This is a genomic window from Streptomyces sp. NPDC056373 (assembly GCF_042262425.1).
In the GTDB taxonomy this organism is placed as follows: Bacteria; Actinomycetota; Actinomycetes; order Streptomycetales; family Streptomycetaceae; genus Streptomyces.
The window spans coordinates 1-54,619 of record NZ_JBHJPX010000028.1 but is presented as its reverse complement, the minus strand read 5'-3'; the positions used below and the strand labels follow the sequence as shown (position 1 = coordinate 54,619).

Here is a 54,619-nt window from a genome sequence, read left to right as displayed (position 1 = left end):
GTGCGTGCCTCTGCACGCACCCCGGGCCCCTCTCACTACGAACGACGAACGACGAACGACGAACGACGAACGACGAACGACAAACGACGAACGACGAACGACGAACGACGAACGGCTGGAGGATCAGCCGGCCGACACCTCGTTCCGCTCCTCACCCTGGACCTGTGTGGCGTCGGCGGCCGGACGCCCCCCGCGCACCCCCTTCTTCACGAAGGCGATGACGAGCACCACCGCCGCGACGAGCAGCGACAGCAGGATGGTCTGACGCCCGTCGTGCTCGGTGTCGGTGAGCATGTAACCGAGGATGAACACGATCAGCGCGGCAGTCGCATAGGTCAGGTACGGGTACAGCCACATCTTCACGACGAGCTTCTCGGGCGCCTCGGCCTTGATGATCTTCCGCATGCGCAGCTGGGAGAAGCAGATCACCAGCCACACGAACAGGGCGACGGCGCCGCTGGAGTTCACGAGGAAGAGGAAGACGGAGTCCGGGAACTTGTAGTTGAAGAACACGGCCACGAAGCCGAAGGCGACCGACGCGAGGATCGCCGTGCGCGGCACGCCGTTGGAGGTCGTGCGGGCGAAGGCCTTCGGCGCGTCACCGCGCTGGCCGAGGGAGAAGGCCATGCGGGAGGCGGTGTAGAGGCCGGAGTTCAGGCAGGACAGCACCGAGGTCAGCACGATGAAGTTCATGATCTGACCGGCGTGCGCGATGCCGAGGGAGTCCAGCGCGGCGACGTAGGAGCCGTCCTTGGTGATGGACTTGCTGTCCCACGGCAGCAGGCAGACGACGACGGCGATCGAGCCGAGGTAGAAGACGGCGACACGCCAGATGATGCTGTTGGTGGCCTTGGTGACGGCCTGCCGCGGGTTCTCGGACTCGCCGGCGGCCAGGGTGGCGATCTCGCTGCCCATGAAGGAGAAGACGACGAGCAGCACACCGGTGAGGATCGCGCCGGCGCCGTTGGGCAGGAAGCCGCCGTGCGCGGTCAGGTTGCTGATCCCGGCCTGGTCGCTGTCCACGCCCGGCAGCACGCCGAACACGGCCAGCCCGCCGATGACGATGAACGCGGCGATGGCGACGACCTTGATGCCCGCGAACCAGAACTCGAACTCGCCGTAGGAGCCGACGGAGACCAGGTTGGTGGCGGTCAGCACCAGCATCACGATCAGGGCCCAGCCCCACTGGGGCACGGCCGGTATCCAGCCCTCCAGGATCACCGCACCGGCGGTCGCCTCGACAGCCAGCACGACGACCCAGAAGAACCAGTACAGCCAGCCGATGGAGAAACCGGCCCAGGAGCCGAGGGCCCGGTCGGCGTGCGCGGAGAAGGAACCCGAGGTGGGGTTGGCGGCCGACATCTCACCGAGCATCCGCATCACCAGCACCACGAGCGTGCCGACGAGGGCGTACGACAGCAGGATGCCGGGTCCGGCGGTGGCGATACCGGAGCTGGACCCCACGAAGAGGCCGGCGCCGATGACACCGCCGATGGCGATCATCGAAAGATGCCGGTTCTTGAGCCCGGCCTGCAGCCCGGAGCCCGCGGCTCCGGGTTCTCCGGGCCCTCCGGGGTCGTTTCCGGTCTCGTTCAGAGTCGGCTGCGAGGTCATGGAACGGATTTCCTTTGCGCCGGGGAGCTGTACTTCCGTACGAACCGCACGAGCCGCACGAACGGGGTGTTTCGCGGCATGGCGGTGTACGGGGGGCTCGCACGAGCGGTGTACGAGCCGGTCCAGTGAATCGGAGGCGAACGAATAGGAGAACCTCTGAATCCAGATTGTTACTTGAGGTTTTCCTGAGGTTCCGTAATGGGGCTCACATTCGCCTCGGGTTTTTGTGAGCGCCACCCCGCGCGCCTTCCCCGAAACACCCATGTCACACTCGTCCCATGCGCGTGTACCTCGGCTCGGACCATGCGGGCTACGAACTCAAGAACCACCTCGTCGAGTGGCTGAAGGCGGCGGGTCACGACCCCGTCGACTGCGGCCCGCACATCTACGACGCCCAGGACGACTACCCGCCCTTCTGCCTCCGGGCGGCGGAGCGCACGGCCGCGGACCCGGACGCCCTCGGCGTCGTCATCGGCGGCTCGGGCAATGGCGAGCAGATCGCCGCGAACAAGGTCAAGGGTGTCCGCGCGGCCCTCGCCTGGAGCGAGGAGACGGCGTCGCTGGGCCGCCAGCACAACAACGCGAACGTCGTCGCGGTGGGCGCGCGCATGCACTCGCAGGACGAGGCGGCGAAGTTCGTGGAGACCTTCCTCGGCACCCCGTTCTCCGGTGACGAACGTCACATTCGCCGCATCGACATGCTGTCGGCCTACGAAACGACCGGCGACCTGCCCCCCATCCCCCCGCACCACCCCCAGCAGTAACCACAGCCCTCGCGCCCCGAGGAGCTCCGACCACGGCGCCTCAGCGGTCCGGGCCGGCCGAAGCCCCGAGGCCTTTCGGCCACAGCCTCTGCAGAGACCGTGTCGGGTGGGCGGGTGGGCAAATCCTGGGGTCCGGGGCGAAGCCCCGCGGCATCGGCCCGGTGAGGGACCGTGTCGGGCGGGCGGGTGGACAAGCACACCCCGTTTCCGGCACCGAGCCCACGGCAACGATCACAGGAGTACCCGTGCCGGAAGGCCACACCATCCACCGCCTGGCCCAGGACTACGCCGCCGCCTTCCTCGGCACGAAACCCCGCACCACCAGCCCCCAGGGCAAGTTCGCCCCCGCCGCCACCCTCCTCACCGGCACCGAACTCACCCACACGGAAGCCCACGGCAAGCACCTCTTCCTCGGCTTCCGTGACACCGACTGGATCCACATCCACCTCGGCCTGTTCGGCAAGGTCACCTTCGGCCCGGCCCCCGAACCGCCCCCCACCGGCACCGTCCGCCTCCGCCTGGCGAACGACACCGCCTACGTCGATCTCCGCGGCCCCACCACCTGCGCCCTCATCACGCCCCCGGAGAAGCAGGCGATACACGACCGCCTCGGCCCCGACCCCCTCCGCGACGACGCCGACCCGGACACGGCCTACCGCCGCATCAACCGCAGCCGTACGACGATCGCCGCCCTCCTCATGGACCAGAAGGTCATCGCAGGTGTCGGAAACGTCTACCGCGCGGAGGTCCTCTTCCGGCACCGCATCGACCCGTACCGCGCCGGCAAGGACATCACCCCCACCGAGTGGCACGCGATCTGGACCGACCTCGTCGACCTCATGCACGAGGGCGTCCGCAACAACCGCATCGACACCGTCCGCCCGGAGCACACTCCGGAGGCGATGGGCCGCCCGCCGCGCGTGGACGACCACGGCGGCGAAGTGTACGTCTACCGCAGGGCCGACCTGCCCTGCCACATCTGTGGCGGCGAGATCCGCACCGCCGACCTCGCCGCCCGCAACCTCTTCTGGTGCCCGTCCTGCCAACGCCCCTGAGAAGCGCCTTGAGCGGCGCTCCTGAAACGAAAAGCGCCTTGAGCAGCGCCCTCGAAACGAAAGGCGCATCGAGCGGCGCCCCTGGAACAGCGAGCGCCCCGGTACGAGGCCCTGAACAGCCGGGCGACCCTCAGAACCCGTGCGGCAGCCACGGCGGCACGGTCGTCCCGAACCCCAGCGACGCCTCCGCCAGCGCCCCCCGCCGGATCTCCCGTACCCGGCCCGCCGCCGCCAGCGAGGCCAGCGACACACCCCCGAGATAGGCCGCGCCCAACTCCCGTACGGACAGGGCGACATCCGCCGCATCCGTCGTACGCTCGCAGGACGCTCCCTTCGGGTCCCCGGTCAGCCGCCAACGCCCGGCGTTCCAGGGGCAGAACGCGTCCTCCACCTCGAACACCACGTCCACCGGGGTCTGATACGTCCGCGCCTCCAGCGCGGCGCCCACCTCCACCGGCCGCACGTACAGCGAGTCCCGGAACCACGGGTGACACCGTCGCTGGTCGGACACCAGGTACTGCCACGTGTCGTCCACCGGACGCGACCGCACGGTCACCTTCGAGGTCAGGTCGATCCCGAACAGGAAGCGCCACAGGGCCGCGTCCGCCGCGGGGTCCAGCGCCGCCAAGTCCTCCACGGTCACCGTGCCGTTGGACCCGGACAGCTCCCATTCGGGCTTGACCCGGTACCGCGCGTACCCCACCGTCTCGCCGTCCCGCTCGGCGAGCACGCACTGCAGGGGCGACGCCCCCTCCCGCGTGCTCTCCGGATCGAGCACCCCCAGCCGCTCCCAGCCGGGCCGCCGGGCCAGCATCCCGGGCCGCGCGGGAACCAGCCTGGCGTACAACGCCTCGCACACGTCGAGCACATCGGCCGGCACCGCGTACCGCACCCGTACGTCATCCGTACCGTCCGGCACCGACAACCCCACCCGGGTCGTGTCGATCTCGGCGGCCAGCGACAGGGTCGCGTTGCCGTATCCGAACCGCCCGTAGATCGCCGGCTCGGACGCGGTGAGCACCGCCAGTGGTTCACCCCAGGCGCGCACGTCGTCCAGCTGCCGCCGCATCATCGACGTCAGCAGGCCGCGCCGGCGGTGCGTGGCGGCGACGCTGACCATCGTGACGCCCGCGACCGGCAGTGACGCGCCGCCGGGCACGGTCAGCCGGAAGCTGAACGCCCCGGCCGTCCCCACGCACTCGTCCCCGTCCCAGATGCCGAGAGAACGGTCGTGCTCGGTCAGCGAGCGCCACAACTCCCGCTCCTCGGCGGCCTCGGGCACCCCTCCGAAGCCCCGGAGCAGGGCGTCGTACCACGTGTCCCAATCGTCTGGCCGCAGGACTCGCAGACCGGGCGAAAGGCCGTTCGCGTCAGTTGCCATGAACCATGCCTACCAGGGCGATGCGGGCCGGGCGAGGCAATTTCCGCCGGGCGGCGACGGGGCCGGGCGCGCTGGAGTTCACTGTGATGTCGGCCCTCGGACGGGGGACAAGTGGGACCTCCCGTGCCAAGGGGCTGGTCCGATGGATAGGGTCCCGAACTAATGGCATCAGGACGAGAGCGGCGCGCGGAAGCCGAGACGTTCACGGCCCGGCTGAAGAAGCAGTGGCACCGGGTCCGCGTCGGCGTGCGCCGCGCCGCCGTCGACTACTTCCGCGGCAACGGCTCGGACTGGATCGCCCTGGCCGGTCTGCTCCTGATGGTTCCCGTGATCGCGTCGGCGACACTGGCGAACTCGGTGTGGTTCTCACCGGCCGCACTGGTCCTGCCCGTCGTCGTCGGCGGCCTGCTGCTTCGCCCGGCCAGCCTGCTCGGCCTGTACGCGGCGGCGGCCACGGCCCTGATCGTGGAGTCGGTGCAGCTCGGCCCGTACACGGAGGGCCCCTCCAGGGTCACCCCGGGCGTCGTGCTCGTGGTCGCGGCCTGCGGCTTCTTCGGACTGCTCCTCGCCCAGTTCCGCAGCCGGGTCGGTGTGCCCTGGCGGCGCGGCGGCACCATGCTCTTCGACCTGCGCGAACGCATCCGGGTGCAGAGCAAGCTGCCCGACCTGCCCGACGGCTGGCACCGGGAGATGGCGCTGCGCCCGGCGGGCGGCCAGTCCTTCTCCGGCGACTTCGTGGTCGCGGCCCGCACCAACGGCGGCCGTACGCTCGAGGTCGTCCTCACCGACGTCTCCGGCAAGGGCATGGACGCCGGCTCCCGCGCCCTGCTGCTGTCCGGCGCGTTCGGCGGCCTGCTCGGTTCCCTCCCGCCGCACGCCTTCCTCCCCGCCGCCAACGGCTACCTGCTCCGCCAGGACTGGGACGAGGGCTTCGCCACCTCCATCCACCTGGTCCTCGACCTGGACTCCGGCGACTACGAGCTCTACTCCGCGGGCCACCCGCCGGGCCTCCAGCTCAGCGCCGGCACCGGCCGCTGGGAGGAGAAGGCCGCCGAGGGCCCGCTCCTCGGGGTGTACGACGGTGCCCAGTTCGACCCGGTGAAGGGCTCACTGCGGCCCGGGGACGTGCTGATGCTGTTCACGGACGGCCTGGTGGAGACCTCCGACCGCGACATCGTCGAGGGCATCGACCGCCTCACCGGAGAGGCCGACCGCTATGTGGCCGGCGGTTTCCACGGAGCCGCCTGGCATCTCATCGAGGCCGTGGCCAAGGACGTCAACGACGACCGGGCACTGCTGCTGATCTGCCGAGAGGGCCCGACTGCCGCCGCGACCCGCTGACGGACGGCCGCCGTTCCCCACAGCCCGGTCATGGCTCCGTGCCACTTCCGTAATTCACTCGCATCCCGATTGCACGGGCAACTGCCGTGTTGATAGTGATTACGGGAGACTTGAGGCGGCCGGGAGCGGTCGCCGAGGTAGCCCATACGGGGGAGGCGAGTCAGCGGTATGAAGTTCGACATGGGTGCGCAGACGTTGTCGTCGTTGCAGCGTGACACGCGTGGTTCGACGGATGATCTGGGTGGTCTGGTCCGTCAGTTGGTGGCGGCGGCGCAGCCGCTGGAGGGCAAGTTCAACGGTTCGGGTCGTGTGATGTTCGACCAGTTCAAGGCGCGGGCGGACCGTATCGCGTCGGATCTGAACTCGTCGCTGTCAGCGATTCTGGGCGGTCAGTCGGGCATGGACTCGGCGTTCTCGTCGGGTGACCAGGAGCAGGGTGACAACGCGCGTCAGCAGATGTCCGCGGCGAATTTCGACGCGGCGCGTTTCCGCTGATCGTCGCGGTCTTCGCCAGTCTGTTTGCTGGTTTCTTTCTTTCTCGGGGAGTGATGTGTGATGGCAGGCGCGGGTTCGGATCGTCGGTCGTACGACATGGGTGCGTCGACGGACGCGCAGTCGAACATCCAGGTGGTGATCGGGCGTCTGGAGTCGTTGATCGCTCAGCGTGACAAGCAGGTGCAGGCGGCGATGGCCGACTTCACCGCGGACGGTGTCGCGGATGAGTACCACGGCAAGGAAAAGCGGTGGAACAACGCCTCGCAAGAGGTGAAGAACATCATCCACCTTCTGAAGACGACGCTGGAGAAGAACGACGGCACGGCGCAGTCGACGATCCAGCGTGCGAAGGCGGCCGTCGACAACATCGGCTGATATCGCCGCTGCTTGTCGCGTCGTGAGTGTCTTGTCTGTTCTGTTCGGTGTGGTCGGTAGTGGTGTGTGACGGGGGTTTGTGGTGCCCGGCTGGGACTTGAAGCCGCAGGGTATTTCTCATGTGCTGACGACGACGGGTGATGCTGCGTCGAAGCTGGAGAAGTACGCGAAGGCGTTCGGTGAGCATCTGACGTCGGCGGCGTCCAGTGCGGGCACTGTTTCCGCCGAGGGCGGCGGCGAGGGTGGCGAGAAGGCGCAGGGCGGTCTGGTGGCCCTGGCGTTGTCGCAGTACGCGGAGCACGCCACGAAGGATCTGAAGTTCGTCGCGGCGCGGGCGGGCAAGTCGTTGCAGGGCGTAGTGGATGCGACCACGGCGTATCTGAACGGTGACGAGGAGATGGCGGCCGAGGCGCAGCGCAACACGCTGAAGGCGCCTGCGGTGGATCTGCCTGGAGTGGGAAAGAAGTGATCCAGCCGGAGAAGATCCCGCAGTTCACCGGAAACCTCGAACAACTCGAGACGGATTACGCGGACCTGAAGAAGGACGCGGGTCATGTCCGGGACGCCGGCGGCGACATCCACTCCCGGTTCCAGGGTTTGTCGGCGTATTACGACGCTCCGGAGGCGGAGCAGTTGTTCGGCACGACGAAGCCGGTGAAGGAGAAGGCGGACACGTTCGGCGACGGCCTGGAGAAGGTCTCGGGCGCGTTGTCCTCGTATGCCACGGAGATTCGTCCTCTGGTGGCCAAGCTCAAGGAGCTGAAGTCCAAGGCCCACACGTTCGTCGAGTCCGTCAAGGATGATGACGAGTGGGAGTACGACGAGGACAAGGTCGACGAGCACAACCAGCTGCGTGACGACATCACCTCCACGGTGGCGGCATTCTGGGCTGCGGAGCGGACCTGCCACAACAAGATCACCGCTCTGTGGGGCGGGACGCAGATGGTGGCCGGGGACGGTTCGAAGAAGAAGAACCAGTACGGCTTCAACGCCGACGACTTGAAGAACGCCAAACTCCCCTGGGGTGACCCGGTGGAGGAGAAGCACAAGTGGTACGAGGTCGGCCACTGGGTGAAGTCGTTCGTGTGGGACGGCCTGATCGTGGACGGTGTGTGGGGCACGATCAAGGGCCTGGGCACGCTGGTGGGCTTCGGCGGCTGGGACGCGATGGGCCAGGCGTGGAAGGGCCTGGCGCAGCTGGCGACCGGTCTGGTGATCACGTCGATCCCCGGGGCGCAGACGTGGTTCTGGACGGCGTCGGACAAGGACATGCCGTCCTGGCTGCGTGACTCGCGCACGGCGATGAAGGAGACGGGCAAGGCGCTGGTGGCGTGGGACGAGTGGGGGAAGAACCCCGCCCGTGCGGCCGGTGCGGTCACTTTCAACGTGCTGACGACGGTGTTCACCGGTGGTGCGGGTGGTGCGGCGGCGGGTGCGGGCAAGGCCGGCGCGGTCGCGAAGGCGCTGTCGGTGGCGGGCAAGGCGGGCCGGGTCATCGACCCGATGACCTACATCGCCAAGGGCGCGGGTGCGGGCCTGTCGAAGATCGGCGACATCACCAAGGGCCTGCGCGGGGTCGGCAACATCGACATCCCGACGCTCCCCGACGGTTCGGTCCACCTCCCCGACGGCCATCAACTGGCCCCGAACGGCAACCTCGTCACGCCCAACGGCACGATCGACACGACGCCGGTTCCCCATGGCACCGGCCCGGCGACCCCACACGGCACCACGCCCACGCTTCCCGCCCACTGGACGACACAGGGCGCCCCGACGCCGTCGTACGCGGGCGCCGACGCAGCCGCGCACACAGCGGACAGCGGGGCCCAGGCCGGGCACTACAGCACGCCGAACGCCAATCCCTACAGCGCCCCGACACCGGCCACCGCAGCGAGCCACACGCCGGGCGGCGCCTTCGACACGACACCGGCCCCGTCGGCGTACGACCACGCGCCGCAGCCGCAGTCGACGGGCCCGTACGGCCACGCCCCGTCCGCTTCCCCGTACGGCCACGCGCCGTCCGCTTCCCCTTACGGCCATGCCTCGTCGCCGGGTATGTACGATCACGCACCGGCCCCGTCGGCGTACGACCACGCGCCTCAGCCGTCGTCGTACGACACGACGCCGACCGCCACGCCGCACACCGGCGGTCACCCCGGTGCGGGGACTCCCTGGTACAGCCAGACCACCGGCGCCAACCCGGTGCACGACGTTCCGCCGGCGCCGCACACGGGCGGTCCTGACGTTCCCGGCGGCGGAACTCACCCTGGCTCTTCGACCCCCTGGTACCACGGCGCCGACTCGGCGCACGACGTCCCGACCGGGCCCCATCCCGGCGGCCACGACGCCCCCGGCGGCGCCGGTCTCGCGGACGACGCGGTGCACGGTGGCGATCATGTCGATGCCGGAGACGCCGCCCACCACAGCCCCTTGGAACACGCGGTGCCCGCTGCAGCCGACGCTGCTCACCACGGCATAGATGTTCCCGGGTCTGGCGGGGGTGCCGACCGGTTCGAATACGAGCCGCACGTCTCAGCGGACGAATTCGACGAGCTCTCGGTCGAGGACAAGCACAAGGTCGCATCCGCCGAGTTGTCGGAAGGGACCTTGCCCTTCGCGGACAGTGACGCAGCGATCAGATACGGACAGGATTACTGGAACGACTACGTCGACAACCTGGACCCGTCCGCACGCCAGGCGCTCAACGACTACTCAGGTGACTACTTTCCCTCATATAAGGACATCAACGGATACTTGCGGGAAAGTGATGGGTACACCCGTGCGCGTCCAGAGGTGTTGCACGATATCGCCGAGATGGACCGCGTATTGGCCTCACGACCCGTCCCGGACACCATCATGGTGGTGCGAGGAACCGACCTGGGCTACCTCGACCTGAGCTCGCCGATGGACATGGTCGGCCAGACCTTCCCTGACAAGGGGTACACGTCCACTTCTCTTGGTGATCACCCCGTAGGGGCGTTCAAGTACAAGGAAGCGGTCATGCACCTTCGACTGCCCAAGGACACGCCGGCCCTCTGGCTGGAGAAGGTCAGCAACTATGGTGCGGACGAGCGGGAGCTCTTGCTTGCCCGGGGAACCGAGTACAGAGTGACCAGGGTTTTCATGGACGGTGGCAAGGTCCACGTGTACGGCGAAGTGCTGCCCAGGAGTTAGGAACGGCATACGAATGAGCGAGGAACAGGGCCTCAATCCGAGGCTGAACGAGGATTTGCGGTTCACGCCCAAACCGGGAGGGCCCGCGCTGTACCAAGCAACGACCGGCAAGCCCGTCCAGTACGTCACCGTGGTGGACAGGGATGGCAAGATCATCGGATACGTATGGGCGAATGACGAAGACGACGCCGCTGGATGGACCGTTCGCAAGGCGGGCGGTGACGAGGCGTTCAACAAAGGCGCGCGCTGGGCGCGAAAGCTGCGGGAGGCCAAAGCGCGTGGGCTTACGCCAACAGGTGCGCTAGCTGAGATCGCAGGCGAATCGGGCCCGGCGAGCCCGAGCCACGTGGTTCCGGGGTCCCTGAGGGAGGCCCCGAACTTGCAGACGGTCCAGGATCTAGCTGCGAAGGACTGAGTTGTTTCATGGGGCGCCGCCAGTGGTGAACCGCACGATCAACCCACGCTTTGCCGACGACATGATGTTCAACCTCGTGTCGCCGGGACCGCCGCGATACCGGACCGAGACAGACAAGCCGGTGCGCTACTTCACGGTGGTCGACAAGGAGGGGAATGAGATCCTCGGTTACGTGTGGGCATGCGACGAGGACGACGCCGCTGCTTGGGAACCGAGGCAGGCCGCGGGGCCCCGGGCGTTCGCCGAAGGCGGGATCTGGCACGCCAGGCTGGAGGAGGCCAAGGGGCGGGGCCTCTTGCCGTTGCAGGCGTTCGCGGAGTTGTTGGTCAATGCGGAAGGCAACAGGGGGCGGGCCCTGCCGGAATCTGCGGCGGATGCCCCCAACGCGGCAACGGTGAAGTCCCTCGCCCGTGGGGACTAAAGAACAACCAATGCATGTCTCAGCAGCGTACCGTTCGTGTTTTTGCCCTGGCCACGAAGAGCTGAGTCACCGCATTTGTGCAGAGCGCGCGGTGATCGGGGCTCATCCGGTGGGCTGGTCTCCACATGCCCGGTAGCTCGTTCCACGGGCGGCAGCTGTCTCCTCGCCGATGCCCTGAAAGCTGTCGCAGTGGCAGCAGAGGAGGTGAAATCTTGACCAGTGAACGACCGCTCAACCCGCGCTTCGACGAAGACGTGAACTTCAACTTGGTTTCGGGGCCACCGCAATACCGGAACCATACCGACAGGCCGGTGCGGTACTTCACCGTCGTGGACAAGGAGGACGGCTCGGTCCTCGGGTACCTCTGGGCCAGTGACGCGGACGATGCCGCCGCCTACGAACCGCGAAAGGCTGGTGGGCCCCGCGCGGCGAACGAAGGCGGGTCCTGGATCCGTCGGTTGCGTGAGAGGAAGTCGCGTGGGCTCCGCCCGACGCAGACCCTCGTCGAGCTGTACAACGAACCTGAGCTGGGTGGCCGGGGCCGTCCCCTGCCAGGCTCCCTCACCGATGCTCCGAACGCGGCCACAGTCGAGGCCCTTGCCGTGGGTGACCAGCCCGCAGTCGGCCGATCCCCCTCCGAATAAGAAGCCCCGAGACAACAGCATGAACAACACCGTGCACTACATCGCCGTCACCGCCCCGGACGGCGAAGTGATCGGATACGCCTGGGCAGAGGCTGGCACCGACGACGTCGAGTGGATCGACCGCAGGGCGAGCAGTCTCAGTGCCTACAAGGCGAGCACGGAGTGGTACACCCGGATCCGTGAGGCCCGGGACCGAGGCCTCACCCCTCTCGGTGCCCTCCACCTGCTCAGCCACGAACCCGGCGTCGGCCCCGTCACCGAGGCCGTCGACGCCGACGCCGTGGAGGAACTCGCCCGCGTCGTCACCCCGGCCGACGACCAGCGTCTCCTCGACCAGCTCGACCGCCACGACGCCGAGAGGTGGCGGGAGCTCGCCGACGCCTTCGACGCGCTCACGGACGAGGACCGGGACGTGCAGTGGGGCGGTGGGCAGAAGTCGCCGAGCGGCGCCATCCACGTGCCGTTCCCCATGTACAGCGAGGGGGTGGACCGGGTCGTCCACGCCCTCCACCGCGTCGGTGCCGTCACGCCCGAGCACCGGTGGATGGACAACCCCATGCCCGTGCCCTCGCCCGAGGGCAAGCTGCGGCCCGCCGACGCCGTGCGGGCCGCCACCGCCGTGGTGCGAGGGGAGAAGTTCTCCGACGGGACCATCGACAGGGCTCTGCAGAGCGGTCTCCTCGACGCCGTCGCCGAGTCACTCCGCGCCTGGTATTCCGACCCTTCCGCCGAACAGCCCTCCCGCGCCTCCGCCATCCGCCCCGAAAGCCCCAGAAGTCACGGAAGCCCCGAAGGTCACGGGAGCTCCCGCAGCACCCACAGCCCCGAGCCCCGGCGTCTTCCGGATCAGGATCTCCCAGAGCTCCCGGATCCGTCCCTCCCCATGTGCAGGTTCTGCGGAGGTTCTCCCGCCGCGGACGTCGCGTTCCGTGCGCATCGGGGCCTCGTCGTCCTCATGGGATTCCGGAAGACGGACGGCCCGATGTGCATGACCTGCGGGCTGGCCGTGTACCGCGCGCTGACCACGCACACGCTCGCCTGGGGCTGGTGGAGCCCCCTCTCCCTCTTCCTCTTCGCGCCGTTGACGCTGGTCCGCAACGCCCTGGCCGTGCGCAAGGTGAAGCGACTCCCGGCGCCGGGGCCGGGCACGCTCGGCCCGCGCTACGACCCGGGCGTGCCCGTACGGCGCCGACCCCGTGCGTACATCGCGCTCATCCCCGCGCTGTGGGTGCTCTTCATGATCGTGACGGGACTGTCCGGAGGAATGTGAAGGCGCCCTGGCGACTGCCGGACCCCCGGTTGTGCGCGGGGTGCCTTCGTGTCTTATGTTGCGGAAGCGAAGCCAGGGGGCTAGGGGGACCGGATGCCGCAGGAGATGAGTCTCGCCGAGGTCGAGGCCGTCGCTCGGACCGCGCACGCCGGACAGACGGACAAGGCCGGACGGCCGTATGCCGAGCATCTGTCGGCCGTCGCGGAGGGCGTGCGGGCCCGGGGCGGAGGCGACGAGCTGGTGGCCGCCGCCTGGCTGCACGACGCGCTGGAGGACGGTGTCCTCAGCGAGGAGTGGCTCGACGAGGCCGCGCTCACGCAGCAGACCAAGGACGTCGTACGGGCCATGACCAAGGGGCCGGACGAGGAGCCGAGTGCGTACGCCGGTCGGATCCTGGCCACACCGGGCGCCCGGCTGGTCAAGGCGGCCGACCTCGCGCACAACGCAGACCCCCACCGCCTCGCAGTACTCGACGAGCACACCGCCCGGCGGCTCACGGAGAAGTACGCCGCCATGCGCAAGCGACTCGGTCTGGGCCCGGACGACTGACCACCGGCGTGACCGTACGAACGACCGACGCGTGGCGCACCCGACCGGCGCTCACGGGACGCATCGACAAGGCACAGGACGACTGAATGGCACGGGACTACGACAGCCAGCTGCTGGAGTCGGTGGCGGTGCGCCGGCGCCGGATGCGCGACGCGTTGCTCTTCGGCGCGCAGCGCGCTCGGCGGACGGCGGACGAGCGCTTCGGCAAGATGTTCGCGGGCATCGCGATCGCCGCCGTACTGTGCGCCGGGTGTATCGGCTGGTCCTTCCTCCAGGCCACGCTGGCGAAACAGAAGGCGGAGGAGAAGAAGCAGCAACAGCAGCAGGAGCAGCAGTACGACCCGACGCCGAGCGCCTCCGCAAGCGGCGCCGACGGCACGGGTGGGGAGAAGCAGTGAACGGGGTGTGTGGTCCGCGCGGTGCGGTCGGAGCGCGGCCGGGCCCGAAAAAACGCGATGATAGGTTCCGGTGAGTGGTGAGCGCAGCAACGATGTCTCGGACCCAGTTGAGCCGGGTCACCTTGATCGGCGAGAGACGACGAGCCGATCTGGTACTGCCGTCGGACACGCCGATCGCTCAACTGCTGCCCGACATACTCCACTTGCTGGACGACCGGGCGGCCACCAGGCCGACCACCCGCCAGCTGATCACCTCCGACGGCTCGGCCCTGCCCCATGACGCGACGCTGTCGTCGGCCGAAGTGCCCGACGGTGCCGTGCTCCGTCTCGTCCGTGCCCACGCCGCGCCGCCGGCGCCGGTCGTGCACGACGTCACCGACCAGGTCGCGGACGACCTGGATCTGAGGATCTGGCGCTGGCGTCCGGCGGCCCGCCGGGTGAGCGCCGGCGTTGCCACCGTGGTGTTCACGGTCGCCGCTGCGGTGCTGGCCCGCCAGGAGTTCTCCCTGGAGTCCGTCACCACGGCACTCGCCGTCGTCACCGTGCTGTTCCTGCTCGCGGGTGCGGCCTTCGCCAAGGTCGGCGCGGGCAACCAGGGTCTGGCGACCGCGATGCTGCTGGCTTCCGGCGGGCTCGGCCTGCTCACCGCGTGGACGGCCGCCGACGCGTACGACTGGGGCGGAACGGCTCGGCTGGCCGGTGTCGCGGCCGCGCTGGTGATCACTCTCGTGCTGCTGGCCTACTGCTCGCCGCTGGGCAAGGGCGGGCTGATCGGGGCCGGGACGATCGTCGTGGTCGCCCTGGTGTGGGAGGCCGTCGCCCTCCTCCAGGACCGGGCGGACCGGACGGGCGCCGTGATGGCCGTGTTCTCCATCATCCTGCTGGGGCTGCTGCCACGGTTCGCTCTGATGGCTTCCGGGCTCACCGCACTCGACGACAAACGTTCCACGGGCACCTCGGTGAGCCGGCACCAGGTCGCCAACGCCCTGGCTGCCACGCACCGCGGACTCGCCCTCGCCACCATCGTGACCGCGGCCTCGGCCACCGCGGGTGGCTGGATGCTGACCACCGCGAAGGAGCCGACGGTCTGGACGGTGGGCCTCCCCTCACTCGTGGCCGTGGTGCTGCTCTCCCGGGCGCGGGCCTTCCCACTGGTCGCCGAGGTCGTGGCGCTGTTCGCGGCGGCGACGGTGCTCGTCGTGCGCCTCGCGGTGCTGTGGATGGACCACGCCGGGGGCGCCGGAGCCCTGGTGCTGCTGGGTGCCGCGGCACTGCTTCCGCTGCTGGTTCTCGGCATCGAGCCGCCCGACCACATCCGGGTACGGCTGCGCAGGTTCGCCGACCTGATCGAGTCCCTCGGCGTGATCGGGCTGTTCCCGCTCGCCATCGGCGCGTTCGGCATCTACGGGCAGCTGCTCAACAAGTTCTGAGGCTTCGAAGACCAGACGCCCGCCTGCTGCCGCCTCCGCGGAACGACAGGGCCGGGGCGTGGCAGGAGAGAAGGGCGACATGCCGAGCGGGGACAACTGGCAGAACGACGTGCTGCGCGACCTGAGGGGCGGCACGCCTCAGCAGCGTGCCGCGCAACAGGGCGGGCAGCCACAACAGGCGTCCCAGCAGGCGTCCGCGTCGCAGCAGCCGCAGGCGCCCCAACAGCCGGACCCCGGCCATGGGGCGCAGCATGGCGGAGTCGGCCAGTACCCCCAGGGGGAGGCACCGGCCTACGGTTATCCGCAGCCCGGCCCGGCCGACCAGCAGCAGGGGCGACAGCAGGCGCAGCAGCAGGCCTACGCCGAGCAGTACGCCGCCCAGCAGCAGGGTTACACCGGGCAGGCGCAGCAGCCGTACCCGGAGCAGGCCTACGCCCAGCAGAACTACGGCCGGCAGCACGCTCACCCCCAGCAGCAGGCTTACGCAGAGCAGCAGGCCCACGCCCAGCAGCAGGCCCACCCCCAGCAGCAGGCCCACGCAGAGCAGCAGGCCCACGCCGAGCAGCAGGCCTACGCCGAGCAGCAGGCCTACGCCGAGTACTACGCCGCGCAGCAGCAGGCCGCGGCCGGGCAGCAACAACAGCAGTACGCCCAGCAGGCCCAACCCCAGGCCCAAGGGCAGGGTCAGGGGCACGGCGAGGGCCAGCCGGTGCAGTACGCCGAGCCGGCCCCCGCTCCCCGCGCCCGCTCCTCCCGTGCCGCCCCCGACAGCCGCCCGGTGGTCGACAAGAAGCTCCTGAGCGCGGGCAAGGGGCCCCGGCGCGGAGAGTCGTTCGCCGCCCGCGCCCTGCGCGCGGTCCGCCGTACCATCGCCTCCTCGGCGTCCCGCGAAGTGGCCGAGACGACGGCGACCGCCGAAACGCTTCAGCAGCCGGTGACCACCGGCCGGCAGATCGCCGTGACCTCCATCCGCGGTGGCTCGGGCAAGACGACGGTCGCCGCGCTGCTGACCGCCACCTACGCCCACTACCGCCAGGACCCGGTCCTCGCCGTCGAGGCCGATCCGGCGCTCGGATCCCTGCCGCTGAGGCTCGGCGCGGAGAGCCTCCGCTGGACCACCGGTGATCTCGCCGACGTCGTAGAACCGCAGATGACGCTCCTCGACATCACCGGCTACCTGGTGCAACTCCCCGAGAACGCCTGGCTGCTGCCCGGCAGCCAGGGGCAGGTCGGGGCCATGCTCGACACCAAGGGGTACGAGCGGATCATGGTGGCGATGCGCCGCTACTTCGGCGTGACCGTCGCCGACTGCGAGACGCTGCCCGCCGAGGTCGCCCGCACCGCCCTGTCCGCCGCGCAGGCCCGGATCCTGACCGTGCCCGCCACGCTCGAGGGGATCGCGAGCACCCACGCCGTCCTGGAATGGATGCGCGGCCTGCCCCGCGACATCACCACCTCCACCGTCGTCGTGCTCACCGAGACCGTGCCGCACACCGGCATCGACCTCGAGAAGGCGGCCGAGCAACTGAAGGCGACGGGGGCCAGTGTGTGCGTCCTGCCCTACGACCGGCATCTGGCGGCGGGCGGCACCATCCGCACCGAGCTTCTCGCGCGGGAGACCCGGCAGGCCGCCGCCCGCCTGGCGGCGGAGGCCTTCCAGCTCTCCCACAGGCGCCGCTGAAGTCGCCCCGCACGAAGGGACCCCGAGGACTCACAGGACAAGGCAACGACGATGAGCACCCGACTGATCCACCGGCCGGCCCGGACCACCCGGCCCCCGGCCGCCCCCGAGGCGCGCACCATCGAGGCGCCCCCCAACCTGCCAGACGGCAAGACGGGTTCGATCGCGACCTCGCTGCTGCCCGTCGCGGGTGTGATGTCCTCCGTCGTGATGATGACGGTCGTGCGCAACAGCCAGTTCGCGGGGCTCGGCGCGATCATCCTCGTGGTCACCATCCTCGGCTCGCTCGTCATGGTCTTCTCCCAGCGCGGCAAGGCCCAGCGCACGCGCCGTACACAACGCGAGGCCTACCTCTCCTACCTGGAGGACCTGCGCGAGGAGCTGTCCAAGGAGGAGCGGGAGCGACGTGAGAGCACCCAGGTGCTCAACCCGCCGCCGGACGCGCTGTACGACATCGTGCGCGACCCCGCCCGCCTGTGGGAGCGGCGCCGCCTGGACGCGGACTTCCTGCGGGTCCGCGTCGGCACCGGCGAGATGCCGGTGCGCGACCTGAAGGTGGCCCCGCCCGGATCCTCCGTGCTCACCCCGCCCGACGAGTTCATGCTGAACGAGGCCTCCGCCCTCGTAGGCCGCTTCGGCAACGGCACCGAACTGCCGCTCTCCGTCCCGCTCGACCGCGTCGGCAACATCACCGTCATCGGCCGGCGCGAGGACACGCTCCGCGTCGCCCGCGCTCTCATCGCGCAGGCCGCCGCCACCCACGCGCCCGACGACGTGGCCATGGCGCTGGCCGTGCCCGGCGACCGGATCGCCGACTGGGCGTGGGCCAAGTGGCTGCCGCACCTGCTCGACTCCGAGCAGTTCGACGGCCCCGTCGCGGCCCGTCGCATCGCGCCGTCGCTGCCGCAGCTGGCCCGCCAGATCGGCGGTGAACTGCGCCGGCGCGCCTCCTACGCGGCCGAGGTCCGGCGCGGCCTGTCCGACCGGGACGCCCTGGCCATGACCTCCCGGCTGCTCGTCGTGGCGGACGCGCATGGCGACGACGCCGTGGACCTGCCGCGCCCCGACGACGCGGTGGGCCTGCGCGACATGAGCGTCACCGTGCTGCACCTCCTCGACCAGCGCGTGCAGGAGCCCGGCAGCGTGGGCGTCCGCATCACCGTCGACGGGGAGCGGGTCGTCATCGAGGATCTGCGCCAGAAGGAGCCGATCAGCGCGCACGGCACCGTCGACGAGATCGGTGCCCCCTTCGCCGAAGGGCTCGCCCGGATGCTCGCTCCGCTGCGCCTGTCCGCGGAGTCGATGGTCGACGCGCCCCTGACCGGTCCCGTCGACTTCGCCGAACTGCTCGGCATCGACGACGTCGCCGGGCTCGACCTGAGCCGGCTGTGGGCCCCGCGCGGCGAACGCGCCTTCCTGCGCGTGCCCATCGGGGTCAGCGACGCCAAGGAGCCCGTGCTGCTCGACCTGAAGGAGTCCTCCGAACTGGGCATGGGCCCGCACGGCCTGTGCGTCGGCGCCACCGGCTCCGGCAAGTCCGAGCTGCTGCGCACCCTCGTCCTCGCCCTGGTCGCCACCCACCCGCCGGAGGACCTGGCCATGGTCCTCGTCGACTACAAGGGCGGCGCCACCTTCGCCCCGTTCGCGAAACTGCCGCACGTCTCCGGCGTCATCACCAACCTGGAGAACCAGGCAGGCCTGGTCGAGCGCGTCCACGCCTCCCTCGCGGGCGAGGTCAAGCGCCGTCAGCAGGTCCTCAAGGACGCGGGCAACGTCGCCGACATCGGCCACTACGCCGCGCTGCGCGCCGAGAAGCGGCCCGACCTGGAGCCGCTTCCGCACCTGTTCGTCGTGATCGACGAGTTCGGTGAACTCCTCACAGCGAAGCCGGACTTCATCGACCTGTTCCTGTCCATCGGCCGTATCGGCCGGTCCATCGGCGTGCACCTGCTGCTGTCCAGCCAGCGCATCGAGGCCGGCAAGCTGAAGGGCCTGGAGACCTACCTGTCGTACCGGCTGGGCCTGCGCACCTTCTCCCCGGACGAGTCCCGCACCGTCCTGGACACCACGGACGCCTTCCACCTGCCCCCGCTGCCCGGCTTCGGCTACCTCAAGGTCGACACCAGCCACTACGAGCGGTTCAAGGCCGGCTACGTGTCCGGCGCCTACCGGGGTCCTGTCCGACGCGAGAGCGAGGAGGACACCGGGCCGCTGGTGCTGGAGTACGACGCGTACAACACGCTCGGCCAGGAGGACACCGCCTCCCCCGAGGAGCCTCAGATGCGGCGCCGGGAGACCGGCCCCACCGAAATGGGCATGATGATCGACCAGCTGGAGCGCTCCGGCGCCCGTCCGGTCCGACAGATCTGGCTGCCCCCGCTGTCCTCCGCGGTCCCGCTCGACAAGGTCGCCGGGCCGGTGCAGGTGGGCCCACGCGGCATGCAGCTCGCCAAGCGGCGCGGCCCGCTCCAGGTTCCGCTGGGCGTCCTCGACGACCCGACCAGGCAGTGGCAGGGCGAGTGGTACCTGGACCTCACGCTCGCCGGAGGCCATGCCGCGATCATCGGCGGCCCGCAGTCCGGCAAGACGACCCTGCTGCGCACCCTCGCCCTCTCCCTGGCCCTGACCCACACCCCGCAGGAGGTGGGCGTCTACGGCCTCGACCTGGTCGGTGGCGGTCTTCAGGCCCTGTCCGGGTTGCCGCACGTCGGCGGGATCGCGGGCCGGGCGGACCGGGAGCGGGCCGCCCGCACCATCGACTCGGTGCGCGCCATGCTCGACCAGCGCGAGGAGCTCTTCCGCGTCCACAACATCGACTCGCTGGAGCAGCTGCGCACCCTGCGCGCGGCCGGCCAGGTGCCCGAACTGGCCAGCACCGAGATCGTGTTGCTCGTCGACGGGTTCGGTGCCCTGCGCGACGACTTCGAGGACCTCGACGAACCGGTCGTGGACATCCTCAAGCGGGGCAGCGGCTACGGCATCCACGTCGTCGCCGGCATGCTGCGCTGGAACGACGTGCGCATCGCCACCCAGTCCCAGTTCGGCACCCGGGTGGAACTGCGCCTGAACGACCCGAGCGAGTCCAGCATCGACCGCAAGCTCGGCGAGACCCTGTCACCCGAGGAGAAGGGCCGTGTCCTCACCGACCGCAAGCTCTTCGCCCAGGTCGCCCTGCCCCGCACCGACGGTTTCGCCGACACCGCCGACCTCGGCGCCGTCCTGGAGACCACCGCCCGGGCGATCCGCGCCACCTGGACCGGCGAGGTCGCCCAGCCGGTGCGCGTGCTGCCGCACGTCCTGGAGGCACACCAGCTGCCCGGACCCGCCGCCGAACCGCGGCGGGTCCCGATCGGCCTGGATCAGACGCAGCTGGCGCCGGTCCTGGTCGACCTGTTCCACCGCGACCAGCACCTGCTGGTCATGGGCGACAGCGAGTGCGGCAAGACCAACCTGCTCAAGCTGATCGCCCGCGGCCTCATCGAGCGCTACGGCGACGACGAACTGGTCTTCGGCGTCTTCGACCCGCGCCGCGGACTGCGCGGTGTCATCCCGGAGGAGTACCGGGGCGGCTACGCCTACAACAGCAAGCTGTGCGCGGGCCTCGCCGCCGGTATCGCCTCCGAGCTGGAGAAGCGCCTGCCCGACGAGGCCGCCGGCACCGCCGACCTGGAACCGGGCAGCTTCTCCGGTCCGCGGATCGTGATCCTCGTCGACGACTACGACGTCCTCACCACCGCGGGGCAGCAGCCGCTGGCGCCTTTCGTGCCGTACATCCCCTCGGCCGTCGACATCGGACTGCACTTCGTCCTCACCCGCCGCGTCGCGGGCGCCTCCCGCGGCCTGTACGAGCCGCTGACGCAGAGCCTGCGCGAGTCCGGCGCCTCGGCACTGGTGATGGCGGGCGACCGCAGCGAGGGGCAGCTCTTCTCCAACGTGTACGCGAGCCATCAGCCCCCCGGCCGCGGTGTGCTGGTCCGCAGGGGCGAACCGAACCGGCTCATCCAGACCGTCTACGAGGGGACGAGGTAAACGCGTGACGAAGGATGTCATCGCCCTCACGAAGAAGATGCCCGATCCGCTGAGCGTGCTCGCGGGCCTGCTGTCCGGAGGCCCGGACCTGCTGGTGGGCGCCGAGGGCGAGGGCGCCGTGGTGCAGCTGTGCGACCCGCGGGGCCGTCCGCTCGTGTCTGTCGAGGCGCCGCTGCTCGTGCAGGTCAGGGGAGAGGCCGAGCGGCTGCTGGGGGCGCAGGAGCCCGAGGTTCCGTACTGGTGGACCGAGGCCCGCGCCACGACCGGCGTCAAGGAGGCCGAGGAACTCGCCGGGACGTTCGCCGCCCGGATCGCCACCCTGGTCGGGGGTACGGCCTGGCCGCCGCAGACCGGGTGGTCCCTGGCGGTGGTCAAGACGGACGGCATGACGGTGGCGCCGGCTCCGGCCGCCGCCCAACCCGCCGTGGACGTGCTCACCGACAAGGTCGCCGTCGTCATCCAGGACCGTCCCGTGGTCGCGATGACGGCCTGGCTGTCGGACGCCTTCAGCGCCGCCGCGAACGCCGGCCTCGGCCTGCAGATCGTCACACCGGCGGGCACCCGCCTCTCCCCGGCGGTCCGGAACAGCCTCCCGGGCTGGCCCTCGCGCTGGGTCGTGCAGGACGAGCGGGACGGCTACTACGACGGACTGACCGGAGCGGTCCTGCAGTGGAGCAACGGCCTGTTCGTGACAGTGGAGTCGCCGGAGGCGACCCCCGAGGATCCGCGCACGCCCCTCGCCGCGTCCTTCCAGGAGGGTCTCGCGGAACAGCCCGACACGGGGGAGCGTCAGCTGGCGATCTCGTTCCGTGCCGTACACCCGGCCGACGACCGGCTCGTTCTCGGCGGCGCGGTGGAAGCGGTGTGGCGGGAGATCACCGGTGAGCCGCCGGCGGGCTGGGGCACGGAGGAGCCGGCCAACCTCCCCTGGTCACTGCGGCAGTTGACCGACGTTGCGTACGAACGGGCCCCGGAGCCCACCTGGTTCGTGGTCGTCGGCGCTCCGGAACGGCCGGGCCTGGCGACGGTCCGCGTCACCCGGACCAAGGCCGGTGTGGAGGAGGACGTGACGATGGTCCTCGGATACGGACCGGGCGAGCACATGCCGACGGACGCCGTGGTCGCCGCGGCAGAGGCGCTCGCCACCCGGCACGATCTGCAGTCGATGCTGGTGCAGATCCGCCGGGCCCGCCGCGACCTGTCCGTCCCGCCGCGCTTCGAAGGCCCCGGCGTGCCCTACGCGTTCGCCCTGGGTGCCGAGGAGGTCCGCGAGATGCCGGGTGACCGGGCCCGCCGCACACCGCTGTCCGAAGCTCCGCGGGAGCTGGGTCCGAAGACCCGCCCGGCGCTGTACTACCCGTTCCGGGGCGATCCCTCCGACCTGTCGGGCTGGCAGGAGTTCGAGAGCCTGATGAGACACCTGAAGGGCAGTTAGGACCGCCGAACCCGTCAAGGCGGCCAAGCGGCCAAGCGGCCACGGGGATCAAGGAGCCGAGCGAACAAGGGTCAGGCAAACAGGGTCAGGCAAACAAGGGGACGGCCCGCACACTCACGAGTGTGCGGGCCGTCCCCTCGTCCGGCAGTGGGTCAGCCCACGGCCACCTTCTCGCGCTCGCGCCGCTCGGCGCCCTGGCGTTCGCGGGCGGCCTCGGCCGCGTCCCGCTTGAAGGCCCAGTCCATCTTCGGCTCCATCGCGAACCGGAAGACGCGCTGTACCGGCTTGGTGCACAGCACCGTCACGACGGCGGCCGCGAGGACGGTCACGAGGATCTCACCGGCCGGCTGGTGCAGCCAGGACGCCTCGAACCAGCCCCGGTAGTCGCCCGCCTTCACCAGGAAGCCGTGCAGCAGGTAGCCGTAGAGCGTGCCGGCGCCGAGGGCGGTGAACCACATGTGGCGGCGCGGCACCCAGGCGAAGAAGCACGCGGTCAGCACCAGGGAGCAGCCGAACATCGCGAGCACCATGACCGGGCCGGTCCACCACGGGGCGCCCAGCTCCTGTGCGGCGTCCCGGTGGTAGAACCACGCGGTGTTCATCCGCGGCACGGCCCACCAGCTGAAGGCCAGGGCGGCCGCGAACACCGGCACCGAGGCGATCCGCACCGAACGGCGGCGCACCATGTGGAAGTGCTCGGGCTTCATGACCAGACCCAGCACGAAGAACGGCAGGAACTGCAGGACGCGCTGCAGGTCGAGGTCGTCGCCGATCTCAGGGGTGACGGTCGCCAGCATGGCGAGGCCGAGCGCGAGCGGCAGCGGCCAGCGCACCAGGTTCCAGATGGGGGTGGTCAGGCGCCAGATGAACAGCGCGACCAGGAACCAGGTCAGGTACCAGGGGTCGAGGAGGCTGATCTCCTGGTGCGGGTCGTTGTCGATGACCCGCTTGAAGAGCGGATAGGCCGTCTCGAAGATGATGTACGGCACGGCCACGCCGGTGATCAGGCGCTTCAGCCGGTCGGGCCGCATGTCGAAACTGCGCGAGAAGTAACCGGAGATGAGGATGAACGCCGGCATGTGGAACGCGTAGACGACCTGGTAGGCGGCCTCGAGTGTCCGGCTGTCGCCCTTGAGGGGCTCCCAGGCGTGGCCCATGGCCACCAGCACGATCGCAAGGTACTTGGCGTTGTCGAAGAACGCGTCGCGTTGCTTGCCGTTCTGCTTCTTCTGCGTGCTCTGCGGCGAGCGGGGGCTCGGCACTCCGTCGGCCGGCGAATGTGCCGGGGGAAGTGGCGCCCTGCGGTCGCCGTTCGGTCGCAGCGAGTTCGTCACAGACCCTCCCACCAGGAGCTCGGGGAGACGATCCGGGACCTCGCTGCGCGTGCGGGGGACGAGGCAGCGTGGAACATCTGAGGCACCCTAGCGTTCCGCGCAGGTATTCGTAAAACGCCGGACGTCATTCCTGGCTATTCGCTGCGCATACCCCGGATTACGGGTAGTTGACGGCGCTCTCGGCGTGATGGCCAACACATCGCCCGATGGTGGTTTGTGTGCACTGCCCCGGCCCTGCTTATCGTGATACTTCCGGACTAAGTGGTGCATAAGACCAGCAGGCGACTCCAGTGGAATGTCCGCTTCCGCCCCCCTTCGGACCCTGCCCCGCACAGGTGTTGATGACCCTGTGGCAACAATTCGAATTACCTGCGTACAGGTTGTGTGGAGACGGAAACGATTCGGCCGAATTCCCTGGGCGGGTGGCTCGTCGAATTGCCGTGCGACTGCTCGGAGTCGGGTCCCCAGGCACGGGCGGCTCACGCGCGCGAGGACGACACGGCCATGGTCGATGCGTCAGCGCCCGCATAGCCCGGCCGGGTTGGTGGCACGATGGTTCTGGCGGGGTGCGCAAGGTCGCGTCCCCGGGCCGGGAGAGCGGACCGACCGAGGGTGTGATCAGTTGTGGCCATTTCACTGTCTGTGGTGCTGCTGTTGGCAATCATCCTTGTGGTGTTGCTGAGAGGCGGATCCATCAAAGCCGGTCCCGCGATCGTGGCGGTCCTCTTCGGCTTCTTCCTCGCCTCGACCGGCATGGCCGACGACATCCAGCGGTTCCTCAACTCGATAGCGGAGACGATCAACTCCATCAGCTTCTGACCGGGACGACGCACCCTCCCGAGCCCCGCGCTGAGCGCCCCGGGCACGGGCGGTTACGCTCGCCCCGACCACAGGACGGTGCGTGACGGGGGGAACGTACGGGGATGGCGCTGCGCGATTCCGACCCGGCGAAGGTGGGCGGCTACCGGATCGAGGACCGCCTCGGCTCCGGTGGCATGGGCGTGGTCTACCTGGCCCGCTCCGCCTCCGGCCGCCGCCTCGCGATCAAGGTCGTGCACAGCCAGTACGCCGACGACGACGAGTTCCGCGCCCGTTTCCGCCGCGAGGTGGCCGCCGCCCGCCGGGTCAGCGGAGCCTTCACGGCCCCCGTCGTGGACGCGGACGCCGACGCCACGCACCCCTGGATGGCCACGCTCTACATACCGGGAGCGGACCTCGGCACCCACGTCCGCGAGAACGGCCCGCTCTCGCTGCCCCGCCTGCGCGGTCTCGCCGCAGGTCTCGCCGAGGCGCTGCGCGACATCCACCGCGCCGGTGTCGTCCACCGCGACCTGAAGCCGGCCAACGTGATGCTCGCCGAGGACGGCCCCCGCGTCATCGACTTCGGCATCTCCCGCGCAGCGGAGTTCGCCGCCTCGGACGCCCTCACCCAGACCGGGCGCGTCATGGGCACCCCGCCCTTCATGTCCCCGGAGCAGTTCGCCTCCCCGCAGGAAGTCGGCCCGGCCGCCGACATGTTCTCCCTCGGCTCGGTCCTCACCTACGCCGCCACCTGCCGCGGACCCTTCGACAGCCCGAGCCCGTACGAGACGGCCCTGCGCGTCGTCGAGGGCGAACCGGACCTGACCGGAGTCCCCGGCGAACTGCTCCCCTTCATCCGTGCCTGCCTGGAGAAGCACCAGAAGTCCCGCCCCGCCGCGGACGAACTGTTCACGCTGCTCCGTGAAGGCGACGCCCCAGGCACGCTCACCGTGCCCGGCACCGGCGCGCCCCGCCCCGTGCGCCCGTGGCCGGGCGCGCGGCCGACCGAGCCGGCCGGCACGGCCTGGCCCGAGGCGGCCCGCACCGGGCGGGGTACGACGTCCCACGCCCTGCCCGCCGAAGCGGACGAGGTAGCGGACGACGGAGCAGCCGATGTGGCGGACGGAGGGCTGCGCGAGGTTGCGGACGGAGGGCTGCGCGAGGTTGCGGACGGAGGGCCGGACGACGGAGTGCGCGCCGGGACGGGCGCCGGGCGGGGTGCGGCGCCGCACGGCGGTCCGGGCCGTCCCCTGCCGGACAGAACCCCGACGGCGCAGCCTCGGCCGCCGAGCGACCCGGCCGGGACAGGGCCGCCCGGGTCCGGACGCTCCCGCACCCGCTCCGGCACGCGCAGCCGCCGCCGGCACGGGCTGCTGCTGATCTCGGCCGCCGCGGCCGTCGCACTCGCCGCGATCGTCACCACGACCCTCACCCTGATCCGCGACCACGACCGCCCGCCCTCGTCCTCCGCCGAGGCGGCCGGCCCACCCGAGGGCGCGGCCGGCCTCCCCACGGGCTGGAAGCCATGGGCCGCCACCGCGAAGGCGCCCGAGGGCAGCGAGGGAGGCCTGGCCGGCACGGACACCTCCTTCAAGGGCTGCTCCGTCGTCGACGCCTCCCTCGTCTGCGCCGGCTCCGACCTCATGGCGGCCCGCTTCGGTCTCGCCGACGGCCGCAACACCTGGAGCCGCCCCGTCGACCCCACACCCGACGGCGCCACCGGCGACGAGGGCGCACTCATCGGCACCGGCGACGACCGCGTCTACGCCTACGGGTCCGAGGACGCGCAGGGCACGAGCGGCGTGGGGTCCAGCTACACGGTCTACGCACTGGCCGCCGGCACCGGCAAGGAACTGTGGCGGACCCCGACCGGCAGCGGAGAGACGGCGAGAGCCCCCGACGAGCCTCAGGGCGCTGCCACGGCCGTGCCCGAGGGCGTCATCACCTTCTACGGGCCGCAGGGCGACCAGTACGCCCTGCTGGACGCCGAGACGGGCAAGGTGCGCTGGCGGCAGCCGGAACCGCAGTCGGGCGGCGACTGCGTGCTGGACGCGGCGGCCGATCGCGCCTACCTGCTCTGCACCACCAGGGCGGACGGCGGGAAGACCGCCGAGACCACCGTCGCGCAGATCGATCCGGCCACCGGAAGGACCCGCTGGACCGTCGAGGCCGAGGGGGCCCTGCAACTGCTCGGCCGGCACGGGGGACGCCTGGTGCTCACGGACGGCTATGCCACGGCCCGGGGCCTCGTCCTGATCGACGTCGCCTCGCACGAGCTCACCGTGCGCCGACTGGCGAAACCCCGGCCCGAGGGATCGAGGGCGTACCTGGCACGCGGCACCGTCTACTTCACGCGCAGCAGCGGCGGCGTCCGCGCCGTCGCGCCGCTCACCGGGCGCACGCTGTGGGAGTCCAACTCCACCCTGGAGCGGCAGGGGCCGCCGGCGGCTTCGGCCACCCACGTGTACTTCGCGTCGCCCAGCGGCCGCCTGGCCGCGCTGAACGCGCGCAGCGGCAAGGTCGAGGACACCCGGGACGGCCGCGACGACGGCGGCCGGGTCGACAGCCTGCTCGTCACGTCCGGTGCGTCGCCCCTGCTCGTCGGCGACGCCCTGTACGTCCCGTACGGCGTCCGCTCCGTCTACACGGTGGACGTACGCCACCTCTGAGCAGGGGCCGGACGGGAGAAGCGGAAGCGCACGCGGGCCTCCTCGGCGCCGGAACACATGTCGGGCCCGGTTCCGGAGAACCGGGCCCGAGCCGTACGGGGCGGCCGACGGGAACCTCAGGCGGCCGTCTGCGGATACCGAGCCGACACGGCTTTCACCGCCGAGCCCGAGACGAGCACTCCCGACAGAGCGATCAGACCGGTCAGGGTGTCCTGGATCTGTGTCGCCGGGGCGTAGACGATCACGATGACGACGAGCAGGGCCGCCCAGTCCCGCGGGCGAGCGATTGACAGTACAGAGCGGGTGGGAACCACACTCATAGCGGTACCTCCTGGTACTCGGTGCCCGACCCACCGATCACGCCGCCAAGCCCGTTCGGTGGCGCGGGCCTCCTGCTTGAGCCCCATAGTGGCGCCTCTACCGGCCCGAGAGATCCAGAGCGCCCCGGACAAGGCCCACGGTCCCCCCGGACGGCCGAAGGCCCCCCGGCATGCGGAAGGCCCAGGGAGAGGCAGACAACCTCTCGCCTGGGCCTTCGGCGTTCAGAGCGGGCGACGGGAATCGAACCCGCGTAGCTAGTTTGGAAGACTAGGGCTCTACCATTGAGCTACGCCCGCACAGCACGCGCCGCAGGTCGGGCGACCGCGGCACAGAAAGCATCGTAGCGGGTCGGGCCCCCCGGCCGCACACCGCATTCCGGCCCGGGCCGACGAGGCGGAGCCGCGGTGGAAATGCGGCGGCCGCACCGCTCGTCGGCATGTACCCTACGTGTCGCACCAGACGGGGTGTGGCGCAGCTTGGTAGCGCGTCCGCTTTGGGAGCGGAAGGCCGTGGGTTCAAATCCCGCCACCCCGACCAGCCACCCGATCACCTCGCGTGATCGCCCATCGGATCACTCATGTGATCGCCTTTTGGGCGGTGTAGTCGCTGCCGTTACTATGCAAGCTGCACGCCCGTGTGTCTCATCGTCTGAAGTCCTCCGGGCGGCGAAATCCGCCGGGCCGTTCTGGCCCCGGCAGAAACCAAGAAGTCAGCCACAAGGAGACCGAACCGTGAAGAGCGCCGTGGAGACCCTGAACCCGACTCGGGTTCGGCTCACTGTCGAGGTGCCCTTCGAGGAGCTCAAGGACAGCCTCGACGCGGCGTACAAGAAGATCAACCAGCAGGTCACGGTGAAGGGCTTCCGCAAGGGCAAGGTCCCGGCCCGGGTCATCGACCAGCGGTTCGGCCGCGGTGCGGTTCTGGAGGAGGCGGTCAACGACGCGCTTCCGAAGTTCTACACCGACGCGGTCAACGAGGCCGAGCTCAACGTGCTGGGCCAGCCCGAGGTCGACATCACGGAGCTGAAGGACGGCGAGACGCTGAACTTCACCGCCGAGGTCGACATCCGCCCCTCCATCGAGATCCCGGACTTCTCCGGCATCGAGGTCGAGGTCGACGCGGTCGAGGTCACCGACGAGGACGTCGACAAGGCCGTCGAGGAGCTGCGCGAGCGCTTCGCCTCCACCGCCCCGGTCGAGCGTGCCGCCGAGGACGGCGACGTCGTGACGATCGACCTGCAGGCCAAGGTCGACGGCGAGGTCCTGGAGGACGGCGTCGCCGACGGCGTCTCCTACACGATCGGCTCCGGCGAGCTGCTGGATGGCATCGACGACGCCGTGAAGGGCCTGGAGGCCGGTGGCGAGGCCACCTTCGCCTCCGAGCTGAAGGGCGGCTCGGCCGCCGGCAAGGAGGCCGAGGTCACCGTCAAGGTCACCCAGGTCGCCAAGCGTGAACTGCCCGAGCTGGACGACGAGTTCGCGCAGCTCGCCTCCGAGTTCGACACCATCGAGGAGCTGCGCGCGGACAGCCGCAAGCGGCTCGAGAACATGAAGCAGTACGACCAGGCCACGCAGGCCCAGGAGCGTGTCCTGGAGAAGCTGCTCGAGCTGGTCGAGGTCCCCGTCCCCGAGAAGCTGCTCGAGGACGAGGTCAACACCCGCAAGCACAACCTCGAGCACCACCAGCTCGGCCAGATGGGCCTCGACCTCGCGAAGTACCTGGAGATCCAGGGCAAGAGCGAGGAGGAGTTCGAGACCGAGACCCGTGAGGCCGCGGTCAAGGGCATCAAGACCCAGTTCGTGCTCGACGAGCTCGTCAAGCAGGAGAAGCTGAACGTCAACCAGGAGGAGCTCACCGAGCACCTCATGCGCCGTGCGGCCTCCTCCGGCATGTCGCCCGACCAGTTCGCCCAGGCGGTCGTCGAGGGCGGCCAGGTTCCGCTCCTGGTCGGCGAGGTCGCCCGCGGCAAGGCCCTGGCCGTCGTGGTCGAGAAGGCCACGGTCAAGGACACCAACGGCGAGATCATCGACCTCGACGACGAGGAGGACGAGACCGAGTCCACCGAGGCCGCCGCCGAGGAGACCCCGGCCGAGTCCGCCGAGGAGAAGACCGAGGGCTGAGCCCCGGTCGTAGTGAGTTCGTGAGGAGGGCCCCGGGGTGTGAAACCCCGGGGCCTTCTTGACGCCCGGGAGGCAGCTCACCCTCAGGGGCGCGGGGAACTGCGCGACAAGCCCCCACACGCCCGCAGCCGCCCACCGGAAGATCCGCCCACGGCGAGACGGCACGGCCCCCCGGCGGAGCCCGTCGCGCTACGCCCCCGGCGAACACTCCCATCTCCGGGATTCCCCGAAGGGACCCGCGCGTTAGGGTCCATGAATACGAGGGCAGTGGAGTCTGCGAACGGCTCCAGCCCCGCAGGGAAACGTGAGACGGCCCGGCGCCGTCGTAAGACGAGCAGGTGGATACGTGACGAATCTGATGCCCTCAGCCGCCGGCGACCCTTCCATCGGTGGTGGCCTCGGCGACCAGGTCTACAACCGGCTGCTTGGCGAGCGGATCATCTTCCTCGGCCAGCCGGTCGACGACGACATCGCGAACAAGATCACCGCACAGCTGCTGCTCCTTGCCTCCGACCCGGAGAAGGACATCTACCTGTACATCAACAGCCCCGGCGGTTCGATCACGGCCGGCATGGCGATCTACGACACCATGCAGTACATCAAGAACGACGTGGTGACCATCGCCATGGGCCTCGCGGCCTCGATGGGCCAGTTCCTGCTCAGCGCCGGCACCCCCGGCAAGCGCTTCGCGCTGCCGAACGCCGAGATCCTGATCCACCAGCCCTCCGCCGGCCTGGCCGGCTCGGCCTCGGACATCAAGATCCACGCCGAGCGGCTGCTGCACACCAAGAAGCGCATGGCCGAGCTGACCGCGCAGCACACCGGCCAGACGATCGAGCAGATCACCCGCGACTCGGACCGCGACCGCTGGTTCGACGCCTTCGAGGCCAAGGAGTACGGCCTCATCGACGATGTGATGACGACGGCCGCCGGTATGCCGGGCGGCGGCGGCACCGGGGCCTGAGCGGTCCCCACGGGGCCTGTGGCGCCCCGTGAGGCCCACGGAGCCCTCCCGGGCCCCAGCGACCCCAGACAGCCCCAGCCGACCGCCTCAGCCCTTTTCAGGAGACACCGTGAACCAGTTCCCCGGCAGCGGGATCTACGACCGTATGCACGCCGTGCAGGACATGAACGCCTCGCAGGGCCGCTACACCGGCCCGGAGGCCGAGTCCCGCTACGTCATCCCGCGCTTCGTCGAGCGCACCTCCCAGGGCATTCGCGAGTACGACCCGTACGCGAAGCTCTTCGAGGAGCGCGTGATCTTCCTCGGCGTCCAGATCGACGACGCCTCCGCCAACGACGTCATGGCGCAGCTGCTGTGCCTGGAGTCGATGGACCCCGACCGTGACATCTCGGTCTACATCAACAGCCCCGGCGGCTCCTTCACGGCGCTCACGGCGATCTACGACACGATGCAGTACGTGAAGCCCGACATCCAGACGGTCTGCATGGGCCAGGCCGCCTCCGCCGCCGCCGTCCTGCTGGCCGCCGGTACGCCGGGCAAGCGCATGGCCCTGCCGAACGCGCGCGTGCTGATCCACCAGCCGTACAGCGAGACCGGCCGCGGTCAGGTCTCCGACCTGGAGATCGCCGCGAACGAGATCCTCCGGATGCGCTCGCAGCTGGAGGAGATGCTGGCCAAGCACTCCACCACGCCGGTCGAGAAGATCCGCGAGGACATCGAGCGCGACAAGATCCTCACGGCCGAGGACGCGCTGAGCTACGGCCTGGTCGACCAGATCATCACCACCCGGAAGATGGACAACTCGAGCCTGCGTTGAGGCAAGAGGCTGTAACGTCTGCCGCCCCTTGGCACGGTTTGGCTCGGTTCACGTCAAAGCGAACCGCGCCAAGGGGGGCCCGAACGGGGGGCCCGGCAAGGTACCGTCGGACATAAGGCAGCACCAGGAGTCCGCTGGACGTAGACGTCCAGGAGTCTCCCAGGCGAAGGGGAAGCACACCGTGGCACGCATCGGTGACGGCGGCGATCTGCTCAAGTGCTCGTTCTGCGGCAAGAGCCAGAAGCAGGTCAAGAAGCTCATCGCAGGGCCCGGTGTGTACATCTGCGACGAGTGCATCGACCTCTGCAACGAGATCATCGAGGAAGAACTCGCGGAGACCAGTGAGGTCCGCTGGGAGGAACTCCCGAAGCCCCGCGAGATCTACGAGTTCCTCGAGGGCTACGTGGTCGGCCAGGAGGCCGCCAAGAAGGCCCTCTCCGTAGCGGTGTACAACCACTACAAGCGCGTCCAGGCCGGCGAGAACGGCGGGGCGAACGGCCGGGACGACGCCATCGAGTTGGCGAAGTCCAACATCCTGCTCCTCGGCCCCACGGGCTCCGGCAAGACCCTCCTCGCGCAGACCCTCGCGCGCATGCTGAACGTCCCCTTCGCGATCGCCGACGCCACGGCCCTCACGGAGGCCGGTTACGTCGGCGAGGACGTCGAGAACATCCTGCTCAAGCTGATCCAGGCGGCCGACTACGACGTCAAGAAGGCCGAGACCGGGATCATCTACATCGACGAGATCGACAAGGTCGCGAGGAAGAGTGAGAACCCCTCCATCACGCGCGACGTGTCGGGCGAGGGTGTCCAGCAGGCCCTGCTGAAGATCCTGGAGGGCACCACCGCCTCGGTCCCGCCGCAGGGCGGCCGCAAGCACCCCCATCAGGAGTTCATCCAGATCGACACGACGAACGTGCTGTTCATCGTGGGCGGTGCCTTCGCCGGCCTGGAGAAGATCATCGAGTCCCGGGCGGGTGCCAAGGGCATCGGCTTCGGCGCGCAGATCCGCTCCAAGCGCGAGATGGAGTCCAAGGACCAGTTCCAGGAGGTCATGCCGGAGGACCTGGTCAAGTTCGGCATGATCCCCGAGTTCATCGGCCGTCTGCCGGTCATCACCTCGGTCCACAACCTCGACCGCGAGGCCCTGCTCCAGATCCTCGTCGAGCCGCGCAACGCGCTGGTGAAGCAGTACCAGCGCCTCTTCGAACTCGACGGCGTGGAGCTGGACTTCGAGCGCGAGGCCCTGGAGGCCATCGCCGACCAGGCCATCCTCCGCCAGACCGGCGCGCGCGGCCTGCGCGCCATCATGGAGGAAGTCCTCCAGGGCGTGATGTACGAGGTCCCGTCCCGCAAGGACGTCGCCCGCGTCGTCATCACGGCGGACGTCGTCCAGTCGAACGTCAACCCGACGCTGATCCCGCGGGACGCGCGGGGGCGGGGGCCGGGCGAGCAGAAGACCGCGTGACACAGACATGAGGGAAGGGCCCCGGTCTTCGACCGGGGCCCTTCCCTTTGTGTCTTCGTCCGCCGTCAGGCCTTGACGCGGATTTCCGGGCGGATCTTGGTGGTGATGTCGATCGCGGTGTCCTTGCTGGTCTCCTGAGCGGCCTCACGAGACGAGACCACGGCGATCGTGCTGTAGTCGGCCCAGGCGCAGAACCAGTTGGTCTGCTCCTTCTTGGTCAGCGGGTCCGGTCCCTTGGTCGCCTGGCACTTCATGACCGCGCCGTCCAGGTCCGCCTCCTCGGGCTCACCGATCAGCTCGGTCTTGCCGCTGCTGCTGCTGCTGGAGGAGTCCTTCTCGGCCGACTTCTTGAAGTTGGCGAAGAACGTGTCCAGGGCCGCCTCGGGGTCGGAGATCTCACCGTAGACGCCGAAGAACGAGGCACTCTTGGCCGTCGCCATCTGGGCCGCGGACGACGGGTCCGTGGGGTCGTACTTGGTGGGGTCCACGGTCGAGTAGGAGGCCAGTACCGACTTGCCGTTCTTGACGCCGCTCTTCTCCAGTTCCTTGGTGGAGTCGTCGCCGGCGGTCTCCCCGTCCTTGGTGATGCGGTTGTACTCGCTCAGCACCTTCGCCGGGGTGGCCAGCTTGTGCGGCCCGTCGTCCTCCAGTGCGCCCGCGCCACCGCCCCCGCCGATCACGAAGTACGCGCCCACGCCGATCGCCGCGACCACGGCCACCGCGCCGAGGATGATGCCGGTCTTCTTCTTGCCGCCGCCCGGGGCCGGAGGCTGGGGCACGCCGTACGGGGCCTGGCCGTAGGGCGGCTGCGGCTGCTGGCCGTACGGGGGCTGCTGGCCGTAAGGAGCCTGCTGCGGCGGCACGCCCTGCGGGGGCTGCTGCGGGTAGCCGTAGCCGGGCTGGGGCGGAGGGGCCTGCTGGGGATAGCCGTAGCCGGGCTGGGGCGCCTGCGGCGGCTGGCCGTACGGACCCGGCTGGCCGTACGGACCGGGCTGCTGAGGCTGCCCGCCGTACGGGCCCGGCTGGTTGTAGCTCATGTTCTGGGTTCCCCTCCAGATGCTTATGTGTTCCGGACATCCTGGCGCAGACCCGCCGTGTGCATGGCATCGGGGCCCCCACCGTTACAAACGAAACGCGTTTCGGGACCGGTCGGTGACACCTCTAAACTGACCCCCGTGACCGAGAACGCTCAGCAGCAGCCACCAGCGCCCAGCACCGACCTGCCGACCCAGTACGCGCCGGCCGACGTAGAGGGGCCGCTGTACGAGCGCTGGGTGGAGCGGGGTTACTTCGAGGCGGACGAGAAGAGCGACAAGCCGCCGTACACCATCGTCATTCCGCCGCCGAACGTCACGGGCAGCCTGCACCTCGGGCACGCCTTCCAGCACACCCTCATGGACGCCCTCACGCGCCGCAAGCGCATGCAGGGGTACGAGGCGCTGTGGCTGCCCGGCATGGACCACGCCGGTATCGCGACGCAGAACAAGGTCGAGCAGCAGCTCGCCGAGGAGGGCAAGTCCCGACACGACCTGGGGCGCGAGGAGTTCGTCGAGCGCGTCTGGCAGTGGAAGGAGGAGTACGGCGGCCGGATCCTCGGCCAGATGCGTCGCCTCGGTGACGGCGTCGACTGGAGCCGTGAGCGCTTCACGATGGACGAGGGCCTCTCCAAGGCCGTCCTCACCATCTTCAAGCGGCTTTACGAGGACGAGCTGATCTACCGCGCCGAGCGCATCATCAACTGGTGCCCGCGCTGTCTGACGGCCATCTCGGACATCGAGGTGGAATACCAGGAGGACGCGGGCGAGTTGGTCTCCATCCGCTACGGCGAGGGCGAGGACAGCCTGGTCGTCGCGACCACGCGTGCCGAGACGATGCTCGGTGACACGGCCGTCGCCGTCCACCCCGACGACGAGCGTTACAAGCACCTCATCGGCAGGCAGATCAAGCTCCCGCTGACCGACCGCACCATCCCGGTCGTCGCCGACGCCCACGTCGACCCCGCGTTCGGCACCGGTGCGGTCAAGGTGACGCCGGCGCACGACCCGAACGACTTCGAGATCGGCCGCCGCCACGACCTGCCGTCCCTGACGATCATGGACGAGCACGGTGTGATCACCGTCCACGGCCCCTTCATCGGCCTGGACCGCTTCGAGGCCCGCTCGGCCGTCGTCGGCGCTCTCAAGGAGCAGGGCCGCATCGTTGCCGAGAAGCGCCCGTACATGCACTCCGTCGGCCACTGCTCGCGCTGCAAGACCACGGTCGAACCGCGCCTGTCCATGCAGTGGTGGGTCAAGGTCGGCCCGCTCGCCAAGGCGGCCGGTGACGCGGTCCGCGACGGCCGCGTCAAGATCCACCCCGAGGACATGTCGAAGCGCTACTTCGACTGGGTCGACAACATGCACGACTGGTGCATCTCGCGCCAGCTGTGGTGGGGCCACCGCATCCCGATCTGGTACGGCCCGGACGGCGAGGTCGTCTGCGTCGGCCCGGACGACGAGCCGCCCACCGGCGAGGGCTGGACCCAGGACTCCGACGTCCTGGACACCTGGTTCTCCTCCGGCCTGTGGCCGTTCTCCACGCTCGGCTGGCCGGAGAAGACCCCGGAGCTCAAGAAGTTCTACCCGACCGACGTCCTGCTCACCGGCCACGACATCATCTTCTTCTGGGTCGCCCGGATGATGATGTTCGGCCTCTACGCCATGGACGGCGAGGCCCCCTTCCACACCATCGCGCTGACCGGCCTGGTCCGCGACGAGTTCGGCAAGAAGATGTCGAAGTCGAACCCGAACGCCGTGGACCCGCTGGTCTGGATGGACGCCTACGGCTCCGACGCCGTCCGCTTCACCCTCGCCAACGGCGCCAACCCGGGCGCGGACGTGCCGATCGGCGAGGACTGGGTCAAGGCCTCCCGGAACTTCACCAACAAGATCTGGAACGCCACCCGCTTCGCCCTCATGAACGGCGCCACGATCGAGGGCCCGCTGCCGGACGCCTCCGAGATGTCCGCGGCGGACCGCTGGATCCTCTCGCGCCTGAACACCACGGTCGCCCAGGTCGACGCGTACTACGACGACTACCAGTTCGCGAAGCTCGCCGACGCCCTCTACCACTTCGCGTGGGACGAGGTCTTCGACTGGTACGTCGAGCTGTCCAAGACCACGTTCTTCGCGGGCGGCGAGCCGGCCAGGGTCTCCGGGCGGGTCCTCGGCGAGGTCCTGGACGTGATGCTGCGGCTGCTCCACCCGGTCATCCCGTTCGTCACGGACGCCCTGTGGACCACTCTGACCGGCGGCGAGTCGCTGGTCGTCGGCGACTGGCCCACGGACTCCGGGTTCCGTGACAAGGCCGCCGAGCAGGAGATCGAGCTGGTTCAGCGGGTCATCACGGAGGTCCGCCGGTTCCGCAAGGACCAGGGCCTGAAGGACGGCCAGAAGGTCCCGGCCCGCCTGGAGCTGAGCGGCACCGCCCTGGCCCCCCACGAGGCCGCCATCCGCCAGCTCCTCCGCCTCCAGCCGGAGGGCGACGCCTTCACCGCCACGGCGACCCTCCCGGTCGCCGGTGCCGAGGTCGCCCTCGACCTGTCCGGCACGATCGACGTGGCGGCGGAGCGCAAGCGCCTCGCCAAGGACCTCGCCGCGGCCGAGAAGGAGAAGGCCCAGGCGAACGCCAAGCTCGGCAACGAGGCGTTCCTGGCGAAGGCTCCCGATCACGTCGTCGACAAGATCCGCACCCGCCTGACCAAGGCGGAGGAGGACATCACCCGCATCCAGTCCCAGCTGGAGCGCCTGCCGCAGGCGTAAGGGCACGTGCCGAGCGTGAGGCCCCCGGAGCCACCAGGCCCGGGGGCCTCACGCGTACCTCAGGGGCACATACCCAGGGGCGCGGGGAACTGCGCGACAAGCCCCCACCGGCCCGCAGCCGCTCACGGTCACAAGCCACCGCAAACAATGTCAGCCGGTCTCCGTAGACTGGGCCCCGTGAGCGAGCTCCCTCCAGACCACAACGCCGACGACCAGCCCGACCCCCTCGATCCCTTCGACGAGATCATCGCGGAGGAAACCGACCGCGACCCCGACCTCGCCGTCATCGAAGCCGGCAGCCGAACCCTGCGCACCCAGGGCGGCCCGCCCGACGCCGACATCCCGACGCGCCCCGCCGACCCCGAGGTCGACAAGGCCCTGCGCGAGGTCGAGACCGAGCTCGCCACCCGGTGGGGCGAGACCAAGCTGGAGCCCTCCGTCAGCCGTATCGCCGCGCTGATGGACGTCCTGGGGGAGCCGCAGCGGTCGTACCCGTCGATCCACATCACGGGGACGAACGGCAAGACCTCCACGGCCCGCATGATCGAGGCCCTGCTCGGCGCCTTCGAGCTGCGCACCGGCCGCTACACCTCGCCGCACGTGCAGTCGATCACCGAGCGCATCAGCCTCGACGGCGCCCCCATCGCGCCCGAGCGGTTCATCGAGACGTACCAGGACATCAAGCCGTACGTGGAGATGGTCGACGCCGCGCAGGAGTACCGGCTGTCGTTCTTCGAGGTGCTCACCGGCATGGCCTACGCGGCGTTCGCCGACGCCCCCGCTGACGTGGCCGTCGTCGAGGTCGGCATGGGCGGCTCCTGGGACGCCACGAACGTGATCGACGGTGACGTCGCCGTGATCACGCCCATAGACCTCGACCACACGGACCGGCTCGGCACCACGCACGCCGAGATCGCCACGGAGAAGGCCGGCATCATCAAGCAGGGTGCGACGGTCATCATGGCGCAGCAGCCGGTCGAGGCGGCTCAGGTGCTGCTGAAGAAGGCCGTCGAGGTGGACGCGACCGTGGCCCGGGAGGGCCTGGAGTTCGGCGTCGTCGAACGGCAGGTCGCCGTCGGCGGGCAGCTGGTGACGCTGCGCGGGCTCGGCGGCGAGTACCCCGAGGTGTACCTGCCGCTGCACGGCGCGCACCAGGCGCACAACGCGGCCGTCGCGCTCTCCGCCGTCGAGGCGTTCTTCGGCGTCGGCGCGCAGCGGGCCGACGCGCTGGACCTGGACACCGTCCGCAAGGCCTTCGCCGCCGTGGCCTCGCCGGGCCGGCTGGAGGTCGTGCGCCGTTCGCCGACGGTCGTGCTGGACGCCGCCCACAACCCGGCCGGTGCCCGGGCGGCGGCCGCGGCGATCGGGGAGGCGTTCCAGTTCAGCCGCCTCATCGGAGTGGTCGGCGCGAGCGGCGACAAGAACGTGCGGGAGCTGCTGGAGGCCTTCGAGCCGGTGTTCGCCGAGGTCGTGGTCACGCAGAACTCCAGCCACCGCGCGATGGACGCCGACGAGCTCGCCGGTATCGCCGTGGAGGTGTTCGGCGAGGAGCGCGTCCAGGTGGAGCCGCGGCTGCCGGACGCCCTGGAGGCCGCCATCACGCTGGCCGAGGAGGAGGGCGAGTTCTCCGGCGGTGGTGTGCTCGTCACCGGTTCCGTCATCACCGTCGGCGAGGCCCGACTGCTCCTGGGGAGGGGCTGAGTCCCGTGCGCACGCTCTGTTCTTCGACGCTGATCGGCGAGTTCTTCGTCATCGGGTTCGCCGGTCTGGTCGCCATGAAGGACCCGGACCTGTCCATGGCGACCGTGTGGACGGTCAGCGGCATCGCGATGCTCCTGTGCCTGGTGCTGTGCGGTCTGGTGACGCGTCCGGGCGGGGTCGCCCTCGGCTGGGCGCTGCAGATCGCGCTCATCGCGTCGGGGTTCATCGTGCCGACCATGTACTTCCTGGGCGCGATCTTCGCGGCCCTGTGGTGGGCGTCCGTCCACTACGGGCGGAAGGTGGACGAGGCGAAGGCCAGATTCGCGGCACAGGCGAGCTCGTCCACACCTGACGCTGCGTAACAGGCGCCCCGACACGCCGGGTAATCTCGTCCCACCGCAAGACCTTCACCTTCTAAGGAGCCCGTCGTGAGCCAGCGCACCCTCGTCCTCCTCAAGCCCGACGCCGTCCGTCGTGGCCTGACCGGCGAGATCATCAGCCGCATCGAGCGCAAGGCGGGCTGGCAGATCACCGCGCTGGAGCTGCGCACCCTGGACCAGGACACGCTGGAGCAGCACTACGGCGAGCACAAGGGCAAGCCCTTCTACGAGCCGCTGGTTCAGTTCATGGCGTCCGGCCCCGTCGTGGCGCTGATCGTCGAGGGCGAGCGGGTCATCGAGGGGGTGCGCGCGCTCGCCGGCCCGACCGACCCGATCGCCGCCGCCCCCGGATCCATCCGCGGCGACTACGGCGTCATCGTCCGGGAGAACCTGATCCACGCCTCCGACTCCGAGGAGTCCGCCGAGCGCGAAGTGAAGATTTTCTTCCCCGGCCGGGCGTAGCGTCCGCACCTCACCGGCACATACGGCAGGGTCTGGGGGCGGGGCCCCCGGACTTTGCGGCATATGCGTGGCGATCGAGGGAACGATGGGCCCCGAACGCCCGTCTCCAGAAGCGAATGCGGTCGGCATCTGCTGACAATGGCGGAGACCCTCCCGCAGTGTTCGCGAAGGCGCGTCTACGATGGAAGCCTTCACGTCACAGCACCCACCTTTGCCTACCTGAAAAGCCCTCAAAAGCTAGTGGGAAGGCCAGACGAATCCTGATGGGGAACTCAATGTCGTTCATCGGCCGTGACATGGCTGTCGACCTCGGGACCGCCAACACGCTGGTGTACGTCAGGGGTCGCGGGATCGTACTCAACGAGCCGTCCGTGGTCGCGATCAACACCAACACCGGTGGCATCCTCGCGGTCGGTGCCGAAGCGAAGAAGATGATCGGGCGCACGCCCGGCAACATCGTTGCCGTTCGTCCGCTGAAGGACGGCGTGATCGCCGACTTCGAGATCACCGAGCGGATGCTGCGCTACTTCATTCTGAAGATCCACAAGCGGCGGTATCTGGCTCGTCCGCGGGTCGTCGTCTGTGTGCCCTCGGGCATCACGGGCGTCGAGCGCCGCGCCGTCATCGAGGCGTCGTCCCAGGCCGGCGCCCGTCAGGTGCACATCATCGAGGAGCCCATGGCCGCGGCCATCGGCTCCGGCCTGCCGGTCCACGAGGCCACGGGCAACATGGTGGTCGACATCGGCGGCGGCACCACGGAGGTCGCGGTCATCTCCCTCGGCGGCATCGTCACCGCCCAGTCCATCCGGGTCGCCGGCGACGAACTGGACAACGCGATCATCCAGCACATCAAGAAGGAGTACTCCCTCCTGCTGGGTGAGCGCACGGCCGAGCAGATCAAGATCACGATCGGTTCGGCGTACGACCTCGATTCCGACGAGCACACCGAAATCCGAGGCCGGGACCTGGTCTCCGGACTGCCGAAGACCGTGGTCATCTCCGCGGCCGAGGTCCGCAAGGCGATCGAGGAGCCGGTCAACGCGATCGTCGACGCCGTCAAGACGACCCTCGACAAGTGTCCGCCGGAGCTGTCCGGCGACATCATGGACCGGGGAATCGTTCTGACCGGCGGCGGAGCACTGCTGCGTGGCCTCGACGAGCGGCTGCGCCGGGAGACCGGTATGCCGATCCACATCGCCGAGGACCCGCTGGACAGCGTGGCGCTGGGATCCGGAAAGTGCGTCGAGGAGTTCGAGGCGCTCCAGCAGGTGCTGGACGCCCAGCCGCGCAGATGACATAACTCTTCGATTCCGCCGTACGGGACGATCTCCCCTCGTGCGGCGGATCGTTGATACAGATGCATAAGCTCCCACAAAGCAGCCCCTCGGGATTCCCTGGGGCTTCCCGAATTCCTATGAGGAAGGGCACGGCCGCCGCACGTGAGGGACACACGAGAGAGCCGGCTGCTCCTGGTGCTGCTGATCGCCGTCGCGTTCGCGTTGATCACGGTGGACATCCGCGGTGGGGAGGACTCGCCCGTCGACGGTGCCCGGCAGGGTGCGGCGACGGTCTTCGGCCCGATCGAGAGCGGCGTCTCGGCCGCGGTCGACCCGGTCGGCAACGCGGTCTCCGCCATCCGCGACTCCGGTGACCGGCACGACCGGCTCGCCGCGCTGGAAGAGGAGAACGCGGCCCTGAAGGCCCGCCTCGGCAGCGACGACCGCAGCCGCAGCCGCCTCAAGCAGCTCGACAAGATGCTGAAGATCGCCGGCCAGGGCCAGTACGGCATCAAGGGCGCCCAGGTCATCGCCATCGGAGCCGCGCAGGGCTTCTCCTGGACCATCACCGTCGACGTCGGCGCCAACGACGGCATCAAGCGCGACATGACCGTCCTGAACGGGGAGGGGCTCGTCGGCCGCGTCACCACCGTCGGCCCCGACACCGCGACGGTCCTGCTGGCCAGCGACCCCGACTTCACCGTCGGCACCCGCATGGAGTCCGGCGACGAGCTCGGCTTCGCATCAGGGCAGGGCGACCGCCCGCTGCGCGTCGAACTCCTCAACGGCAAGGCCGAGGTGAAGAAGGGCGACCGCCTGGTCACCTTCGGCTCGCAGGCCGACCGGCCGTTCGTGCCCGGTGTGCCCGTCGGCGTGGTGTCCCGCGTGGACCCCTCCGGCGGCGGCCTGACCCGCACGCTGTACGTCACGCCGTACGCCAGTTTCACCAAGCTCGACATCGTCGGTGTCGTCGTCGAGGCCCCGAAGAAGGACCCGCGTGACACGGTGCTCCCGCCCAAGCCCAAGCCGACCCCCAGGCCGACGGTGACGGTGACCGTGACGCCGTCCCCCGAGGCACCCGTGGACGGCCAGAACCAGCAAGAGCAGTAGGAGCTGTCACCCCATGCGCGTCAACCGGATCCTGCTCTCCTCCGCCCTGGTCGTCGTCGCCCTGGTGATCCAGGTGAGCGTCCTCGCCCGCCTCCACCTGCCGGGCGCCGTGCCCGACCTGCTGCTGCTCACCGTGCTGGGCCTGGCGCTGGTGTACGGGCACGTGGGCGGCGCCCTCGTCGGCTTCGGCGCGGGTCTGCTCGCCGACCTGGCCCCGCCCGCCGACCACGCCGCCGGGCGCTACGCCCTCGTGCTGTGCGTCATCGGCTACCTCGCGGGCCTGGTGAAGCCCGAGTCGGGCCGGCTGAAGTCCGCCACCGGCCCCATGGTCGTGGTGGTGGCCGCCGCGGTCGGCTCCACCCTGCTCTACGCCGGTGTCGGTGCCCTCGTCGGCGACACCGCGGCCCGCCACGTGGGCCTCGGCAGCCTGCTGTTCACCGCCGCCCTGTACGACCTGCTGCTCGCCCCGTTCGTCGTGCCGGGGATCATGGCCCTGGCCCGGCGCGCCGACAACGACCCGCTCGCCGAGTCCACCTCGGCCGCCGCCAAGGCCACGGACATCTCCTCCGGCTGGCTCTCCGGCGGCACCGGCCTGAAGATCGGCAGCCAGCGCAACGGGCTGCGCGTGAAGGCCGCCCGGGCACGGATGGCCCGCGCCGGGCGCATCAAGGGGGTCAAGCGGCTGTGACCGCAGCGAAGTTCACCCGAACGGGGCGGTCCAGTAGGAACGCCGGTTCGTGGGCCGGGCGTTCATCACTCGACACCGCACACCCGTGCCCGGGCAGACCGCCGGCCCCGCACATCCGTTCGCACACCGAGAGGGGGAGGCAGCCGCAGTGACCAACATTCCCGAGACCGGCAGGAACTCACGGGTCCAGATCCGGCTCGTCGTCATCCAGGTCCTCGTCCTCTCCCTCCTGTTCACCCTCGGCGGACGCCTGTGGTACCTCCAGATCCGTGAGGGTGCCGCATACGCCAAGGAGGCGTCGGGCAACCACGTCCAGCAGGTCGTCCAGCCGGCCGTCCGCGGCTCGATCCTGGACGCCCGGGGCGTGGCCATCGCGGACAACGAGACGCGGCTGGTGGTCTCCGCCTCCCGCACCGACCTGCTGAAGATGAAGGACGACGGCAAGGAAGTCCTCACCAAGCTCGCCGGGGTCCTGGGCATGACGCCCGAGGACGTCCGGATGAAGGTCCGGCTGTGCGACGCCGAGACACCGCAGCCCTGCTGGAACGGCTCGCCCTACCAGCCCATCCCCATCACCGACGAGGCCACCCCCAAGCAGGCTCTGCAGATCCGCGAGCGCGCCGAGGACTTCCCCGGCATCACCGCCGAGCCGGAGGCCGTGCGCCGCTACCCGAGCCCCGGCAAGGCCAACACCGCCCAGGTCCTCGGCTACCTCTCGCCGGTCACCGACGAGGAGATCAAGAAGGCGCAGAACACCAACTCGCCCTACCTGCGTTCCGACCAGGTCGGCCGCTCGGGCCTGGAGCGCCAGTACGACAGGGCACTGCGCGGCAAGGCCGGCGTCACCCGCTACGAGGTCGACAACCTCGGCCGGGTCATCGGCCAGGCCGAGGCCGACCCGGCCCACCCCGGCGACAACCTCGTCACCAGCATCGACTCCCGGGTCCAGCGGATCGCCGAGTACCAGCTGAACGAGGCGATGAAGGAAGCCCGCAAGCAGAACGACCGCAACACCGGCACCAACTACAAGGCCGACTCCGGCGCGGTCGTGGTCATGGAGGCCAAGACCGGCCGCGTCGTCGCCATGGCCTCGAACCCCACCTACGACCCGAACGCCTGGGTGGGCGGCATCTCCGCCAAGGACTACACACGCCTCACCGGCAAGAGCTCCAACTACCCGCTGCTCAACCGCGCCATCCAGGGCCAGTCCGCCCCCGGCTCGATCTTCAAGGTCGTCCCGACGGCCGCCGCGGTCAACGCCGGGTACTCCTTCGACGGCCCCTACAACTGCTCCAGCTCGTACTCGATCGGCGGCCAGGTCTTCAAGAACTTCGAATCCCAGAGCCACGGCCCGATCAGCCTCGGCCGCGCCCTCGAGGTCTCCTGCGACACGGTCTTCTACCGGCTCTCCCACGAGGAGTGGAAGCGCGACGGCGGCACCAAGCCGAAGAAGAACCCCAACGACTGGTTCTACAAGACGGCCCACCAGTTCGGCCTCGGCAAGGAGACCGGCATCGACCTGCCCAACGAGGTCACCGGCCGCGTCCCCGACCGCCAGTGGAAGCTGAACTACTGGAAGGCCAACAAGGACGCCTGGTGCCGCACGGGCAAGCGCAACGGCAGCTACGCCGAGAAGATCGCCTACGAGAACTGCCTCGAAGGCAACCGCATGCGCGCCGGTGACTCCGTCAACTACTCCATCGGCCAGGGCGACACCCTCGTCACGCCCATCCAGATGGCCACCATCTACTCGGCCATCTCCAACGGCGGCACCCTCTACAACCCCTCCGTCGGCAAGGCCGTCATCAGCGCCGACGGCAAGACCGTCTCGCCGATCAAGCCCAAGTCGCACGGCAGGCTGCCGATGACGCAGAAGACGCGCGACGAGATAGACGGAGCCCTCGCGGGAGTCGCCACCCGTGGTACGGCCGCCTGGAGGTTCGGCGGCTGGCCGCAGGACAAGATCCCGATGCACGCCAAGACGGGTACGGCGGAGGTCTACGGCAAGCAGACGACCTCCTGGTTCGCCACGTACACCAAGGACTACTCGATCGTCATGACGATCTCCCAGGGTGGTACGGGCTCCGGCGCCTCGGGCCCCGCCGTCCGCAACATCTACAACGCGCTGTACGGCGTCTCCGAGGACGGCGACATCGACGCGAAGAAGGCACTGCTGCCCACGCCGCAGAAGACCCTGCCCAAGATCAAGACGGACGGCACGATCGCTTCCCCGAAGGTCCCCAAGGACCCGGCCAAGGACCGCCAGGCGAAGAAGAAGGACCCGAACGCCCCGGCGGACCCGCTCCAGCCGGTCACGTCGGCCCCGCCGTCCCCCGAGAACCGCAACACCCGAAGGCGGCGGCGCCGCCGGGGAAGCCGGAGGTTGTCAGCATGACCGGCGGTGTGAACAGCTTCCAGGTCTCCGGTTACGGGCCCGAGCGCTCCGGCTGGACGCGGCTGCTGGCCCGTGACTCGGTGGCGCGGCGCCTCGACTGGCCGATCCTGCTGTCGGCGCTGGCACTGTCGCTGCTCGGCACGCTCCTGGTCTACTCGGCGACCCGCAACCGCACCGAGCTCAACCAGGGCGACCCGTACTTCTTCCTCATCCGGCACCTGCTCAACACCGGCATCGGCCTGGCCCTGATGGCCGGGACGATCTGGCTCGGCCACCGCGGCCTGCGCACGGCCGTCCCGGTCCTGTACGGGTTCTCCCTGCTGCTGATCCTGCTCGTGCTGACCCCGCTCGGCTCCACGATCAACGGCGCCCACTCCTGGATCAAGCTGCCCGGCGGCTTCTCGCTCCAGCCCTCGGAGTTCGTGAAGGTCACGATCATCCTGGGCATGGCGATGCTGCTGGCGGCCCGGGTCGACGCCGGCGACAAGCAGTACCCCGACCACCGCACGGTCGTGCAGGCCCTCGGCCTGGCCACCGTGCCGATGCTGATCGTGATGCTGATGCCCGACCTCGGGTCGGTCATGGTGATGGTCATCATCGTGCTCGGCGTGCTGCTGGCCTCCGGGGCGTCCAACCGGTGGGTGTTCGGCCTGCTCGGCGCGGGCACCCTGGGCGCGGTCACCGTCTGGCAGATCGGGATCCTCGACGAGTACCAGATCAACCGGTTCGCCGCCTTCGCCAACCCCGAGCTCGACCCGGCCGGTGTCGGCTACAACACCAACCAGGCCCGTATCGCCATCGGTTCGGGCGGCCTGACCGGCTCCGGCCTCTTCCACGGCTCGCAGACCACCGGCCAGTTCGTGCCCGAACAGCAGACGGACTTCGTCTTCACCGTGGCGGGGGAGGAGCTGGGCTTCCTCGGCGGCGGCCTGATCATCCTGCTCCTCGGCATCGTCCTGTGGCGGGCCTGCCGGATCGCCCGGGAGACCACGGACCTGTACGGCACGATCGTGGCCGCGGGCATCGTCGCCTGGTTCGCCTTCCAGACGTTCGAGAACGTCGGCATGACGCTCGGCATCATGCCCGTCACGGGCCTGCCGCTGCCGTTCGTGTCGTACGGCGGATCGTCGATGTTCGCCGTGTGGATAGCGGTGGGGCTGTTGCAGTCGATCCGGGTGCAACGGCCGATGTCGGCCTAGCGTCCCAGGAAGGGGGAACGGAATGTCCGGGGAGTACGTGGCCCGGTGCCCGGTGACCGAGGAACTGGTGAGCCAGCTCCTCACGTTGGCGGAGCTGGATCTGACCGACGACGACGCCGTCGAGGCGCGGATGCGGGACGCCGGCTGGTCCGACTGGTCGCAGACGGTGCAGGGCCCGGCGTACGAGGACACACCCGACGTCCCCGACGCCACCCACGTCACCCCGCAGGGGCACTTCGTCACCTGCGACGGCGACGGCTCGCTGCACCTTCCCTTCGCCTACCTCTACTCGGTCGACGGGGGCCTCCTGGACGAGGACTGCTGGGGCCCCATGCCCGGCTGGACCAGCGAGGAGGGCGCCTGGCGGCCGGAGTTCGACGCCCACTTCGCCGCCGTCGTCCAGCGCTTCACCGACCGGCTGGGGCTGCCCGACCACGACGTCCGGCAGCCCCGGTACGACACGCGGTACGTCAGCTGGCGCCTGGAGCACAACGCGCTGATCGTCGGACAGGGCCCGGAGCCACTCTCGTACCACCAGTTCGAGGACGCCCATGTGTACCTCGTCTCCCGGACGGACAAGGACGCGCCCTTCCCGGACGGCGAGGAGCTGCGGGCCCTGCTGACGACCTGAGGAGGACGGGCCACCCGGAGGGCGTCCACCACTGCTGTCCGGGCCGGTCAGCCACTAGATTTGTGCCATGGCGGAGACGAAACGCGAGATCGAGCGCAAGTACGAATCCGACGAGGGCGGCCTTCCCGACCTGACCGGCGTCGCCGGGGTCGCGGCCGTCGAGGACAGGGGCGTCGCCCACCTCGACGCGACCTACCACGACACCGCGGACGAACGCCTCGCCGCGTCGTCCGTCACCCTGCGCCGCCGCACCGGTGGATCCGACGCCGGCTGGCACCTCAAGTTCCCGATCGCTCCCGACGTCCGCGACGAGATCCGCGCCCCGCTCACCGACACCCTCCCCGAGGACCTCGCCGCGCTGGTCCGCTCCCGCGTGCGCGACAGCGAGCTGCTCCCCCTGGTCCGGCTGCGCTCCGACCGAGACGTACGGCACCTGCTCGACGCCGACGGCCGACTGCTCGCCGAGGTGAGCGTGGACACCGTGCGCGCCGAGCGGCTCACCGGACGCGGCGGCGAAGCGCGGTGGAGCGAGATCGAGGTGGAGCTCGCCGACGGGGGCGACCCGGCCCTGCTCGACAAGGTGGAGAAGCGGCTGCGCAAGGCGGGCGTACGGCCGTCGGCATCGTCGTCGAAGCTCGCCCGAGCCCTGGAGGAAACGGCACCGGGGAAGCGGCGCAAGCCGGCGCCCGCCCGGAAACCGGTGACCGCCGGAGACCATGTGCTCGCCTACGTGCGCACCCAGCGGGACGCGATCGTCGAGCTCGATCCCGCCGTCCGCCGGGACGCGGAGGACTCCGTGCACAGCATGCGGGTGGCCACCCGCCGGCTGCGCAGCACGTTCAAGTCGTTCGGTGAGATCCTCGACCGGGCCGTCACCGGCCCCGTCGCCGACGAGCTGAAGTGGCTCGCCGGCGAGCTGGGCCGGGACCGTGACCGCGAGGTGCTGACCGAACGGCTGACGTCGGCCGTCGGCGACGTGCCCGAGGACCTGGTCCGCGGCCCGGTCGCGAGGCGCCTGCACTCCTGGTCGAACGCCGAGCACGGCAGCGCCCGCGGCCGCCTCCTCGGTGTCCTGGACTCCCACCGCTACCTGACCCTGCTCGACACCCTGGACGCACTGATCGCCGACCCGCCCCTGCTGAAGGCGGCCGGCAAGAAACCCCGCAAACCGATCGCCAAGGCCGTGCGGAAGGACTTCCGCAAGGTGTCCCGGCTGATCGAGCTGGCGGCGGACCTGGAGACCGGCACCGACCGGGACGCCGCGCTGCACGATGCCCGCAAGAAGGCCAAGCGCACCCGCTACGCGGCGGAAGCGGCCGAACCCGTCCTCGGCAAGCCGGCCAAGGCCTTGGTCAAGTCCGTGAAGGCACTGCAGAACCTGCTGGGCGAGCACCAGGACAGCGTCATGGCCCGGCAGGCCCTGCGCGAGCTGTCGGCGGTCGCCCACGCGGCGGGGGAGAGCGCCTTCACCTACGGCCTCCTCCACGAGCGCGAGGAGCAGCGAGCGGTGCGCGTGGAGGCGGAACTGCCCGGGTTCTGGGCCGGGATCAAGGACGGTACGGCGGACCTCTGATCCTCCGGCGTACAGAGGTACCCCGCGACCGCGTTAGTCTGGATGGTCACCCCTGTCAGTTCAGTCCAGCTCACGAAGGTGCGCGACATGCCTGCCGAAGTCGCTGCGTCGGTCTTCCCGCAGCTCGAAGCTCTGCTCCCGCATGTGCAGAAGCCGATCCAGTACGTCGGCGGAGAGCTCAACTCCACGGTCAAGGACTGGGACTCCTGTGACGTCCGCTGGGCGCTCATGTACCCGGACGCCTACGAGGTCGGTCTGCCCAACCAGGGCGTCATGATCCTCTACGAGGTGCTCAACGAGCAGCAGGGCGTCCTCGCCGAGCGCACGTACAGCGTGTGGCCGGACCTGGAGGAGCTCATGCGGGAGCACCACGTCCCGCAGTTCACGGTGGACAGCCACCGCCCGGTCAAGGCCTTCGACGTGTTCGGCCTGTCCTTCTCCACGGAGCTGGGCTACACGAACATGCTCGCTGCCCTCGACCTGGCCGGCATCCCGCTCGAATCCAAGGACCGCGGCCTGGACGACCCGATCGTCCTGGCCGGCGGCCACGCGGCGTTCAACCCCGAGCCGATCGCCGACTTCATCGACTGCGCCGTGATCGGCGACGGCGAGCAGGCGGTCCTGGAGATCACCGCGATCATCCGCGCCTGGAAGGCCGAGGGCCGCCCCGGCGGCCGCGAGGAGCTCCTCTTCCGCCTGGCGCGGACGGGCGGGGTGTACGTCCCCGGCTTCTACGACGTCGAGTACCTGCCGGACGGCCGGATCGCCCGTGTCGTGCCGAAGCGCAGCGGCGTGCCGTGGCGGGTCTCCAAGCACACCGTCATGGACCTCGACGAGTGGCCGTACCCTAAGCAGCCGCTGGTCCCGCTGGCCGAGACGGTGCACGAGCGCATGTCGGTGGAGATCTTCCGCGGCTGCACCCGCGGCTGCCGCTTCTGCCAGGCGGGCATGATCACGCGCCCGGTGCGCGAGCGCTCCATCACGGGTATCGGCGACATGGTCGAGAAGGGCCTGAAGGCGACGGGCTTCGAGGAGGTCGGCCTGCTGTCGCTGTCCTCCGCCGACCACACGGAGATCGGCGACATCGCCAAGGGCCTCGCCGACCGCTACGAGGACGACAAGATCGGCCTGTCGCTCCCCTCCACCCGTGTGGACGCCTTCAACATCGACCTGGCGAACGAGCTCACCAGGAACGGCCGTCGCTCGGGCCTGACCTTCGCCCCCGAGGGCGGCTCGGAACGCATCCGCAAGGTCATCAACAAGATGGTCTCGGAAGAGGACCTGATCCGCACGGTCTCGACGGCGTACGGCAACGGCTGGCGTCAGGTGAAGCTGTACTTCATGTGCGGCCTGCCGACCGAGACCGACGACGACGTCCTGCAGATCGCCGACATGGCGACCAAGGTCATCGCCAAGGGCCGCGAGGTCTCCCGCTCCAACGACATCCGCTGCACGGTCTCGATCGGCGGCTTCGTCCCCAAGCCGCACACACCCTTCCAGTGGGCCCCGCAGCTCTCCGCGGAGGAGACGGACGCCCGGCTGCAGAAGCTGCGCGACAAGATCCGCGGCGACAAGAAGTACGGCCGCTCCATCGGCTTCCGCTACCACGACGGCAAGCCCGGCATCGTCGAGGGCCTCCTGTCGCGCGGCGACCGCCGCATCGGCGCGGTCATCCGCGCGGTCTACGACGACGGCGGCCGCTTCGACGGCTGGCGCGAGCACTTCTCCTACGACCGCTGGATGGCCTGCGCCGACAAGACGCTGCCCGCCTTCGGAGTCGACGTCGACTGGTACACCACCCGTGAGCGCACCTACGAGGAGGTCCTCCCCTGGGACCACCTCGACTCGGGCCTGGACAAGGACTGGCTCTGGGAGGACTGGCAGGACTCCCTCGACGAGACCGAGGTCGACGACTGCCGCTGGACGCCGTGCTTCGACTGCGGGGTGTGCCCGCAGATGGACACGGCCATACAAATCGGTCCCACCGGGAAGAAACTGCTGCCTCTGACGGTCAAGAATGCCGCGCCGGCGCCGAGCGGGCACGAGCACTGAGGTGAGTGACGCACTCGTTCGGGTGATGGATGCCCTGGCGGGGGCGGGCGAGGACGAGGTGACCGCTGCGCTGGCTGCTGTCGGGGCTACGAGCCGTCGGCAGCCGGCGCAGCAGTGTGGGCCTTGTACGCCTCTGCCGGGCCCGGGAGGGTCTTCGGCTATCCACTCTGAGGTGGAGTGGGTCTGAGGCTCCGGAGCCTCGCTGAAGCGTTTCTGGCGACTACTGAGCCCCCTTCGACCCGGAGGGGGCTCAGTAGTGTCGGCGCTCGATGACGTCCTTGCACGGTGAGGTTGCGTCGTGAAGAACGGGTGCGCGGTGACGTGCCCGAACGATCCGTTCTGATCGCTTTGGCAACTTGATATTCACGACGGCGATTGCTGGATACAGTCGTTTTGTTACTACTGGTTGCGGGGGCAACTAGAGCTTGGTCGGGTGTGCCGACGTCCTGGGGAGGGCCTGTAGCGCATGAGTCGTCGCTCTGCTGGTTTTGTCGGTGCCTGGGCTGAGATTCAGCGGCAGCAACAACGTCAGGTGGAAGCCGAGGCGAGGCAGCGTCGGGAGGAGGCGCGGCAGGCCCGGGCTTACCAGCGCTCTGCTGCGCAAGGCCACCGGGAGTACCACCAGGCGGAGGCCAGGCGGCGTACGGAGGAGCTGGAAGCTCAGGTTGCGTCCCTGCAAGGTCTGCTGGCTACGGGATGCCAGGCGTCGGCCTTCAGGGCATCGTCTCTGATGCGTGCGGAAGACATCCCGCCGTTCGATCCCGGGCCACTTGCATGGCCGGTGCGGATGCCCGACCCGAACCAGTACCAGGCTCAGGGTGGCTGGACCGCCAACAGGCGAGCACAGGCACAGGCTGAGGCGCGGGCTCGGTTCGAGCACGACTGGCATGCTGCGCAGGTCGCCGAGGGGCAGCGGCAGCAGCAGTTAGCCGCGTTGCAGCGGGACTACGAGCAGAGGGCAGAGTCTCTTCGGGCCGAGGTGCGTGGGCACAACGCCGGAGTCCTTGAGACGACCGAGGGGGTCAGGCGGGGCGATTCTGACTCCGTGGTCGAGTACTTCTCCGCTGCGCTGTACGCGTCGACGGCATGGCCGGAGGGTTTTCCTCGGCAGGTGGCGGCGGCCTACGACGTAGCGGGGCGGCAGTTGGTGCTGGACTGGGAACTGCCCACGTACGACGTTGTTCCGGAAGCGAAGTCCGTGAGGTACCTGTCCCGGGAGGATCAGTACAAGGAAGCGGCACGGCCGGTGAGCCAGCGTCGGGCGCTGTACCGGGAAGTGCTGGGGCAGAACATGCTGCTGGTGCTGCATCAGCTGTTCACGGCGGACGAGTACGGCATCCTCGACTCGATAGCCCTGAACGGCTTCGTGGACGCCCCCGACCCGGCGACAGGTCGACAGACGCAGATCTTCCTGGCGACCGTCATGGTTTCTCGGGCGGCTTTCACGGACCTGCATCTGGGGCAGGTGGACCCGGTGAGCTGCCTGACAGACGCGCTGAGGGGACAGATCTCAACCCGGCCCGACCAACTCACTTCCGTGCGGCTGAGCCGGCAGCCCCAGGACGTCGGTAGTCCTGTGGCTGCCCACGGTGGCGATCACGAGCCGAACCTGTACGACATGGATCCGATCGCTTTCGAGTCCCTCGTCGCCGATCTGTTCCGCGCCATGGGTATGCAGGCCGTGACGACTCAGCGCTCGAACGATGGTGGCGTGGATGTCGATGCGATGGACCCGACTCCTATCCGCGGCGGCAAGATCGTCGTGCAGGTGAAGCGCTATCGCAACACGGTACCGCCCACGGCTGTGCGCGATCTTTACGGCACGGTTCAAGACGTCGGCGCCAACAAGGGTGTTCTGGTGACGACCTCCGGTTTCGGACCGGGCTCTCAAACCTTTGCCCGTGGCAAGCCTCTGGAGCTCATCTCGGGCACCGAACTCGTTGACCTGCTGCACAGGCATGGGCTTCGTGGGCGCTTGGGAGAGAGAGGGCCAGGAGTCCCAGCGCAGCCGACGCTGTCTGACCCTGCGGCTCCGCTCGACGACTACAACGTGCTGGGTATGACGTGGTCAGGCAGCGTCACACTCGACGTATGCGCGCTGGTCTGCCATGGCAGCCAGGTCCTCAGCGAAGACCACTTCGTCTTCTTCAACAACCCGCAGACACCTGACGGCTCGGTACGCGCAATACCGGCTGCGGGACCGGACAAGGCAGCCGTTCGTGTCGCCTTCGACGCGCTGCCGGAGGCGGCTGATCGGTTCGTACTGGTGGCGGCTGTGGACCCGGAAGTGAATCCGGAGGCCGACCTTTCCGGGTTCACCGATGCCGGCATCCGGCTGCTGGACCCGGCGATGGCTGAGCTCGGGCGACTCGAGGTTTCCGAGGGGCGTGCTGGGGAGACCGCTCTGGTGCTCGGATCCTTCCGGCGCAGGCCCACCGGTGACTGGGACTTTGTGCTGGGCGGGAAGGGATACATGGGTGGCTTGGAGCAGCTCCTCCAGGATTACGGCATCGACGTTGAGTGACGCTTCTCTGGCGACACTTAGCCTCGCGCTTTCGCGAGCGGGCCTGTCCGGGTCTTGATCAAATAAATGGAGAGTGCTGCTGACCTGCAACGATGGGACTTGTCGAGGGTCCTGTCAGCTGCAAGGGAAGAAGCACTCTCCAGGTGAAGAAGCGTAGCGGGTCGTACCCGCGTGTCCGTGTCGAGGGCGGCGGCCGGGCCGTGGTCTCGCAGGCGGGTTCGGTGTTGCTGGTCGAGACGGTCCGCAAGTCCGGCCTGGACGCGGCGATATCGGCGGGACTCACACCGTGGCGCAAGCCGCGGGCCGTGCACGATCCGGGCAAGGTCCTGCTGGATGTGGCCCTGGCCGTCGCACTCGGTGGCGACTGCCTGGCCGACGTCGGCATGCTGCGGGCTGAGCCGGGCGTGTTCGGCCCGGTGGCTTCCGATCCGACGGTCTCCCGGTTGATCGACGCCCTCGCGGCTTCGGGTAAGAAGGCGCTAACCGCGATCCGCGCCGCACGTTCCGAAGTCCGCGAAAGAGTATGGGAGTCGGCCGGCAAGCAGGGTCCGGATGCCGGCGGGCAGGTGATCGTGGACCTGGACGGGGTCCTGGTCGTCGCGCACTCGGACAAGCAGGACGCCGCCCCGACCTGGAAGAAGACCTACGGCCACCACCCGCTCATGGGGTTCGTCGACCACGGCCCGGGAGGAACCGGAGAACCCGTTGCGGCTCTCCTGCGCCCAGGCAACGCGGGCTCGAACACGGCCGCCGACCACATCACCGCCACCCGCCTGGCCCTCGCTCAACTGCCGGGGAAGTACCGGCGGGGACGGCGGACACTGATCCGCTGCGACTCCGGCGGCGGCACCCACGAGTTCGTGGCCTGGCTCGCCCAGCGCGGACGCTGGCTGTCCTACTCGGTCGGCATGGTGATCACCGAGGCCGTCCACCAGCACGTCCTGAAGATCCCCGCGTCGGCCTGGACACCGGCCGTCGAGACAAGCGGCGAGGTCCGTGACGGGGCATGGGTCGCCGAACTCACCGGTGACCTGCTCGACGGATGGGCGAAGGGCATGCGGTTGATCGTCCGCAAGGAACGGCCGCACCCCGGAGCCCAGTTGAGAATCACGGACGCGGACGGCATGCGGATCACCTGCTTCGCCACCAACACCCCCGACCGGCCGATCGCCGAACTCGAACTCCGTCATCGGCTGCGGGCCCGCGCGGAGGACCGCATCCGGGCCGCACGTTCGACCGGCCTGCGAAACCTCCCCTTGCACGACACCGCGCAGAACAGGGTCTGGCTGGAGATCGTCCAGATCGCTCTCGACCTGCTGGCCTGGATGCCCGTGCTCGCCCTGACCGGCCAAGCCCGCCTCTGGGAACCGCGCCGCCTGCGGCTCCGCCTGTTCTCCGCGGCCGGTCAGCTCGTCACCACCGGCCGGCGGCGCATCCTCCGCCTCGCCCACCATTGGCCTTGGACCCGCGAGATCACAGACGCCCTCGAACGGCTTGCACTCCTGCCGAACCCCGGCTGACCGACGGACTCGCCTGTCCCTACGAGAAGAGGATCCAGCCCGGAGCAGTGGAACCCGGCGTCCACCCGAGACGACACCCGGGCCCTCAACCTGCACGGCCACAGCCACCGACAACGAAATGGGCCCCCGACTCCGTCGGCGGCCCATCACGAAAGATCGAGGTTAGTCTGATCGAAAGCGAGATCGTGATCATTGACGCTGATGGAACGGAGGACCCGTTCGACCCTGCGGCCTGGTTCTCGTGAGACTAAGGGCTGTCCCGCAAAGATCTTGGCTCCGAGTGCGGAGCAGTCTGAAGGGGCGGCGAGGTGCTCAGCCGGTGGTCCGTGAGGTGTCCAGGGA

General features: G+C 69.5%; 42 protein-coding genes and 2 tRNA genes. 38 read left to right on the top strand and 6 right to left on the bottom strand.

Features of this window, described 5'->3' with window-relative positions; genetic code table 11:
• Positions 1-123 precede the first annotated feature (123 nt).
• Positions 124-1,614 carry an amino acid permease gene (locus tag ACFCXS_RS37915; RefSeq protein ID WP_376647890.1) on the bottom strand — a complete coding sequence of 497 codons (1,491 nt, stop codon included), beginning with the start codon at positions 1,612-1,614 and terminating at the stop codon, positions 124-126.
• 278 nt (positions 1,615-1,892) lie between these two features.
• Between ACFCXS_RS37915 and ACFCXS_RS37910 the strand changes: the two genes are divergently transcribed.
• Positions 1,893-2,378, top strand: a complete 486-nt coding sequence (locus ACFCXS_RS37910; protein ID WP_376647889.1) for a ribose-5-phosphate isomerase — start codon at positions 1,893-1,895, stop codon at positions 2,376-2,378.
• 245 nt (positions 2,379-2,623) lie between these two features.
• Positions 2,624-3,433 (top strand): Fpg/Nei family DNA glycosylase, encoded by an 810-nt coding sequence (locus ACFCXS_RS37905; RefSeq protein ID WP_376647888.1) that lies wholly within the window; start codon positions 2,624-2,626, stop codon positions 3,431-3,433.
• Positions 3,434-3,563: 130 nt separating this feature from the next.
• On the opposite strand, the gene ACFCXS_RS37900 is transcribed toward ACFCXS_RS37905, so the two are convergent.
• On the bottom strand, positions 3,564-4,814 hold the full coding sequence (locus ACFCXS_RS37900) for a GNAT family N-acetyltransferase (protein ID WP_376647887.1): 1,251 nt from the start codon (positions 4,812-4,814) through the stop codon (positions 3,564-3,566).
• A gap of 162 nt (positions 4,815-4,976) precedes the next feature.
• Here ACFCXS_RS37900 and ACFCXS_RS37895 point away from each other — a divergent pair, with 162 nt between their 5' ends.
• From ACFCXS_RS37895 to ACFCXS_RS37825, 15 genes are all read left to right on the top strand, one after another.
• The gene (locus ACFCXS_RS37895) at positions 4,977-6,155 is read left to right on the top strand and encodes a PP2C family protein-serine/threonine phosphatase (RefSeq protein ID WP_376647886.1); all 1,179 of its coding nucleotides are present in this window, start codon (positions 4,977-4,979) and stop codon (positions 6,153-6,155) included.
• 168 nt (positions 6,156-6,323) lie between these two features.
• On the top strand, positions 6,324-6,650 hold the full coding sequence (locus tag ACFCXS_RS37890; RefSeq protein ID WP_376647885.1) for a hypothetical protein: 327 nt from the start codon (positions 6,324-6,326) through the stop codon (positions 6,648-6,650).
• Between the two features lie 60 nt (positions 6,651-6,710).
• Positions 6,711-7,025, top strand: a complete 315-nt coding sequence (locus ACFCXS_RS37885; protein ID WP_376647884.1) for a pore-forming ESAT-6 family protein — start codon at positions 6,711-6,713, stop codon at positions 7,023-7,025.
• Positions 7,026-7,104: 79 nt separating this feature from the next.
• Complete coding sequence (locus ACFCXS_RS37880; RefSeq protein ID WP_376647883.1) at positions 7,105-7,494, top strand: DUF6507 family protein; 390 nt, start codon at positions 7,105-7,107, stop codon at positions 7,492-7,494.
• On the top strand, positions 7,491-10,199 hold the full coding sequence (locus tag ACFCXS_RS37875) for an ADP-ribosyltransferase (protein ID WP_376647882.1): 2,709 nt from the start codon (positions 7,491-7,493) through the stop codon (positions 10,197-10,199). Before ACFCXS_RS37880 ends, ACFCXS_RS37875 begins: the two co-directional genes overlap by 4 nt.
• 13 nt (positions 10,200-10,212) lie before the next feature.
• Positions 10,213-10,614, top strand: a complete 402-nt coding sequence (locus ACFCXS_RS37870; protein ID WP_376647881.1) for a hypothetical protein — start codon at positions 10,213-10,215, stop codon at positions 10,612-10,614.
• A 25-nt stretch (positions 10,615-10,639) separates the two neighbouring features.
• Positions 10,640-11,035, top strand: coding sequence for a hypothetical protein (locus tag ACFCXS_RS37865; protein WP_376647880.1), 396 nt, complete (start codon positions 10,640-10,642; stop codon positions 11,033-11,035).
• A gap of 212 nt (positions 11,036-11,247) precedes the next feature.
• The gene (locus ACFCXS_RS37860) at positions 11,248-11,679 is read left to right on the top strand and encodes a hypothetical protein (protein WP_376647879.1); all 432 of its coding nucleotides are present in this window, start codon (positions 11,248-11,250) and stop codon (positions 11,677-11,679) included.
• 19 nt (positions 11,680-11,698) lie between these two features.
• Entirely contained in the window at positions 11,699-12,949 is a 1,251-nt protein-coding gene (locus tag ACFCXS_RS37855) for a DUF6508 domain-containing protein (protein WP_376647878.1), read from the top strand.
• A 93-nt stretch (positions 12,950-13,042) separates the two neighbouring features.
• Positions 13,043-13,498, top strand: coding sequence for an HD domain-containing protein (locus ACFCXS_RS37850; protein ID WP_376647877.1), 456 nt, complete (start codon positions 13,043-13,045; stop codon positions 13,496-13,498).
• Between the two features lie 86 nt (positions 13,499-13,584).
• Positions 13,585-13,896, top strand: coding sequence for a hypothetical protein (locus ACFCXS_RS37845; protein WP_376647876.1), 312 nt, complete (start codon positions 13,585-13,587; stop codon positions 13,894-13,896).
• Positions 13,897-13,988: 92 nt separating this feature from the next.
• A complete protein-coding gene (gene eccD / locus ACFCXS_RS37840; RefSeq protein WP_376647875.1) occupies positions 13,989-15,326 on the top strand; it encodes a type VII secretion integral membrane protein EccD in 1,338 nt (445 codons plus the stop codon).
• Positions 15,327-15,405: 79 nt separating this feature from the next.
• Positions 15,406-17,007, top strand: a complete 1,602-nt coding sequence (locus ACFCXS_RS37835) for a CpaE family protein (RefSeq protein WP_376647874.1) — start codon at positions 15,406-15,408, stop codon at positions 17,005-17,007.
• Between the two features lie 51 nt (positions 17,008-17,058).
• A complete protein-coding gene (eccCa, locus tag ACFCXS_RS37830; RefSeq protein WP_376647873.1) occupies positions 17,059-21,036 on the top strand; it encodes a type VII secretion protein EccCa in 3,978 nt (1,325 codons plus the stop codon).
• A 4-nt stretch (positions 21,037-21,040) separates the two neighbouring features.
• Positions 21,041-22,471, top strand: coding sequence for a DUF6177 family protein (locus ACFCXS_RS37825; RefSeq protein WP_376647872.1), 1,431 nt, complete (start codon positions 21,041-21,043; stop codon positions 22,469-22,471).
• 152 nt (positions 22,472-22,623) lie between these two features.
• On the opposite strand, the gene ACFCXS_RS37820 is transcribed toward ACFCXS_RS37825, so the two are convergent.
• Entirely contained in the window at positions 22,624-23,733 is a 1,110-nt protein-coding gene (locus ACFCXS_RS37820) for an acyltransferase family protein (RefSeq protein WP_376647871.1), read from the bottom strand.
• Between the two features lie 696 nt (positions 23,734-24,429).
• Between ACFCXS_RS37820 and ACFCXS_RS37815 the strand changes: the two genes are divergently transcribed.
• Both ACFCXS_RS37815 and ACFCXS_RS37810 read left to right on the top strand, forming a co-directional pair.
• On the top strand, positions 24,430-24,624 hold the full coding sequence (locus ACFCXS_RS37815; protein ID WP_003990237.1) for a hypothetical protein: 195 nt from the start codon (positions 24,430-24,432) through the stop codon (positions 24,622-24,624).
• A 104-nt stretch (positions 24,625-24,728) separates the two neighbouring features.
• On the top strand, positions 24,729-27,275 hold the full coding sequence (locus tag ACFCXS_RS37810; RefSeq protein WP_376647870.1) for a PQQ-binding-like beta-propeller repeat protein: 2,547 nt from the start codon (positions 24,729-24,731) through the stop codon (positions 27,273-27,275).
• Positions 27,276-27,391: 116 nt separating this feature from the next.
• Here ACFCXS_RS37810 and ACFCXS_RS37805 read toward each other — a convergent pair whose 3' ends face one another.
• The gene (locus ACFCXS_RS37805) at positions 27,392-27,595 is read right to left on the bottom strand and encodes a hypothetical protein (protein ID WP_376647869.1); all 204 of its coding nucleotides are present in this window, start codon (positions 27,593-27,595) and stop codon (positions 27,392-27,394) included.
• A 226-nt stretch (positions 27,596-27,821) separates the two neighbouring features.
• Positions 27,822-27,892 (bottom strand) — tRNA-Gly (locus ACFCXS_RS37800).
• 164 nt (positions 27,893-28,056) lie between these two features.
• Between ACFCXS_RS37800 and ACFCXS_RS37795 the strand changes: the two genes are divergently transcribed.
• The 5 genes from ACFCXS_RS37795 (at position 28,057) to clpX (ending at position 32,965) form a co-directional block, all read left to right on the top strand.
• Positions 28,057-28,133, top strand: a tRNA-Pro gene (locus ACFCXS_RS37795).
• A gap of 194 nt (positions 28,134-28,327) precedes the next feature.
• The gene (gene tig, locus ACFCXS_RS37790) at positions 28,328-29,716 is read left to right on the top strand and encodes a trigger factor (RefSeq protein WP_376647868.1); all 1,389 of its coding nucleotides are present in this window, start codon (positions 28,328-28,330) and stop codon (positions 29,714-29,716) included.
• Between the two features lie 358 nt (positions 29,717-30,074).
• Positions 30,075-30,680, top strand: coding sequence for an ATP-dependent Clp protease proteolytic subunit (locus tag ACFCXS_RS37785; protein ID WP_376647891.1), 606 nt, complete (start codon positions 30,075-30,077; stop codon positions 30,678-30,680).
• A 109-nt stretch (positions 30,681-30,789) separates the two neighbouring features.
• Positions 30,790-31,497, top strand: a complete 708-nt coding sequence (locus tag ACFCXS_RS37780) for an ATP-dependent Clp protease proteolytic subunit (protein WP_376647867.1) — start codon at positions 30,790-30,792, stop codon at positions 31,495-31,497.
• Positions 31,498-31,678: 181 nt separating this feature from the next.
• On the top strand, positions 31,679-32,965 hold the full coding sequence (gene clpX, locus ACFCXS_RS37775; RefSeq protein WP_010041898.1) for an ATP-dependent Clp protease ATP-binding subunit ClpX: 1,287 nt from the start codon (positions 31,679-31,681) through the stop codon (positions 32,963-32,965).
• Between the two features lie 65 nt (positions 32,966-33,030).
• Here the strand turns inward: clpX and ACFCXS_RS37770 are convergent, their stop codons facing one another.
• Positions 33,031-34,002: a hypothetical protein gene (locus ACFCXS_RS37770; RefSeq protein ID WP_376647866.1), complete on the bottom strand. Its 972-nt coding sequence runs from the start codon at positions 34,000-34,002 to the stop codon at positions 33,031-33,033.
• 138 nt (positions 34,003-34,140) lie between these two features.
• Here ACFCXS_RS37770 and ACFCXS_RS37765 point away from each other — a divergent pair, with 138 nt between their 5' ends.
• From ACFCXS_RS37765 to ACFCXS_RS37700, 14 genes are all read left to right on the top strand, one after another.
• The gene (locus tag ACFCXS_RS37765) at positions 34,141-36,765 is read left to right on the top strand and encodes a valine--tRNA ligase (RefSeq protein WP_376647865.1); all 2,625 of its coding nucleotides are present in this window, start codon (positions 34,141-34,143) and stop codon (positions 36,763-36,765) included.
• Positions 36,766-36,942: 177 nt separating this feature from the next.
• Entirely contained in the window at positions 36,943-38,466 is a 1,524-nt protein-coding gene (locus ACFCXS_RS37760; protein ID WP_376647864.1) for a bifunctional folylpolyglutamate synthase/dihydrofolate synthase, read from the top strand.
• Between the two features lie 5 nt (positions 38,467-38,471).
• On the top strand, positions 38,472-38,828 hold the full coding sequence (locus tag ACFCXS_RS37755; RefSeq protein ID WP_376647863.1) for a DUF4233 domain-containing protein: 357 nt from the start codon (positions 38,472-38,474) through the stop codon (positions 38,826-38,828).
• A 66-nt stretch (positions 38,829-38,894) separates the two neighbouring features.
• Positions 38,895-39,308 carry a nucleoside-diphosphate kinase gene (gene ndk / locus ACFCXS_RS37750; protein ID WP_256914730.1) on the top strand — a complete coding sequence of 138 codons (414 nt, stop codon included), beginning with the start codon at positions 38,895-38,897 and terminating at the stop codon, positions 39,306-39,308.
• Between the two features lie 275 nt (positions 39,309-39,583).
• Positions 39,584-40,603, top strand: a complete 1,020-nt coding sequence (locus ACFCXS_RS37745; protein ID WP_004001297.1) for a rod shape-determining protein — start codon at positions 39,584-39,586, stop codon at positions 40,601-40,603.
• A 144-nt stretch (positions 40,604-40,747) separates the two neighbouring features.
• Positions 40,748-41,695, top strand: a complete 948-nt coding sequence (gene mreC, locus ACFCXS_RS37740; RefSeq protein ID WP_376647862.1) for a rod shape-determining protein MreC — start codon at positions 40,748-40,750, stop codon at positions 41,693-41,695.
• A gap of 13 nt (positions 41,696-41,708) precedes the next feature.
• Complete coding sequence (gene mreD / locus ACFCXS_RS37735) at positions 41,709-42,383, top strand: rod shape-determining protein MreD (protein ID WP_344453526.1); 675 nt, start codon at positions 41,709-41,711, stop codon at positions 42,381-42,383.
• A 148-nt stretch (positions 42,384-42,531) separates the two neighbouring features.
• A complete protein-coding gene (gene mrdA / locus ACFCXS_RS37730; protein WP_376647861.1) occupies positions 42,532-44,778 on the top strand; it encodes a penicillin-binding protein 2 in 2,247 nt (748 codons plus the stop codon).
• The gene (gene rodA / locus ACFCXS_RS37725; RefSeq protein WP_376647860.1) at positions 44,775-45,977 is read left to right on the top strand and encodes a rod shape-determining protein RodA; all 1,203 of its coding nucleotides are present in this window, start codon (positions 44,775-44,777) and stop codon (positions 45,975-45,977) included. The genes mrdA and rodA overlap by 4 nt, the downstream gene beginning before the upstream one ends.
• 22 nt (positions 45,978-45,999) lie before the next feature.
• On the top strand, positions 46,000-46,608 hold the full coding sequence (locus ACFCXS_RS37720) for a hypothetical protein (protein ID WP_376647859.1): 609 nt from the start codon (positions 46,000-46,002) through the stop codon (positions 46,606-46,608).
• 67 nt (positions 46,609-46,675) lie between these two features.
• Positions 46,676-48,181 carry a CHAD domain-containing protein gene (locus ACFCXS_RS37715; protein WP_376647858.1) on the top strand — a complete coding sequence of 502 codons (1,506 nt, stop codon included), beginning with the start codon at positions 46,676-46,678 and terminating at the stop codon, positions 48,179-48,181.
• A gap of 87 nt (positions 48,182-48,268) precedes the next feature.
• Entirely contained in the window at positions 48,269-50,233 is a 1,965-nt protein-coding gene (locus ACFCXS_RS37710) for a TIGR03960 family B12-binding radical SAM protein (RefSeq protein WP_376647857.1), read from the top strand.
• Positions 50,234-50,699: 466 nt separating this feature from the next.
• On the top strand, positions 50,700-52,757 hold the full coding sequence (locus tag ACFCXS_RS37705) for a restriction endonuclease (RefSeq protein WP_376647856.1): 2,058 nt from the start codon (positions 50,700-50,702) through the stop codon (positions 52,755-52,757).
• 143 nt (positions 52,758-52,900) lie between these two features.
• On the top strand, positions 52,901-54,277 hold the full coding sequence (locus ACFCXS_RS37700) for an IS1380 family transposase (RefSeq protein ID WP_376647855.1): 1,377 nt from the start codon (positions 52,901-52,903) through the stop codon (positions 54,275-54,277).
• Positions 54,278-54,619 lie beyond the last annotated feature (342 nt).

Coding starts and splice junctions, on each gene's coding strand:
- ACFCXS_RS37915 (WP_376647890.1), bottom strand. CDS start 1,614: ATGACCTCGCAGCCGACTCTGAACGAGACCGGAAACGACCCCGGAGGG.
- ACFCXS_RS37910 (WP_376647889.1), top strand. CDS start 1,893: ATGCGCGTGTACCTCGGCTCGGACCATGCGGGCTACGAACTCAAGAAC.
- ACFCXS_RS37900 (WP_376647887.1), bottom strand. CDS start 4,814: ATGGCAACTGACGCGAACGGCCTTTCGCCCGGTCTGCGAGTCCTGCGG.
- ACFCXS_RS37895 (WP_376647886.1), top strand. CDS start 4,977: ATGGCATCAGGACGAGAGCGGCGCGCGGAAGCCGAGACGTTCACGGCC.
- ACFCXS_RS37890 (WP_376647885.1), top strand. CDS start 6,324: ATGAAGTTCGACATGGGTGCGCAGACGTTGTCGTCGTTGCAGCGTGAC.
- ACFCXS_RS37885 (WP_376647884.1), top strand. CDS start 6,711: ATGGCAGGCGCGGGTTCGGATCGTCGGTCGTACGACATGGGTGCGTCG.
- ACFCXS_RS37870 (WP_376647881.1), top strand. CDS start 10,213: ATGAGCGAGGAACAGGGCCTCAATCCGAGGCTGAACGAGGATTTGCGG.
- ACFCXS_RS37855 (WP_376647878.1), top strand. CDS start 11,699: ATGAACAACACCGTGCACTACATCGCCGTCACCGCCCCGGACGGCGAA.
- ACFCXS_RS37850 (WP_376647877.1), top strand. CDS start 13,043: ATGCCGCAGGAGATGAGTCTCGCCGAGGTCGAGGCCGTCGCTCGGACC.
- ACFCXS_RS37845 (WP_376647876.1), top strand. CDS start 13,585: ATGGCACGGGACTACGACAGCCAGCTGCTGGAGTCGGTGGCGGTGCGC.
- eccD (WP_376647875.1), top strand. CDS start 13,989: ATGTCTCGGACCCAGTTGAGCCGGGTCACCTTGATCGGCGAGAGACGA.
- ACFCXS_RS37835 (WP_376647874.1), top strand. CDS start 15,406: ATGCCGAGCGGGGACAACTGGCAGAACGACGTGCTGCGCGACCTGAGG.
- eccCa (WP_376647873.1), top strand. CDS start 17,059: ATGAGCACCCGACTGATCCACCGGCCGGCCCGGACCACCCGGCCCCCG.
- ACFCXS_RS37810 (WP_376647870.1), top strand. CDS start 24,729: ATGGCGCTGCGCGATTCCGACCCGGCGAAGGTGGGCGGCTACCGGATC.
- ACFCXS_RS37805 (WP_376647869.1), bottom strand. CDS start 27,595: ATGAGTGTGGTTCCCACCCGCTCTGTACTGTCAATCGCTCGCCCGCGG.
- ACFCXS_RS37785 (WP_376647891.1), top strand. CDS start 30,075: ATGCCCTCAGCCGCCGGCGACCCTTCCATCGGTGGTGGCCTCGGCGAC.
- ACFCXS_RS37770 (WP_376647866.1), bottom strand. CDS start 34,002: ATGAGCTACAACCAGCCGGGCCCGTACGGCGGGCAGCCTCAGCAGCCC.
- ACFCXS_RS37745 (WP_004001297.1), top strand. CDS start 39,584: ATGTCGTTCATCGGCCGTGACATGGCTGTCGACCTCGGGACCGCCAAC.
- mreD (WP_344453526.1), top strand. CDS start 41,709: ATGCGCGTCAACCGGATCCTGCTCTCCTCCGCCCTGGTCGTCGTCGCC.
- rodA (WP_376647860.1), top strand. CDS start 44,775: ATGACCGGCGGTGTGAACAGCTTCCAGGTCTCCGGTTACGGGCCCGAG.
- ACFCXS_RS37720 (WP_376647859.1), top strand. CDS start 46,000: ATGTCCGGGGAGTACGTGGCCCGGTGCCCGGTGACCGAGGAACTGGTG.
- ACFCXS_RS37715 (WP_376647858.1), top strand. CDS start 46,676: ATGGCGGAGACGAAACGCGAGATCGAGCGCAAGTACGAATCCGACGAG.
- ACFCXS_RS37710 (WP_376647857.1), top strand. CDS start 48,269: ATGCCTGCCGAAGTCGCTGCGTCGGTCTTCCCGCAGCTCGAAGCTCTG.
- ACFCXS_RS37705 (WP_376647856.1), top strand. CDS start 50,700: ATGAGTCGTCGCTCTGCTGGTTTTGTCGGTGCCTGGGCTGAGATTCAG.